The sequence below is a fragment of the Microbacterium sp. GQ128 genome, assembly GCF_059758615.1.
Genome location: NZ_JCAXDY010000006.1, coordinates 1 through 56943, shown reverse-complemented (window position 1 = coordinate 56943; position 56943 = coordinate 1). Strand labels below are relative to the sequence as shown.

The following is a 56943-nucleotide window of genomic DNA, read 5'->3' as shown; positions in this document are numbered from 1 at the left end:
CCGCATCAACTACGGCCCGTATACGGGCGAGGGCAAGGGCATCATGCGCGGCGTGATGATCGGCCGTCGCCTGGTGAACGGATGGACGCATCGCCTCGTCCCGCAGGACGCCCCGGACCCCGCCGCGTGGACGGATGACGGTGCGTCCGAGGGTGTGGCCATCGCCTCCTTCGACATCGCCGAGCCCCTCGACGCGTGGCTGGCCTTCCCTGGCGGATCGAAGGGGATGGTCTGGTTGAACGGATTCCTCCTCGGCCGGTACTGGAAGGTGGGTCCGCAGGAGACGCTCTATGCGCCTGCGCCCCTGTGGCGCGTCGGACGCAACGAGATCGTGGTGCTCGACACCGACGGCCTCGGTGCGACGATCGAGATCCGCGAGCAGCCGTCCTTCGGTGAGACCGAGGAGTTCATCGGCTCCTGAGCCTCGCGCTCGTACTGGGGTGAGCGGGTGCGGGGCGACGGGTGTGCGTGAGTGACTTTCGGCTAATGTTTGCGCTTGCTACTACCGGATGCTTGATTCGACGGGATCTGCGCCCGTAGAGTGATAGCGCAAACATCGATGCGAATCGATGGCATCCATCCGCGACGCATCGGGGCGTCTGTTCTCCCGAGTGTCGCTCCGCTCGAGAGGCAAGACGTGTCGAAACCTTCCCGACCGCCACGCACCGCCGTCGCCGTCAGCTCGCTGCTGGCGACCGCGCTCGCGTTCGGCGGTGTGTTCGCCCAGGCGCCCTCCGCGCAGGCCGCCGACCTCATCCCCGTGCCCAAGTCCGACTATCGCCTGCATGCGGTGTCGAGCGAATCCGATCCGTATCCGGCACCGCCGTCGCTCGACGGCACGGCGCTCGGGGCGTTCGACGGTGACTTCGGCACGCAGTGGACCTCGCGGTACTCCGTGAACGCGCCGTTCCCGCACTGGATCTCCGTCGACCTGCAGCGGTCGCTCTCGGTGAAGGCGCTCGACTACTCGGTGAAGCGCGGGCAGAGCGTCGCGGCGAAGACGGTCGAGGTCTACGTGACCGACGACGCCGCCGTCGCGCTCACCTCCCCGGCGGACGGCGGCTGGGGATCGGCCTCCGCCACGGCGACCCTGCACGCCCCGACCGCGAACGACGAGAAGCAGCGCATCGCGCTCGACGCCGCGAAGGACGGCCGCTACGTGGCCCTGCTCGTGATCCACGCACAGGGAACGACCGGTGGGGGTGCGGGCGAGATCGAGATCCTCTCGGACGAGGAGCTTCCGCCGATCGTCACCGAACCCGAGAACCCCTCGGCGGGCGAGACGATCGAGATCACCCGGGGCGGGACGACCGCGACCGTGGCGAAGGCCTTCCCGCAGATCACCGGCTACCGCGTCGGCAGCGCGACGTTCGGCGGACAGCGCACGTCATCCGAGAAGTGGGCGGTGAACGGCACCGCCTATGCCGCCGGGACCACGGCGACCGCGACGGCCGACGGCGTCGACTACGTCTCGGTGCTCGACGGGATCGACGTCACGATCAGCAGCACGATCCGCGTCACCGACGAGGGGACGGTCGAGTTCGAGGTCACCGGCGTCGAGGGATCGGCCGCCGTGAACACCCTTGGTCTGCCCGACAACGCGTTCCTCTCTGCGAGCGCGGCGGATGCCGGATCGGTCCTCGACCGCACCGTGATCAGTCCCGACAGCACGAAGAACGCCGACGAGCACATCGCCGTGAACGGGTCGACGACCATCGGCCAGAAGGGCGCGGCCTTCGCGTTCCTCGGAAACGGCGCGCTCGTCGGCAGCGTCATCACCAATGCGACCACGCAGGCATCCGGGGGAACCGCCTCCTGGAACACCCGCCTCACCACCCGCGTGACCGAGGCGGCAGGGCGCACGGCCGAGATCGGCTCCAACGCCTGGCTGATCCATCCGACCACCGCGGTCGACGATCGTGTGAAGACGTTCGCGCTGCCGCGGGTGACGGTGCTCTTCACCGCTGACCGCAACGACGACTCCGCCGTGGACTGGCAGGACGCCGCGATCCGCTACCGCGAGGTCGACACCCCGCGGCTCGGAGCCGATCGCGTCGCCGAGCGCGTCGTCAGCCGTATCCCGTTCAACTTCGCCTCCAGCGCGACCAACTACTTCGACCTGGTGCTCGACAACACGAAGCGCATCGCGAACCAGACCGACGGCCTCGGCCAGTGGGTGCTCAACAAGGGCTACGGCAGCGAGGGCCACGACTCGGCCAACACCGACTACGGCGGGAACTACAACGAGCGCGCCGGTGGGCTCGCCGACCTGAACACCCTCGTCGACGAGGGCGCGAAGCTCAACGCCGACATGAGCGTGCACGTGAACGCCACCGAGATCTATCCGCAGGCGAACGCCTTCGACTCGGCGATCCTCGACGGCACGGCCCCCTACAAGCCGGGCTGGAACTGGCTCGACCAGTCGTACTACATCAACCAGCAGACCGACCTGGGCACCGGGCGCGTGCTCGACCGCTTCCAGCAGCTGCGGGACGAGGTGCCCGGCCTCAGCGGCGTCTACATCGACGTGTACTACTCCAACGGCTGGGTCGCCGAAGAGCTCGCGGACGAGCTGAACGGCATGGACCTCGAGGTCGCGACCGAGTGGGGCGACAAGTTCGTCGACAGCACGGTCTGGTCGCACTGGCCGAACGACCTCGCCTACGGCGGCAAGGACAACAAGGGCATCAACTCCACCATGGTGCGCTTCATCCAGAACGGACAGGCCGACGTCTGGAACGACGACGCCCTGCTCGGCCAGCAGCGGCTGATCGACGCCGAGGGCTGGGTCGGCAACCGCAACTGGGACGGCTTCGTCGACAACATCTGGAAGCAGAGCCTGCCGACCAAGTTCCTGCAGCACTTCGACCTGCTCACCTACGAGGCGGGAGCCGAGGCGACGCTGACCGACGACGTGGCCGTGCGCATGGACGGAAGCACCAGGGTCGTCACGATGGAGGGGGCGACGGTGCTGCGCGGCGACTCGTACCTGCTGCCGTGGCAGTCGCTGGAGTCGAACGAGGATGCCGGCTCGCCGGTCGACGCCGACAAGATGTACTTCTACTCCGCATCGGGCGGCGAGAAGACGTTCGGTCTCACCGAGGCCTTCCGCGGGAACACCGCCTTCGACGTCTTCGAGCTCGGTGACCAGGGGCGTGTCAAGGTCGGCACCGTCGACGCGACGGGTGGCGAGCTCACTCTCAGCGGCGACAAGGGCACGGCCTACGTCGTGGTGCCGCAGGGAGGCGCGCAGCGCGCTGCCGTCGAGTATCACGATGCCGGCCTCGACGACCCGGGGTTCAACTCCGGTTCGCTCGATGTCTGGCACCCGAAGGGCGATGTGACGATCGAGCGCACCGACCTCGGCAGCGCGAAGAACGAGTCCCGCGGCGACAACATCGCCGTGCTCGGAGCATCCGCATCGTCGATCTCGCAGACCGTGACCGGGCTCACCCCCGGCCAGCGGTACGCGTTCTCGGCGCAGGTGCAGATCGACCCGACCGAGACCCGCGACGTGAGCGTCTCGGTCGACACGGGTTCCGGTGCGGTGACCCGCACGTGGAACCTCTCGCCGACCTACAACTACATGCGCGCGGATTCCAAGGCAGGTCAGTACTACCAGCGCGGTTCGACGTCGTTCCTGGCTCCGGCATCCGGTGAGGTCACGGTCTCGGTCGGTGCTGTCGCGGGTGACGCGAAGGTCCGCATCGACAACGCCCGCGTCTCGGCCGACACCACGTCGCCGTTCGCGGCCGGCACGGTGTACTCGAACGACTTCGAAGGCAACGAGGCGGGCTGGGGCCCGTTCGTGAAGGGTGACGCCAACGGCATCGACGATCCGCGCACCAGCATCTCGCGCCGTCACGACCCGTACGCGAGCAGCGACTGGCGCAACACCGCCAAGCCCTTCGATGCGGGTCCCCTCGCCGGGCTGGCGGTGGACTCCACGCTCAACGGCGACCACTCGCTCATGTCGCACTCCGAGAACAACGGCGTCGTCTACCGCACCGACCCGACCCTCGTGCCGCTGCAGGCGGGGCACTCCTACCGCATCGGCTTCGACTACCAGGTCGGCGCGAGCGGGGCGTACCGCTGGCTCACCGGGACGGATGCCGTGGCCGGTGGCAAGGTCACCTCGACCACGCTCAGCCGCACCGGGATCACGCAGGCGCTGGAGACGGCGAAGTTCTCGCAGGACGTGATCGTCGGATGCGGCGACTACACCTGGGTGGGTCTCGAGCGCGTCGGCGGGCCGGATGTGGACTTCGTGCTCGACGACTTCACGGTCACCGATCTCGGCCCCACGACCGGCGGCACTCCCTGTGCCACTGTGTCCGGCGAAGCGGGCGTCCTGAGCCCAGGTGCCCAGACCGCGTTCACCACGACCTTCACCAACAGTGAGCCCATCGCGGTCGAGAACATCGGCGTGCAGCTCGAGGTGCCGGAGGGCTACGTGGTCGAGGTCGCCGACGACTCCTCGAACCTGTTCGACGAGGTCGCGGCCGGCGACAGTGTGAAGACCACCTGGCTGGTCACCGCGCCGGCGGAGGCTGCCGGTACGACGGTCGGCATCGGGATCGCGGCGACGTACCTCGCGGACTGCGATGTGCGCACGGTCAGCACGACCCAGGAGGTGTCGGTGCCCTCGCGGGCCCGCATCCCCAACGCGCAGATCACCGCGTCGGCGAACTCCGAGGAGACCTCGGGTGAAGACGGTGCGGCCGCGAACATGCTCGACGGCGACGCCGGGTCGTTCTGGCACAGCCGGTGGAGTTCGGCCGCGACGTCCTACCCGCACGTGCTGACGTTCGATCTCGGTGACGCGGAGCAGGTCGACGGAATCTCGTACCTGCGCCGTGGGGCCAACCAGAACGGTCCGATCAAGGGCTACGAGGTCGCGGTGTCGACCGACGGTCAGGCGTACACCCCCGTCGCGACGGGCGAGTGGAAGAACGTCGCCGAGTGGCAGGACGTGGACTTCGCGGAGACCACGGCCCGCTACATCCGGGTGACAGCCACCTCGTCGATCTCGGGCACGCAGTTCGCTGCAGTCGCCGAGATGGCCGTGTACGGCTCTTCTGCTCCGCAGGAAGGTCACGCCCCCGAGGCGCGTCCGACGGACGACCTGAGCGAGTGCAACCCGGTGACGGATCCGAAGCTCGGACTCGACGCCGACTCGGTGCGGGCCGGCGAGACGGTCGGCATGGAGCTCACGGGCTTCGCGCCGCGGTCGACGGTCTCGGTCTGGCTCGACGACGAGAAGCTGACGGATGCCGCGGTCGATGCGAAGGGCGCCTTGACGACGCGACTGCTGATCCCGGCCGATGCCTCCGTCGGGAAGCACCGGGTGATCGTGCAGGACTCGGCGGGCGTCGAGCTCGCGAGTGCGGCGCTGAAGGTCAAGAAGGCCAAGCCCGGGAAGGATGCGCGCATCACGGCATCCATCAGCTCGGTCGCGGCCGGAGCGAGCGTGGCCGTGCAGCTGAGCGGCTTCGACCCCGACGCGCTGATACAGCTCTGGCTGCACTCCGAGCCGGTGCGCATCGGCGAGGTGACCGTGTCGGTCCAGGGGGATGCCGTGGCGACCGTCACGATCCCGGCGGCGACCCCCGCGGGGGCGCACGCTCTCGTCGCGACGGATGCGCAGGGTGCGGAACTGGCGCGAGCGGACCTCGCGGTCACAGCCGGCGCGGAAGGCGGCGGCGACCTCGCCACGACCGGTGCCGACGGAGCCCTCTGGGCCGGGGCAGCTGCGGTCGGTCTGGCCGCGGTCGCCCTCGGCCTGGTCCTCTGGCTGCGGAGACGCCGCCTGAGCTGATCCCGCTGACGCACGACGGCCCGGAGGAGTCTCCTCCGGGCCGTCGTGCTGTCCGCCCTCTCCCGCCTCTCGCCCCTCGTGCCCGCCCTAACCCCGCTCGTTTCTCCCCGGGTGCACGGCTTGCTGCCGAATGCGCGGCGTAGCGACGTGAGCAACCCGTGCACTCGCGACCAACCCGTGCACTCGCGACCAACCCGTGCACTCGCGAACCATGCCACTCGCGAAACATGCCGCTCACGAACCATGCGCGCACGCTCACGCAGAAGTCCGCCCTCAGCAGGGTGCTGAGGGCGGACGGGATGGGGCGACGGCGGGGGAGGATCAGCCCTTCACGGCACCCGCGGCGAGGCCGGAGCGCCAGTACTTCTGCAGGGAGAAGAACAGCAGGATGAGGGGGATCACGCCGAGCAGGGCGCCGAGCATGACGGCTCCCTTGTCGGGCGCGAAGTAGCTGACCATGCCGTAGAGGCCGAGAGTCACCGGCTTCAGATCCTGGCTCGAGATCATCATGAGCGGCAGCAGGAAGTTGTTCCAGGTGGCGACGAAGATGAACAGGAAGATGGTCACCATCGCGGGTCCCAGCAGCCGCAGCACGATCGTGAAGAAGATGCGACCCTCGCCGGCGCCGTCGATGCGGGCGGCCTCGAGCAGCTCGGTCGGAACGGATGACTGCGCGTAGACCATGCCGAGGAACACCCCGAACGGCGACACCGCCGAGGGGATGATGATCGCCCAGATCGTGTTGGTCAGCCCGAGCGCGTGGAACTCGATGTACAGCGGGACGGTCAGCAGCGCCACGGGGAGCAGGAGCCCCGCCATGATCACGCCCACGGCGATGCGCTTGCCGGGGAATGCGAACTTCGCGATCGCGTAGCCGGCCATCACCGCGAACAGAGTGCCGATGACCCCCGCGCTCACGGAGTACAGCAGGGAGTTGCCGACCCAGCGCCAGAACAGCCCCTGGGTCCAGCCCATCAGACTGTCGTAGTTGGTGTCGAGGTTCCACTCGGCGAACCAGAAGCCGAACGTCGACGTGAGGTCGGCGTTGTTCTTGGTCGACGCGACGATGAGCCAGTAGACCGGCACCAGGAAGTACAGCGTCGCGATGACCAGCGCGATGATGCCGAACGCCCGGGCGACCGGGGTGGGTGCGATCGAGGGCGGCGGAGCATCCACATCGGGCGCGCGACGGGGGCGTCGGCGCGGGGATGCCTCGGTGGTGATGAGGCGTGTGGTGGTCATGCGTCGCCCTTCCGGCGCTGCAGCAGCGCGTACACGATCGCGAGCACGCCCGCGATCAGAGCCATGAGCAGGGAGTAGGCGGATGCCGGGCCGCTGCCCGACGGCGAGATCTCGCCCATCATCGTGTTGTAGGTGAGCATCATCGGGGTGAAGTCCTTGCCCATCCACGAGTTCGCGGCCTGCAGCACCACCGGCTCGTTGAACAGCTGGATCGTGCCGATGATCGACAACAGCACCGCGAGGAGTGCTGCTCCCCGCACCAGGGGCACCTTGATGCGCATCGAGATCTGGAATCCGGACGCTCCGTCGAGGCGGGCCGCCTCGTACAGGTCGCGCGGCACCGCCTGCAGGGCCGACAGGAAGATGAGCATGTTGTAGCCGGTGTACGTCCACGTGGTCATGTTGGCCATCGAGAACAGGATCGTGCCCGGCGCCATGAGGTCGGTGCCCTCCGGGAGATAGGGGAGGAAGGGCGAGACCGCCGGTGTGTAGAGGTACAGCCACATCATCGCCGCGATGATGCCGGGCACTGCGAACGGCAGGAAGAAGGAGAGCCGGAAGGCCGCGGGCCGGCGCACGATGAAGGAGTCCAGCAGGAGTGCCAGGCCGAGCGCGACGAGGATCATCACCGGGATCTGCAGCGCGGCGTAGAGGACGACTCGCCCCATCCCGGTCCAGAACGCACCGTTGGTCGCCGCAGTGACGAAGTTCTCGATGCCGACGAACGTGTCTACGAGCTCGCCGCCGCCGTAGAGTCCGTCACCCGCCGGCACCTGCGCGAAGAACGACGAGCGGATCGACACGATGATCGGCACCAGGAAGACGACCACGAACAGCACTGCGAACGGCGTCATGAACAGCCATCCCGTGAGGCCTTCGCGTCGGGTCCCGAACCGGCGTCGGCGGACGGGGTCCGCGGGAGTTCGCGGTGCCTGCGCCGGTGCCGCACCTCGCGTTTCGGTCACTGTGACCATGGTGTCGCCTCTCGATCTCAAGACGACGGCGGAGTGCACGATTGCACGTGCACTCCGCCGTCGATCATCCGATGATGCCTTCTCGTGCGCTCACTTCGCGACCGGGAGGCCGAGGTCATCCAGCGAGGCGACTGCCGTCTCCTGGGCCGTGGTGAAGATGTCGGCGACCGATGCGGTGCCGGCGACGGCGGCCGCGGCGGTCTCGTTCATCTTCGACAGCGTCGAGAAGCCCGGTGCGTACGGGAAGTCCGGGTTCAGGTTCTCGGTGGCCGTGCCGAGCTCGGCGAGCACATCCTGACCCCCGAACTGGCGCAGCATCTTCTCGGGGGTCTCGACATCGCCCTTGGCGGCGACGACGAGGCCCTGCGACGCGAGGTCGTCGACCTGCGTGTTGAGCCAGTCGTTGAACTCCATGGCCTCGGCGGGGTGCTCGCAGCCCTTCAAGACCGAGACGCCGGAGCCGCCGTCGGGGCCGCTCATGGCGCCCGCACCGAAGTCGGGGAGCTGGGCGACGCGCCACTGCCCCTCGGCCGGCGTGCCGTCGAGGGAGTCGAGGAGGAACCCAGCTTCCCACGCGGCCCCGACGTGACCGATGAGGCTGCCGTCGTTGAGCGCTGCGGTGAAGCCTTCGCCCCAGCGCTCGGTCGCGAGAGTCTGCTTGCCGTCGAGGAGGCCCTGCCAGAACGCGGCCACGCGCTCGGACCCTGCGCCCTCGGTGTCGACCTTCCACTCGTCGCCGGCGGTGCCGAACCAGGTGTCGCCGGCGGCTGCCGACTGGGCGGAGAGCCAGTTCTGCGCTTCATCGGGCGTGAAGGCGGTGACGTACTTGCCGGCAGCGGCCGCCGCGGCGGAGTCGGCCGTGAGATCGTCGAGCGTCTCGGGGGCGTCGAGGCCCAGTGCCGTGAACTCGGCCTCGTTGTAGAAGTAGACGAGGGGGCCGGTGTCCTGCGGGAGGCCGACGATGGCGTCGCCGACCTTCATGCCGCTGAACGCGCCGGCGGAGAAGTCGTCTTCGTACTTCTTGGCCTCGTCCGCGACATCCTGCAGCAGTCCCTTGACGAACAGCTGCGGCACCTCCGAGTAGCCGGTCTGCGCGAGGCAGGGGCCGTTGCCGGCCTTCACGTCGGTCTCGAGCTTGAGGATCATGTCGCTCGACTTGCCGTCGAACTTGGTGGCCTTCACCTGGATGTCGGGGTGATCGGCGTTCCAGCGGTCGACGATCTCGGCGATGGGGGTCATGCCCTCGCCGTCGGGCAGACGGTGCAGGTAGTCGATCGTGACGGGTTCGCTGCCGGCGCCGGAATCGCCGGAATCGCCGGTCGAGCAGGCTGCGAGGCCGAAGGCCGACACCGCGCCGACCGCGACGATCGCGGCGGTACGGGTGAAGCGAGGGGTGATTGCCATGCTGTTCTCCTCTTTGAGGTCATGTTCTGCGGATCGCCCTGGGCGGGGGCCTGACGCCGAAGCATCATCGATCACATGCACATCAAATCAGAAAATGTTTGCGCTCACAAGCCTGGAAACATCATAAATACAGGCGCATCGGCGTCGGCCGGGAGAGCGCTGACATCACGCGAGCAGTGCGAGAGCAGAGGTGTTCCGAGGCCGACGCGCGTCCGACAGGCGTCCGACAGGCGTGCGGCGCCCGGACACGACGAAACACCCGCACGTGGTGTGCGGGTGTCACGAAGCAGAGCGGGCGGTCAGGCCTTCTCTAGCTCGTCCTCGTCTTCGTCTTCATACTCATCGGCCCACTTGTCGACGTAGGCGTCTTCGTCGGTCGGGTGAGCCAGCTCGCGCTCGAGCGCGGAGTAGTTCACCGACGGACTGTACGCCTTGAGTTCGCGGGCGATCTTGGTGTGTTTCGCCTTCTGACGGCCACGGCCCATGCGCGAGACCCCCTCACGAGTTAAGCCGCGGGTGTTTGAGGCCCGGGGCATTTCACGACACCGGCGCGAAGCCGGTAAGAGTAGCATTCAGAATAGCACGCGGGGAAGATGCACTGGCCGAGGCCAGTCTGGTGAAGGGAAACGATCTCATGACCGACAACACTCCCACTCCATCCGACGAGGCCGCACAGAACGCGGCGTTGCAGAAAGCCGTCATCGTCGGCATGCAGTTGGACCAGGACCCCCACGTGATCCACGAGGCCGTGCGCTACGCGCGACTCCTCGGTGTCCCCCTGGTGGTGGCGCACGTGGACGTCACGAGATTCGTCACGTATGAGGATCCGGATGGCTACGTGCATTCGGCTCCGATCGACATCAATTTCGATGCAGGCGCCGCCGAGTTCGAGGCGGTCGAGGCTTCTGCCGCGAAGATCCTGGCGGGGGTGGATGTCACCTGGACGGCGCGTCAGCTCGTCGGCGACCCGGCGCTCGCGATCAAGCAGCTCGCCAACAAGCTGGATTCATCGCTCATCGTCGTCGGCACCCGCAAGCGCGGCATCGGAGAGTCGATCCGCGAGTTCTTCACGGGCTCGGTCGCGGCGCGGCTCGCGCACCGGCAGCACCGCTCGATCCTGGTCGTGCCGCTCGGCGAGTCGGTGCCCGATGAGCAGAAGGAGATCTGGCCGGAGTCCTAGAGGGCGTTCACGCTCAACAGCAGAGGGCCCCGTCGGCTGTTCGCCGACGGGGCCCTCTGCGTGTTCAGGATCCGGAGCTGCTCAGGGAGACCGTGACTCCACGGGCCGCGTTGTCGAGCGCATCCTCCAGCTCGGTCACGACCGACGGAGACAGCGTGCCACCCTTCGCGAGGTGCGTGCGCAGGTCGGTGCGCACCCGGGCGCGGAACGCGTTGATGACGGCATCCGCACGATGCATCTCCTCGCGACTGAGAAGCCGGGAGTCGTCTCCCGCCGTGCGCGGGCGGTTCTTGGCCGCGGTGCGCTCGCCCTTCTCGGCGGCGGCGAGGTCGGCGCGGAGGCTCTTCATCGCATCTTGGACGCTCTGTCGGACCTCGCTCGCGATCAGTCGCACCGAATCGGTGAGTCCCGCCTCGATGCCGGCGAGGTCGCCCTCACGCGATGCGAGTTCGGCCCGACCGGCCTCGGTGATCGCGTAGATGGTGGTGCGGCCGTTGACGGTCTTGGTGACCAGGCCCTCCTCCTCGAGCTTCGCGAGGCGGGGATAGATGGTGCCGGCGCTCGGCGTGTAGGTGCCGCCGGTGCGATCGGTCAGCGACTGGATGATGCCGTAGCCGTGCTGCGGCGCCTCGGCGAGGAGCGACAGCAGATACAGGCGCAGGTCGCCGTGGGAGAAGACGGCGGGGCTCATGCTTCCCACTCCTCGTCTTCCGTGATCGAGGCCGGCGTGCGGCGGAGGACGGTGACGCCACCGGAGACGGAGTTCGCGCGCAGGTCGACGAATCGTCCCGAGAGCTCGCCCTTCGTGCCGGTGTAGTTGCTGGGGCCGGAGGTGCTGCGCTCGACGCCGTCGATCAGCAGCCGACCGCTCAGCGAGCGGACGACGTAGTTCGCGGCCAGGGACTCGTCGAGGCGCACCGTGGTGCCGCCCGAGACGGAGTTGATGTTGATGGTGTTCACGTCTCCCGCAGCATCCACGAGGGTGGAGCCCGAGACGATGTCGACGGTTGCCTTGCGCACGGCACCCGTGACGGCTACGTCGCCCGAGACGCTGTTCGCGTTGATCGAGCCGGTGAGGCCGCGCACCTGCACGTCGCCCGAGACCGAGTTGACCGTGAGGTCGCCGATCAGGGTGTCGACGATGATGTCGCCGGAGACGGTGTTGAGGCGGGCGTCGTTGCGGAGGCCCGAGACGAGGGCGCCGGCGCTGACGACGCCGAGGTTCAGGGCGATCGAGCGGGGGACCGCGACGCTCACCTCGGCGCGGGGGCCGCCGGAGCCGAAGTTGCGGAACACCTCGAGGAAGTTGTCCCAGCCCAGCTGCGGGTGGTCGATCTCGACCTCGCCGTCGTGGGACTCGATGCGGAGGTCTTTGGTGGTGACGCCGTGCACCTCGATGCGGATGCCCGGTTCGTCGTGGGCGATGATGTCGACCTGTCCTCCGACGAGGCCCACCTTGAGGCGGGTGACGGACTCGATGTCGATGACGCGTTCCTCGCCGGGGGCGATGAGCCACTTCTCGGTCATGTGTGCTTCTCCTGTGTGTAGGGTCACGATATATCGTGTCTGGCCAGAGTAACACGATATATCTCGATCTTGTCAACCCTCCGCGTGAAGTTCGGGCGAAACCCTCATCGGAGAGGGGGTGGTCGCTGTGGCGGCCGCGCGTCCGTCCGGGGCCTGCGGGGGCGACCGGTAGTCTTCGACGGAAGGACTTCGAGGGGAGAAGACGTGGCCGGGCGATCGACGAAGCAGCCCATCGCCGACCGAATGTACGAGGTGCTGCTGCATCAGTTCATGACGGGGGAGCGGGCGGCCGGGCATAGCTTGAACATCGGAGCCCTGTCTCGCTCTCGCCCGATCACATCCGCACCCTCTACGAGTCGCGCTCGCCGATGGGCGTGGTGCTCTGCGAGATGATCGGCTACCCCGACCGTCAGGACGACCGCGACGAGATGCCGGAGTGGAAGACCGAGGGCATGCACCTCAACGACGTGCCCTGTGTCGCCTACGCGCTCAACCCCGAGTGGTTCACGGTACGGCGGCTGCGCGTGGACGTGGAGCTGAGCGGCAAGCACACCCGCGGACAGACGGTCGTGCAGATGATCGACCGGTGGCAGGGAGAGCCCAACGTCGACGTGCTCTTCGACATCGACGCCCAGGCCGTGGCCGACGCTCTGACGGCCTCCGTGACCTCGTTCGGAACCGCCGTCGACTGACCGCGTCTCCCGTCGTGACCAGCGGCCCCACCCTCCCGACCCGGGGGTGGGGCCGTTTTCGCGTGTGGGGGCGATGCTGACGGTGACGCACCGTGAGCTCTAGAGTCGAGTGATTGCCACCCCCGCCACCCGAATTCGAGGACAATCGACGATGACCACGATCTCAGGTGCGCATTACCGCGTGCGATGGGTGCGTTGCCTCGTGGCTCTCGGGGTTTCGAATGCGACCATCGGCGCTCTGCTGGGATTGATGTACTGGCTGTATTCGTTCGGATTCGGCTGGGGAAGTATCGCGGACTCCGGCAACGGCGGGGCTGTGTGGAGTGCCGTGCTGGCGAGCGCCCTCTTCGGTCTCATCATGCCCACGGGATTGAGTCTGTTGTCGCTGGTTCCGCAGCTGAGATCGCCTCGTTCGTGGCCGATGCGAGTAGCCGTGGGACCTGTGGCCTGTTCCCTTCTCAGTTTTATCTTCGTCTGGTACTTTCCCGCTGTGCTCGCATTCGTCGCGCTGGCAGCGGTCGGTGGCGGTGCGCTCAGCATCCTGGCTGGTCGGCTGGTCAACGGCGTGCGCACCGAAGTCGATTGTGAACCTTACTGATGAGGGGCGTGCGTTGATGAACCCGCTTATGCCCGCGGTCGGAACACTCGTCGTCTGCTTCGGCATCGCCATGATCGTGTTCCGTAAGCGTGTGGTGAAGGGTATCGAGCGCAAGGCGAAGAAGATCGGCAGTCCGATGATCTCGAAGTCGGCGAAGTCGGACGGACCTGGGCGCGTCATCGAAGTCGGCGTCGTCTTCATCGCCATCGGCGTCGTCGTGATTCTGAACGGGGTGGGCGTTCTTTAGCTCGCGGCGACGCACCCGCAGGCGCAGACGCAGAAGACCTGCTATTCCTACGATGGGCTGCGTCAGCTGACTCGGGCGTGGACGCCGAACGCCGCGACGGCATGTACGGCTGCTCCATCCGCGGCGGCTATGGGGGGCCCGGCTCCGATGTGGCTGGACTACGCCTACGACACGTTGACAGGCAATCGCACGAGTGTGACGTCTCGTTCATCGATGGGCACCGTATCGACTCGGGCGTACGAGTATCCGGCGGCCGGATCCGAGCGTCCGCATGCGGTGCAGGAGGTCACGGGTGCGGCGGGGCAGGGCACCGGGGCCTACGGGTATGACGAGTCCGGCAATCAGGTGTCTCGTCCGGGCCAGGAGCTGACGTTCAATACCGTGGGCAAGGTGTCGAAGGTGGTCGCCGGGTCGGAGGTGCAGTCGAACGTGTTCGATGCGGACGGGAACCTGTTGTTGCAGGTCTCTTCGACGGATGGCGCGTCGTTGTTCCTCGGGGACACGACTCTGACGCAGGCTGCGGGGAGCAGTGTGGTGGCAGGGTTCCGCACGTACTCTGGTGCGGAGGGCAAGCCGGTGGCTCAGCGGTCGGCGAAGACCGGCACGACCGGGAGCGTGTTGACCTGGTTGTTCACGAACCTGGAAGGGACGGTGGATGTGCAGACGACGGCGAATGGGTCATCGACCGTGCAGTCGTATCGTGACCCGTTCGGTGCGCCCATTGCGGACAGTGCGCAGGGATGGGCTGATGGTGCCGGGTATATGAACAAGCAGGTCGCCAAGGCCACGGCGCTGACCAATGTGGGGGCGCGGACGTATGACCCGGCGTTGGGGAAGTTCGTCTCTGTGGACCCGGTGATCGACACCAACCTGCCGCAGCAGAACACGGGCTACGCGTACTCGGGGAACAACCCGACGACGTACAAGGACCCGAGTGGGCTCGCATTCAACTTCATGATGCGTGGCGATGGTGGAAGCCGCAAACCCAAGGCCTGGAACATGACGACGCAAGGCCTCCCACCGGGCCAAGCGGCGGTCCAGAAGGAAAGCGATAGGCTCTTCAAGAAGGTGCGAGACGAGGACAGCAACCCTTTCATCGCCCCGTTCCGCGATCGTGCTTCGGATCTTCGGATGGCGCGTTTCTACGGGTCCGAACAGGGGCAGCTGCTCGAAAGCTGGCTCAGTGGAAACAGTCCTTCCCACCTCGCATACGGCCCTGGGTCTCAAATGACGCAGGACATTCGCGGGTCGCTCACAGCAGACGAGTATCGCTCGCTGCTTCAGTCGGCCTTTCGAAATGGGCGCAAGTTGCCCGTTTGGGGGTTCACGGCCGGGACGCCTGAACTGAGGAACCACAACACTCTGCGAGATGCCCTTACGGGGCTAAACTGGGAAAGCGCTCCAAGCGAATATCAGACGTTTCTGACACTTGGCACTTTCGATTTGGAAGCTGAGCTCGTGGAGCGGCCTCGGGGGAGCTCGGCCGTCGTTGCGATAACGGCCACGAATACTACGTCTTTAGGATCCATGTTGCGGATTAACGATGACGTCTACACCTATCTGAACCGCATCGCGCCGGGAGCAGGAATAAATCACGTGTCTGAAACTTTCACCTGGACCGAAACGATTAGCTGGTGATGATCTCCGTACTTCGACGTATCGCTCGACTAGCCACCGTTGGCAGCCTAAGCCTAGGTGCGGCTCTAGCCTTGGGCGGATGTTCAGGGGAACCCGTGCCCGCCAATGGACTCGAGATCGAAGACGTCAGCGGGACATGGATTCTTGAAGGCGAATATGGTCCTGCCGTGATGGAGCTGAACGACGATCGAAGCGTCCGCGCCCATGACTGGCCATCAGCAGTTTTCTGCGGCGGGATCCGGGCCCCTGGACAGGTGGACGTTACAGGGACGTGGTCAGGTGCCGACGGTGGAACCAACGGGATCTTTCTCGGGCTGGAGGGCCCGTGCGATATTCAAACCGGTTTTCTCTTCAGATCGAGTGATGATGTTCTCGAGATGCAGTTCTTTCCACCTGGCGAACTGGACACGTCTCTCGAACCTCTCTGGGTGCTTCGACGGGAGTGACCGAGTGCGCATTCGCAGAGATTGGGGATGATCAGATGCACGTCCATGGAACGCTGGCCTCGGTCCCTCGATTGCCAGCCGAATTCGAGGTACAGAATGTTCGTCACTGGAATACTGATCGTCGGGTTTGGCGTCGTCGTAATCGTTTGGCGAAAAAGTGTGCGAAAGGCCATACTCCGCAAGGCGGAGAAGATTGGCAGCCCGATGATCTCGAAATCAGCAAACTCGGACGGGACCAGGCGTATTGTAGAAGTCGGCGTTGTCTTTGTAGCTATCGGTGTGTGGGTGATTCTGGAGGCAGCCGGTGTTCTCTAGTTGACTGAGCCGCGATTGCTTTCGTGACTACAAGAAAGGTGACCGAGAGGTGCGGGTGAATGTTCTGGAAACAATCGTCGCTTCGAATATGGGTATTCCATTCCTGGGATTTCTGATCCTGAGGATGCCAGGGCTGTCTCTCTCGGGTATCAATTGGCAGCAAAGTTCCCGAACGGGATTCCTCTCGCGGCATACCAGCAAATGATCTTGGATTGGCTTTCGATGGACGTCTCTCCGTGATTCGCGTGAGGTCGGGTCTTGTCTGGGCGGCAGTGGCGATTCTGATAGCCATAGCCATCGGGCTGGTTGCGCTTGCGGCATCGACGATGATGTCGGCGCAGTCACGAATGGGTCGCGCGGTTGATCTACCGCTTTCATTACAGGCGGAGACCAAGGGACGTGCGGGTTCCGTCGGCCAAGCAATATTGGAATCCGAAGGTGCTGTGCGCCTAGACGGGTTCCCGATCGGGGTTGTCCTCCAGGCAGAGGGCAAATGCACGGATTGGGACGGCAAAACCACATTCAGTGGAGCCGGCACGTGGACGATCGATAATGATTTAATCATTACAATCACAACGAGTAGAGGGGACGTCGCGATCGGCCCGTATCACCCGGCGCGCGGCGACGTCGTATGGTACAGATTCGGACTTCCCCTATGTGGTTCGAAAAACCCCTTGTGGTATTGGGTGAGTTAAGGTGAGTAAGCGCGAAGGCAGAACTGCGATCATCCAATTCTCCGCTTCGAACCCCATGACGCTGGGATCCTTGATCAGCCCTGTGCGCGAATATGCAGATTCTCTGCCCGGCGCCACGGGCCCACTGTCGGCCGTTACCGTCAATTACACCTGGACTTCGACGGTGAGTTGGGAATAATGCGCGGATGAAAAACTGGGTGTCAGTTGCAGCAGCAACTGCAGTACTCGTGATGGTGCTGACAGGATGCGGTCCGCAATCTGAAGCTGACGATCTGACGAGGGAAGACATCGTCGGAGTGTGGAGTCTCCAGGTAGATCGCAGCGACGCGACGATCTCGATGAACGGGGACGGCACGTTCGTGGCTCGTTCGTGGCCAGAAAACCTGCTCTGCCGAGAGGCGGGAGCCCTCAAACTCGATGATCTGGAGTGGGAAAATCCGAGCACGATCCATGGCACGTGGCAGTCCGGGAGAGACTTCCCCTATCTGCTCTTTCTGACGTCGGACGAAGAATCGTGTGGGAACGCGAGCTGGATATTCAAGGTGTGGGAGTTTGGGGAAAAAGACTACCGATTCCAGGTGTTTCTCGACGGCGTGAGGGATCCTGAATCCGCAAGTGAAGACCAGAGCGTCTGGATATCGAAGATCCCCACCGACTGACGACAGCAGCGTGAGTAGACGATGATGACGGCATCACTACCTCCGGGCGTGACTAGAGGTGCTCGGCGCGGAGTCTTTGGCGTCTTCGTGCTGCGGGACGTGTTCGCCAACGGGGTGCACATGAACTGAGGCTGACTTCAGCCGCAGCGACCAGCTTGAGTAGACGATGATGACTGCATGACTACCTCTGGCCAGACGCGGCGTGATGCGGCGAAGTGACATGACGATGCGGGGGTCATCGGCCACTCCGGGCGGCACTCCTCATGCGAGAGTGACATCTACATGGACAGAAACGATCGCAGGGCGATGACCCGCCTCGTGCAACGCGTCATCCGAGTTGCCTGCGTGGGCGTTGTCGTGTTGGGCGTAGCGGCTTGTTCTGGGAGCCCCACGCCAGCTCGTGGACTCGGAATCGAGGACGTCAGCGGCACGTGGATCCTTGAAGGGGAGTCGGATCCGGCTGCGATGGAGTTGCATTCCGATCGAACCGTTGAAGCTCACGACTGGCCGTCGGACATCGTGTGTAACGAAGACGCGGGAGTTGAACGGCTGGACGTCACCGGTACATGGATCGGCGCCTATGGGGGCCGTGACAACGCGATCTACCTCATGCTGGATGGACCGTGCGGCACGCATACGGGTTTCCTCTTCCAATCGAATGATGATGTTCTCGAGATGCAGTTCTTTCCACCCGGTGAACTGGACACGTCTTTCGAACCTCTCTGGGTGCTTCGACGGGAGTAACCGAGTGAGCATTCGCAGAGATGGGTGATGATCAGATGCACGTCCATGGAACGCTGGCCTCGGTCCCTCGAGCTTTAGGCCTTGACTGGTCGGCGGAATCCCTCGATCAGGGGTCTCGTGTTTCGTGCCAGAAGGTCGCGTGAGTCTTGAGGCTTCCCCCTTTTCGCAGTCTGCGCGGCTTGGCGACGCCGATAGCGTGCTCCGCCGGATCTTCCGGGGATTACCCGCGGTCTCGGACGGAATTCTCATTGTTGATGACGACTTATCGCGTCGTGGCGACCCAGGACTCGATGGTGTCTCCTTCGTCGACGACAGGGTTATCCGTTGGGAAGGCCTGCAATCACCTCCCGAAGATCTGACGCGTCTGGTTCGGAGAGGAGCCTCGGGGTACCCGTTGAATGCGTTCATATCGGGCAACAGGCGAGGTCAGACTCTTCGTCCTTCCGTCGGTTCGCTCTCCGACTCGGATGTTCTGCTGCTCGCAAGCGAGGTGCAGGTCGTCATCCACTCCATCTACGATGCAGAGTCTTTCCTGCTCTTGGTTCTCGACGAAGAGGTTAACGCGTTCCTGGGTTCGCTCATATGACCTCGACCGCCGAGTGTCCGGCTGGAATCTGGTCGTACTCGTATCGTTTTGATCACCCCATCGGAACGACCGGGCATGACGCCGACTTCTTCACTTACGCGTCTCACAGCCGGTTCGAAGCGGCGAAGCCGACCTGGGAACAGCAGGCTTCTAACCTTTCGGCGCTTTTAGAGGAGTCGCGATGACGTCGAGACGGACGAGAGTGTTCCCCCTCATGGTCCTGCTGCTTGGTGCTGTGTTGATGACGGCGGCGTTCGTGGCGTTGTTCCGCTACGGATCGGTCGGCGGTTGGGAGGTATCCCCTGGAGGGCGAGACCATGTCACGCCCCTGCTCGGCACTTTCGCGATTTTCGCGGCCGGGGGAGTGCCGGTCGCGCTGATGTGCTGGTCTCTTGAGCGACCGGTGAGTGGCGGATCATCGCGAGTCAGCCGCAACCGGATCCGCCATGTCCTCATCCCCAACGCCTTGGCGGCTGTCGTGGGTATTTTCCCGATGTATCTGCTCGTGTGGGACTGGTATCAGGCCTTCGCGGTCGTCGGGGGACTCGCCGTTCTCGGAAGCGTCATGTGCTTCGTCGCCCTGTCGGTCGGAGACAAGGTGCGGCTGAGGACGGCCGCCCCCGACGATGCGATCGAGCACCGGTGACAGCCTCCCCGGGGGCGCACTCGACGATGACGTCGGCATGACTACCTCTGCTCGGGCAGCTCCTAGTTTCATGGTCATCCTCGGGATTGCCATGGTGACGGTAGGGATCGTCGGAATCGTTCAAAGGCTTAGTCCGTAGCCAAGGTACGTACTGCCGTCTTGTGACTTCAAACCTGTTCTGTGCCCTCGACAACTAGGACGATCGGTGATCACGAGACGGCAGCCTGAGTAGACGATGATGGCTCCATGACTACCGCTGTCCGGAGAGCTCGCGTGACGCGATGGCGTGACACGACGATGCAGTTGTCTTCGGCAGGAGGACTGCGTTGAAGAGCCTTGCCGGCTTCTCCGGAATGCTGCTGCTGATCGTCCGCGGATTCGTTCTCTGGTTCCTGATCCCGTTCTCGACCGTGGCGTGGCTGCTCATCCACTCGTGGGCTCAGAAAGCAACGCTGGGTCAGGCGATCTGCTGGTACGACTGGAACTTCATTGCGTTTCTGCTTCTGATGCCTTTTCGGCCCGCTCTCCGCTACAGCACGGGTGACGAGAGGATCCGGTTCTTGCGCATCTCAGAGATGCGAGTGATCCAGACCTACAAGATTGCGCTGACACAGCAGAACTAGGCCCTCGCGGAGAGCGTTGACCGTTGCACGCGTGCAGGGGATCGGATGGCGGGCTCAATGCTCATCTCCGCTGTGAACCCGCCGCTGTGAACCCGCCGATGAACGCAGCTACCTCCCCGATAGGCGCACCAGGTGGAGTGCGGCTATGAGACGAGGGGGTGGCAACAGGCGCGGCGGTGGCTCCGCTATCTTGAACGGGAGCTCCCAGGGAGGTGGCGCAGATGTCCGACCAGGCGATTGTCGGCATCGTCGTTGTCATCTTCGGGCTCGTTGCTATCGCGCTACATCGAGTGATTCCCACGATGATTCAGGGCGCACTGAAGTTTTTCTTTGGCGAGCCGGTCGCCGATGACGCCATAAGAGGACCGTCGGCGAAAGTCCATGTCGTCGTTGTCGGCGTGATCATCGTGATCTTCGGCGGATTCATGTTCGTGTCTGGCGTATCTCAGGGTTGAGCGCCATATGCAGTTTCGGCTTTGGTTGGGCGTGGTGAGGTGGATGTGATCGACGACGGGAACGGAGGGTTTTGAGGTGACGGCTGCACGGAGCCTGGGATGACCAGAACTTCAATCTCTCGCTGGTGCAAGGCCCGTTGCGGCCGCTCACCGGGCGAGAAGTCGATGCGAGATTCGTCGGAATATCCGCCATGAGGCCTCTGTCGACGTACAGGATCCGGTGGCTGATCGAGATGGTCTGATGGCCAGTGCTCCATGCTCCTCCGTGGCCGCTACCGAGTGCACGGGAAGCTGTCGAATGCACGGCTTGTCAACGTCGACAACCCGTGCATTCGACAGTAAGCCGTGCACTCGAGAAGGAGTGGCGAGGGGCGGGAGCACGAGGAGACCAACTCCCGCTTGACCTTGACGCGACGTCAACTTCTAGAGTCGAGATATCGAACGGGAAGGAGGCGACATGGAACGGGACGACTGGTCCATCCAGGAGATCGCGCGGCTGGCGGGCACCACGAGTCGCACGCTGCGGCACTACGACGACATCGGACTGCTGCCGCCGTCGCGCATCGCGCCCAACGGCTACCGCCACTACGACGGGCAGGCGCTCGTGCGGCTGCAGCGCATCCTCCTGCTGCGAGAGCTCGGACTCGGGCTGCCGCAGATCGCGGAGGTGCTCGAACGCGAGCGCGGCGAAGCATCCGCCCTCGAGACCCATCTCGCGCTGCTGCGCGAGGAACAGACCAGGCTGGCGCGGCAGATCGCGTCGGTCGAATCGACCATCACCGCATTGAGAGGAGGTGAGAACCTCATGGCAGAGAACATGTTCGACGGCTTCGACCACACCCAATACAAGGAGGAGGTCGAGGATCGTTGGGGCAAGAAGGCCTACGCCGACAGCGACCGCTGGTGGCGGGGGATGACGGATGCCGAGCGCGCCGACTGGCAACAGCGCGTGTCCGACCTCGGACGCGACTGGATCGCCGCGGCGGAGAGCGGCATCGACCCGGCATCCGCCGAGGCTCAGGATGTCGCGCGACGCCACGTCGAGTGGCTCACGGGCATCCCCGGCACTCCCGCAGCCGCCCCCGGCGGCGACGTCAAGGCGTATGTGATCGGGCTCGGCGAGATGTACGTCGCGGATCCGCGCTTCGGCGCGAACTACGCGACGTCGTCCGGCGGCACCCACGGCGCGGAGTTCGTCCGCGACGCACTCCGCATCTACGCGGAGGCGAATCTGTAGACGCATCCTTCCGGATGCCGAGCGGCCCCCTTGCGTGCGAACCACCCCGTTGTGGACGTACCTAAGGGGGCCGTTCGCACACAAAGGGGGTGGGTCGAGATGGGCGAGTGGGCGTGACTTGACTGTATTCCGAGATTCCGAGATGCATCTTCTTTCGACGACCTCATGCCTGCTTACGATGCTTGGGCCGTCGACAGTCTACATATTCATCGACGGACCCAATTGATAGTGATGAAAGAAGGTCAGATGATGCAAATAGCACTGCGAGGCGTCGCGGAAGCACTCCTCAACCGAGACTCGGTCGAGATTGATAGCAGCGCGCCATTGACGGTCGAGTCTCTGTTCCGCAGCCTCGGTGAGATGGACGTCGATGTCAAACATGCATTCATCGCGCCGGAGACGGGCGAAGTGCGACGCTACGCTCGAGTTCTCGTGAACGGAAAAGCCGCTCGACTCGACGACGAAATCGATCCGGATGCAGACGTCAAGGTATGTGCCGTACACGCTTGTGACGGCTGACGCGAACTCAGTTTTGTGGCGGCCGACTTCCAAGGTCGGTCGCCACGGACGCAAATCCCAGCCTGATCGGAGGAACAGATGCAATTCAAGGATGAGCGATACAACCGGCAAGAGATGATGCCCCAGGTCGGAGCAGAAGGGCAACGGCTCCTGCGTGAGGCCAGCGTCGTCTCCGTTGGGGCCGGAGGAGTGAAGTCTCCACTTCTCTACTATCTTGCCGCCGCCGGCGTTGGGCGGATACACATCATCGATTTCGATCGCATCGAGACCAGCAACCTCAATCGCCAGATCCTCTATCGCAGCCACGACGTGGGAAGGCTCAAGGCAGAAGCGGCCGCGGAGGAGCTTCTGGAACTCAACCCGGAGATCGACGTCACGTTCTCAACCGAAAGGGTCGACCACGAGAACGTCGAGAGATTGCTCGCCGGTTACTCGGTGATCCTTGAGGGCGGGGACGGCCCCGAGCAGAGACTGCTCTGCAACTCGTTCGCCATCCAGACGTCGACACCGATGGTTCACGTCAGCGCACAGTACGGCTACGGCTACGTCTTCACGATGGCATCGCCCGGGGACCCGTGCCTGCAGTGCGCCTTTCCGGACTTGCCCGAGAACCGGCGTGGTCCGGTACCTGTGTGGGGCGTCTCCACCGGATTGGCGGGAGTTCTTGGTGCGAATGAGGTGCTGAAGATCATCCTCGGCAAGGGCGACCTTGCGAGCGGCTATCTCTTTTCCTTCTCCTGCTTCAAGAATGACTTCATCAAGGTTCCAATCGACCGGATACGAGGGTGCCCCGCATGCGGGAGCCGGTGAGCCCGGAAGCGAACTCCATCGAGCGTGCAGCCCTCTTCGGCACCGCCGTTGACGCGGTGGGTACCGGAGCCTTCGTAAGTGCCGCCGCTCTCTTCTTCACACTCCAGAATGGGGTGAGTCCGATTGCTGTGGGCGTTGGGCTCACGGCCTCAGCGGTCGCCGGCGCGCTGGCGTCCGTTCCTGTTGCGCATTTTGCCGATCGTTTCGGTCCGTTCCGAGTCTTTGCGATCTCTTACTCGCTGCGGGCAGCAGGCATGATCGGTTGGCTCGCGGTCAGCGGAGATCTTGCCTTCTTGATCTACTCAGTGGTATTCGGTCTTGTCGACCGCTCCGCGGCTTCGTTGACACGGAGCATAGTAGCCGCGCCCTTGTCCAAAGATGATGCCGTGCGCGTCTTCGGTCGGATGGCGCTCCCGGGCAACATCGGGTACGGCGTGGGGGCTGGCTTCAGCGCGTTAGTTCTTTTCCTCGAACTGCCGCTCTCCCTCGTCGTGGGTGCAAACTCGTTGTCGTTTATTTTGGTCGTTCTTGTCTATCGAGCTGCATTCCAAGGCAAGAACTTGGTGGGTGCGCGCGTTCGTCCATCTTTGCTCGCCTCGCGATCGTCGATGATCTCAGCCTTTGCTTCACGGCGCAGGCTAAGGGTTACGTGGGAGAATTTTGTTTTCTCCTTCCATCGGACGCTCCTCAACGTGTACCTCCCGCTTTTAGTGGTGTCGCGCTGGCCGACGCTGTCGTGGATTGTTCCCGTTGCGTTCATCGCGAACGCAACGTGCGTCGCGCTCGTTCAGGCACGAACCAACGCCTGGGTGGTTCGCGGGTACAATCACGCCATCGCTTGGGCCACGTCTGGGATCATCCTCGGCCTATCCATCTTGGTACTGGCGACGGCCGCGCCGCGCTCCAATGGTGGAATCGGCATTGTGCTTTTGTCCGCCTTGATCCTGCTCCAGATTGTCGCGGAAATTCTGCATTCTGCAGCGCTCGCCGTCTATATGGTGAAGCTGAGTCGCGGGAGTGCGCTGACAACGGACATGAGCGCGATGAATGTGGGAGGACAACTGCAGAACATCGTAGGTCCGGTGATCTTCGGAGCACTCGTAGGTCCAACGACCTGGATGCTCGGGGTCGTTGTCGGCGCGGGGGTGCTCGTGACGGGCCTTCGAGCTTCGTCCTCGTCTAGGCGGCGATGGTTCGAAAGTGAGGAGGATGCAGTTGAGCAATGATGCCGGCGAACTGGCGGACTACTGGGACTGGGCGCATGTGATTCGTGACTGGCCCCGAGGGGCGGAACTGCCGATCGTTCAGCATGTTCTTGAGGAGGTTTCCGATCGCGACCAGATCCTGTACATCGGCGTGGGTGACGGGCGCAATTTCTTGAGGCTTGCCGATAGTGGTCTTGATATCTATGGTTGCGACGCGTCTCGCGTAGCTGTCGATCGGCTTCTTTCTGCTCATCCCTCGCTTCACGATCGACTGCTCCACGGAACGTTCCCGGAGATTGTGGAGGATCGGGCGGGATTTGATGTCGTCATCGCGTCGCGTGTGCTCATACGCCCGGACTTGGACGGATCCCGCGCAGACCTCTCTGCAATTCGTAGCGTGCTTCGTCCCGAGGGCCGGTTGTTCGCAGAGTGGACGGCGGCTGGTACCGATCCGTGGCCGGGATGGGGGTCGGCGGCATTGGATGCTCGTGGAAACCTCAGGCTCTACTACCCCTCGGAACGCGTCCGGAAGATCTATCTCTCGTTTCTGGGCTGTGTGGAGCTCGTGGAGACTGCGGGGTTCACCGTTGACCGCGGCCCGGTCCCTATCGATCTCCCGCGACACCGCTACCCGGGCGGGATCGTTCGGGATTGGGTTCTCTCTGCGCGCGCAAATCCTCCCTGAGTCGCACTATGCCGAGCGGCCCCCTTACGTGCGAACCACCCCGTTGTGGACGTACGCAAGGGGGCCGTTCGCACACAAAAGGGCCGCTCGGCGGGAAGGGAGAGGGGGAAGGACGCGGGCGCGGGCGCGTAGCGAACGGCGGACCCGCGTGCAAGGGGGAGCCCCCGGCATGGCCGCGGGCGTAGGGTCGTGCCATGAGTCGGCGGCACAGGGACAGAGACGCATCGCCGCTGTTCCTCGTCGCGACCGCCGCCTACACCGCGAACTGTGCGCTCGGAGCCTCGGTCGCTGCGCGGCTCATCGACACCAGCCGGTTCCGCTGGCTGCATCACGCGCTTTACATCGTGACGTGCACCACCGTCGCCGCGGCCGTCGCGGTCGGCTTGTCCCGGGGCCCTCGCACCGCCGGTCGCCGAGCCGCCCTCGCACTGCTCCCCGCGGCCGGCCCCCTCGCCGCGATCCCGTACCTCGGCAGCCACGGCCGCCGGCATCCGCTGGTCGCGCTCGCTGCCGCCCCCTTCATCGTCGCGGGACTCCTCGTCTCGCGCCGCCCCGCCGACCGGAAGTGACCGCATGGAACTGCTCGATGCCATCCGCCGCCGCAAGACCACGAACGGGCCCTTCCTGCCCGACCCGGTGTCGGAGGAGCACCAGCGCATCCTCCTCGAAGCCGCGGGCCGCGCCCCCTCGCAGCTGAACAGCCAGCCGTGGCGGTTCGTCGTGATCGAGAGCCGCGACACGATCGAGCAGATCGCCCGCATCTCGGGCGAGAGCATGACCGAGGCGATGTCGAACGGCACGTTCTTCGAGCGCTACAAGCCGTACTTCCGCTTCAGCCAGGCCGAGATGGAGGAGAAGCGCAGCGGGATGCTGTTCGACAAGCTGCCCGCCGCGCTCCGCCCGTTCACGAGCCAGGTGTTCACCAAGCGCGGGCAGACGCTCATGAACACCTTCGGCGTGCCCAAGACCCTCGGCTCCGAGAACCGCAAGCTCGTCGCGGGGTCGCCGCTGCTGCTCGGCGTCATGCTCGACCGCAGCGAGTACCGGCCGGGGCAGCTGTCGTCGTTCTACTCCGTGTTCAGCATGGGCGCGGCGATGGAGAACATCTGGCTCACGACGGTCGAGCTCGGCATGGGCATCCAGTTCATCTCCTTCCCGATGGAGGTGCCGGGGCGCTGGGACGAGATCGTCGAACTGCTGCGCGTGCCCGACGACCTCGAGCTCATGGCCGTCTACCGGCTGGGCTACCTGCCGCCCGAGCAGCGGCGCCCCGCGATCGACTGGTCGAGCAGCCAGCGCAAGCTCGTGTCGCAGTACGTGTTCCGCGAGAACGGAGACACGCCTCAGCAGGGATGGGACGACGGCCCGACGCCCGGCCCGGTCACTCCCGGCCCGAGCGCGGCAGGCGACTGAGGTCCTTCACCGCTGGACCCTCGATCCGGGTGCCGTCGGCGGCGAACCGCGAGGCGTGCAGCGGGCAGTCCCACGTGCACTCTGCATCGTTCCACTCGAGCACGCCGCCCATGTGCGTGCACACCGCGCCGACGGCGCGCGTCACGCCGTGGACCGTCGAGACGCCGACCGGACGACCGCCGCGGTTCGCCACCACACCCTCGCCCTCGGCGGGCTTCGCGACGGGAACCGAGCGGCTCTCGGCATCTGCCCATCCACCGGCGAGTGCGGCCGCGACCTTTCCACCCTCGACGGCGCCGCGCCCGAGGTCGGCGGGCATGGTCATGCGCGTGCCGATGGTCGTCATCCAATCCGCACGCTCGCGCCAGGGCACCCCGAGGATCTCGGCGGTGAGACGCTGTGCGGCAGCCGGTGCGTTCGACAGCCCCCACTTGGAGTAGCCCGTTGCGAAGCGGATGCGGCCGAGACCGCGGGGCATCGCGCCGACGAACGGGATCAGGTTGTGCGACTCGTAGTCCTGCGCCGACCACCGATGCGTCTCCTCGGCGCCGGGGAAGTGCAGCTGCGTCCACGCGACGAGGTCTTCGACCGCGGCCTTCTCGCTGTCGGACCTGCCGACCGGGTGGCCGTTGCCCCCGACGACGAGCTGAGCTTCGCCCCCGGGGCCGTCGGCCGCGCTGACCGGACGCACCGAGCGGGTCGGACCGTCGACCGAGAGGAACATCCCCGTTGGCACGTCGCCCGGCACCCGGAACGACACGCAGTACGACCGCAGCCCGTGCGTCTTGGCGAAGTACAGGCCTCGATCTGTGATCGGGGTTCCGGTCGCGAGCACGATGTGGTCGGCGAAGATCGGCCCCGCCGTGGTGTCCACGCGACCGGGCAGCGCGCGGGTGCCGGTGGCGCGGACGCCGATGTGCAGCGTGCCGCCAGCGCTCAGCAGCTCGTGGGCGAGCGCGGCGGTCACCGCGACCGGATCGATCGCGACCTGGTCGTCGAGGGCCACGGCGGCGGCCACCGGGAACGGCGTCGACGGCACGGTGGTGGCGGCCAGCATCCGCGTCGGCAGGCCGGCCTCGCGGGCGGCGTCGTGCTGATCGCGCACATCCGACGCGCCGTCGGGCCCTTGCGCATAGGAGTGGTCGGTGTGGCGGGTGAAGGGCACGTCGGCACTCTCGGCGAAGGCGGTCAGCCAGTCCATGCCGGCACGGTTGGCGTCGACGTATGCGCGCACGAGCGACGCGGGGTGATGGCGGCGGATCGTCGCGAGCCGCATGCCCTGCAGGAGCGAGAGCTTGCCGGTGTTCGCACCGGTCGCGAGCTCGGCGATCCCACCGGCGTCGATCACGGCGACGTCGAGACCGGCCCTGGTGAGCATGACGGCGGTCGTGAGGCCGGTGAGACCGGCGCCGACGATGACGACGTCGTGGCGCGCACCCGCCTCGAAGGGCGATCCGGTCGGCAGTGACTTCTCGAGCTTCCACAGAGGGGTCATGGCCACAGTCAACGGCGTGCGGTGCGCGGCATCCACGCCCTTGACATCGCCTCGGCGCACTGTCACGCGCGACTACAGTGGCGACGTGACCCTCCGCCGCATCCTCCTCGTCGCCCTCGGCGGCACGGTGGGCACGGCGGCACGGCTCGGCCTGGGGCTCGCGCTTCCCGACGTCGGGGGCATCCCCGTCGCGGTGCTCGTCGCGAACGTGGTGGGCGCCCTGCTGATCGGCGTGCTGGCCGCGCGGATCCCCGCATCCACGGATCTGCGGCTGCTGCTCGGCACCGGTGTGCTCGGCGGCTTCACGACGTACAGCGCCTTCATGACGGGGAGCGTGGAGCTGTGGGCGGATGCCCCCGTGCTCGCGTTCGCCTACGCCGCGGGGAGTCTCGTGCTCGGCCTCGGCGCGGCAGCTCTCGGGCTGCGTATCGCCCGCCCGCGCTCCGGAGCGGCCTCGTGAACCCGGTGCTGTTCCTCGCCGCCGCGCTCGCCGGGGGAGTCGGCGCGGTGCTGCGGTACCTGGTCGACCTCGGCGTCGCGCGGCTGGCCGGTCGCCGGTTCCCGTGGGGCATCCTGCTGGTGAACCTGTCCGGATCCTTCGCGCTCGGCGTCGTCACGACCGCGCTGCCGGATGCCGCATTCCTCCTCGGTGCCGGACTCCTCGGCGGCTACACGACCTTCAGCACGGCGATGCTCGACGCGGTCGCCCTGTGGCGTGACGGCGAGCGCCCGGCATCCGTCTTCAACGCCGTCGGGATGCTCCTGCTGGGCCTCTTCGCCGCGGGTCTCGGGCTCGCCGTCGGCGCGCTGCTCTGACCGCTCCCAGCGTCCTCACAATCCGAAAATGTACAAACGTACATGTACGGGATGTCCAGGGGGTTCGGATGGGTGATGGGTTGCGTCGTCGACGCGACCCTGAAGCGCGCCGTCGCGAGATCGTGACCGCTGCCGCCGAACTCATCGTCGAGGTGGGGGCCGAGGCCGTCACGCACCGCAAGGTCGCCGCCCGCGCCGGCGTTCCCCTCGGCGCGACCACCCAGTACTTCGACACCCTCGACGACCTGCGCGCCGCCGCCTTCCGGGCGCTCGCCGAAGAGGTCGACGCGCGCCTCGACGGGGTGCGTCAGACCATCGCCGAGCGCGGGGACAGCCCCGCCGTGATCGCGGCCCTCGTGTTCGAGAGCATGGACGACGCACATGCCGTGCAGGCCGACCGCGCCGTGGTGACCGCCGCCGTGCACGACCCCCGTCTGCGCGAACTCGCACGCCACCTCTCCGACCGGCTCGTGGAACTTCTCGAGCCGACCTATGGCGAAGACCGCGCCCGAGCGGCGATGATCTTCATCGACGGCGTCATGTGGAGCATGCAGGTCCGCGACGCCCGCCTCGAACAGTCCTTCATCGAGACCGCACTGGCGCGGATCCTCGGAGATTCCGTCTCCACTCCCTCCGCAGCGACAGCCACACCCTGACACCGAGGAAACCGCCTTGTCGAAACTCGCCATCCTGAGCCTCAAGAACCGCGCGCTCATCGCCCTGATCACCATCGTCGCGGCGGTGTTCGGCGGGCTCGCGCTCACCAACCTCAAGCAGGAGCTGATCCCCTCGCTCGAGCTGCCGGCGCTCGTCGTCATGACGACGTACCCCGGCGCGTCGCCCGAGGTGGTCGAGAACGACGTGTCCACGCCGATCGAGTCGGCGATCCAGGGCGTGCCGGGCCTGGAATCGACCACGGCCACCAGCACCACGAACGCCTCGATCGTGCAGGCGATGTTCGCCTACGGCACGAACCTCGCCACCGCCGAGCAGAAGATCCAGCAGGCGATCAACCGCGTCTCCTCGCAGCTGCCCGAAGACGTGAGCCCGCAGGTGCTGTCGGTCTCCATCGACGACTTCCCGGTGATCCAGGTGGCCGTCACCGGATTCGAGGATGCCGACAACGCGCAGGCCGAACTCGAATCCGTCGCGATCCCCGAGCTCGAAGACGTCGACGGCGTCAACGCGGCCGAGATCGTCGGCGGTGTCGGGCAGCGCATCAGCATCACGCCGGACCCCGCGAAGCTCGCGGCCGAAGGCCAGACCACGCAGGCGATCAGCAATGCGCTGCAGCAGAACGGCACCCTCTTCCCCGGCGGCGACATCACGGAGGACGGGCAGACGCTCACGGTGCAGACCGGCGCGAAGATCACCACGGTCGACGAGATCGCGGCGCTTCCGCTCGTCGGCACCACCTCGACCATCGGCGATGTGGCCACGGTCGTGCAGGAGTCCGACCCGGTGACCTCGATCTCGCGGGTCGACGGCGAGGACGCGCTCTCGATCTCGATCACCAAGCTCCCCGCCGCGAACACGGTGGAGGTGTCGAACGGCGTGATCGCCGCGCTCGACACGATCAGCGAAGCCTTCCCCGACGCCGAGTTCACGATCATCTTCGACCAGGCGCCGTTCATCGTGCAGTCGATCGAGACGCTCGCGACCGAGGGCCTGCTCGGCCTGGTGTTCGCGGTGATCGTGATCCTCGTCTTCCTCCTGTCGATCCGCTCGACGCTCGTCACTGCGATCTCGATCCCGACCAGCGTGCTCATCACCTTCATCGGACTGCAGGCGTTCGGCTATTCGCTGAACGTGCTCACGCTCGGTGCCCTCACGATCGCGATCGGGCGAGTGGTGGACGACTCCATCGTGGTGATCGAGAACATCAAACGCCACTACGTCGGCGATGCCGACAAGGGTGATGCGATCCGCCTCGCCGTGCGCGAGGTCGCGATGGCGATCACGGCATCCACCATCACCACCGTGGCGGTGTTCCTGCCGATCGTCTTCGTCGGCGACATGGTCGGTGAGCTGTTCCGGCCGTTCGCCATGACCGTGACCATCGCGATGGTCGCCTCGCTCCTCGTCGCCCTCACCATCGTCCCGGTGCTCGCGTACTGGTTCCTGAAGCCGGGCAAGGAGCTGCTCGACGAGCACGGCAACGCGATCGACCCCGAGCACCCGGATGCTCCGCCGACGCAGCTGCAGCGCGTCTACCGGCCGATCCTCGGCTGGACGCTCAAGCACTCCGGCCTCACGGTGATCCTCGCGGTCGTGGTGCTCGGCGCCACGCTCGCCGCCGCGCCGCTCATGAAGATCAACTTCCTCAGCGACTCCGGCCAGAACACCATGACCGTCACGCAGGACCTCGGCCCGACCGCGAGCCTGCAGGCGAAGTCGGATGCCGCGGTCGAGGTCGAGGACGCACTCCTCGGCATCGACGGCATCGAGCACGTGCAGGCCTCGATCGGCACCAGCGGCTCGGCGCTCAGCGACGCGTTCTCGGGTGGAGCGGGTGTCACGTACTCCGTGCTCACCGACGGCGACGCCGACCAGGAGAAGCTGCGCGCCGACGTGCAGGACGCCATCGACGGGCTCGGCGACGACGTGGGCGAGGTGTCGGTCGCGGCATCCGCCGGCTTCGGCTCGAGCGACATCGAGATCACGGTCACGGCATCCAACGCCGATGACCTGCAGACCGCGACGACCTCGGTCGTCGACGAGCTCGACGGACGCGACGGCGTCGGCCAGGTGACCGACAACCTCGCCGCGTCGCTGCCCTACATCGCGGTCGTGGTCGACCGTGGGGCGGCCGCGCAGCGCGGTCTCTCCGAGGTCGCGGTCGGCTCGATCGTCTCGAACACCATGCGTCCGCAGCAGGCCGGATCGGTCGAGATCGACGACACCGCGCTGACGGTCTACATCGTCACGCCCGAGCCGCCCACCACGGTCCAGGCGCTCAAGGAGCTCGCGATCCCGACCCCGCTCGGCGTCGTGCAGCTGCAGGACATCGCGACCGTCGAGGAGCGCAACGGCCCCACGTCGATCACCACCGAGCAGGGGCGCCGCACGTCGACGGTCACTGTGCCGCCGGCATCCGACAACCTCGCCACGGCCACGCAGTCGGTGACCGAGGCGCTCGCCGCGGCCGACCTGCCCGACGGTGCCTCCGCCGAGGTCGGCGGTGTCGCCTCGCAGCAGGCCGACTCGTTCTCGCAGCTGGGACTCGCGATGCTCGCGGCGATCCTGATCGTCTACGTGGTCATGGTCGCGGTGTTCAAGTCGCTGCGCCAGCCGCTGCTGCTGCTCGTGTCGGTGCCGTTCGCGGCGACCGGTGCGATCCTGCTGCAGATCGTCACGGGAGTGCCGCTCGGCGTCGCCTCGCTGATCGGTGTGCTGATGCTCATCGGCATCGTGGTCACGAACGCGATCGTGCTCGTCGACCTCGTCAACCAGTATCGGGAGAAGGGTCTGTCGACCATCGAGGCGGTGAAGGCCGGCGGTGAGAAGCGTCTGCGGCCGATCCTCATGACCGCGCTCGCGACCATCCTCGCGCTGACTCCGATGGCGCTCGGCATCACCGGTCACGGCGGGTTCATCTCGCAGCCGTTGGCGATCGTGGTGATCGGCGGTCTGCTCTCATCGACCGTGCTGACGCTGATCGTGCTGCCCACGCTCTACAACCTCGTCGAGGGTGCCAAGGAGCGGCGGGCCGCGCGCAAGGCCGGCGGCTCGGATGCCGGTGGGGCACCGAAGCCGGATGCTCCGGTCGATCCGGATGCGTCGGGAGCTGCTGAAGTTCCGGCCGGCTCGGTGCTGATCGATGCGTCCGGTCTGCCGCACGCGCCGCAGCTCACCCGGCGCGAGTTGCGCGACCGCGAGTAGTCCCGCTCGGCGTTCACAACTCCGCAGAAAGGCCCCGGATCCGCAGTCAGATGCGTGATCCGGGGCCTTTCGGCTCAAATCTTGAGGAGTTGTGAACAGCCCGACTCGAAGACGGTCGGAACCGGTCAGCTGAGGGCGATGCCCCAGTGCAGGGTCCAGGTCTCGTCAGGGGCGAGACGACGGATGCCGAGGCCGCTGTTGAGCGCGTCGGCGGGCGCGGTCATCGGCTCGATCGCGACCGCGAGGCTCTGCCCGGGATAGGCGGGCGTCGTGTACACCTGCACATAGTCGAAGCCCTCGCCCTGCCACAGGGTGACGCGGCGACCGTCGGGTGCCGTGAGCGAGTGCCGCACGCGACCGTCGGCGTCGCGGGCGAGGTCGGTGAACCCGGTGTCGAGCGTGACATCGCCCAGCCGGACACCGTCGCGCAGGGCGGCCTCGGCGGGACGTGTGCCGGTGGGGAGCATCCGCTCGTCGGTCGTGAAGGCGGTCGCAGCGGGAACCCGCAGCACCAGGTCGCGCGGGTCGACCTCGCCGATCGTCACGAAGGGGTGGGTGCCGAGGGCGACCGGCGCGGGCGTCGCCGAGCGGTTGGTGAGAGTGTGCGCGACCTCGATGCCGTCGGCGGTGAGCGTGTAGGTCACGGCCGTCTCGATCAGGTACGGGTAGCCGGTCTGGGGGACGATCGTCGCCCGCAGCACTGCTTCGGCGTCGGTGTGCGACACCTCGTACGCCGTGAAGCGCAACAGGCCGTGGCTCGCGTTGTTCAGCTTCGGCTCGGTGATCGCGAGCAGCCGTGACGTGCCGTCGTCATCCCAGCGACCGTCGCGCACGCGGTTCGGCCACGGGGCGAGGACCACGCCGGAACAGGCGGGGGTGGGTTGATCGAGCGGGTACGGAGGGACGAGGTCGACGCCGCCGACACGCAGGGATCGGAGGGAAGCGCCGACCTGCGCGATCTGGGCGGTCGCATCGCCGAGTCGGAGGGAGATCTGGGCGCCGGTGGGGGATGCGGTGGTCACTTCGACATCGTACGGCCACCCCCGCGTCGGGAGTCTCTCAGGCGCGTCGGCTACACTTGTGCGGTCGGCTTCGGACACCCGCGCGTTGGTGCGGACGTTTTATGTGTGTGAAGTGTGAGTCCAGGGGCCGATGGTGAGCGTCGCTCGACGCTAATCAACCATCACATGAATGGCCCCGGCCGCTGACAGTCCGGAACCCCGCTGGTCGCATCCGACCACGCGCTGGGTGCTCGCGCGTGTGCGCGGCGCTGTTCTCGTGCGAGAACACAGGAAGACAACGCAATGCCCAAGAACAAGAAGCCCCGCGGCGGACGTCCCGCCGCCAACTTCGAGCCGCGTTACGGCGCCAAGAAGACCTCCTTCCACGACCGCCACAACGGCGGCCCCGCCCGTGACGGTGCGCGCGACGAGCGCGGTGGACGCGCGGATGCCGGCGACCGCCGATCTGCCCCCGCCGCCGGCGGCTATGACCGTCGTCCCGGCAGCCGCAGCGCCGGTCACCGCGGTTACCGCCCGGCCGAGGCCGAGTCGGGTGCACCCAAGCAGCGCTGGAACGCGTCCGAGCGCGCCGGCCGCGACGAGGCCCGTGGCATCCGCAACCGCGCCGAGTCCGGCCGCCGCGAAGCGCCGCACCACCGCAACGACGAGCGCAACGAGCGTCCTCGCTACAACGACCGGCCCAGCACCGGCGGACGCTTCGACGACCGTCCGCGTCGGGACGACCGGGGCGGACAGCGTCCGACCGGACAGCGTCCGACCGGTCCGGGAACCTACCGCGACGAGCGCGGCGGCGACCGCCCCCGCTACGACCGCGACGACCGCTCGCGTCGTGACGACCGCGGTACCGGCACTCAGCGCCAGGGCTTCCGCGACAACGACCACCGCGACGGCGGGCGTCCGGTTCGCGACGATCGCCGTGGTGGCGAGCGTCCCCGCTTCAACAGCGACCGTGGTGCAGAGCGTCCCCGCTTCAACAGCGACCGCGGCGCCGAGCGCCCCCGGTTCGACCGTGACGAGCGTCCGCGCCGTGACGACCGCGGCGGCGACCGTGCCCGGTCGAACGACCGTGGTGCCGACCGTGGCGGCGAGCGTTCGTACGACGCCGACCGCGCCCGTCGCGCCTTCGACCGCGACCGCACGCAGCGTTCGTACGAGGGTGGCCGTGACGAGCGTTCGCGTCCGTCGACCGGTGGCGCGTACCGCACCGAGCGTCCGCGCCCGCTGACCTCCGACACCCGCGGGCGTCCGGCGCGCAACGAGCGTCCGAGCCGCAACGACTGGAACGCCACCAGCCGCCCCGAGTCGACCGGTGCGAAGTTCACCCCGGGCGACGACGTGGTGCACGAGCGCCTCGAGGCGAAGTCCGTCGCGGCCGTCGAGGTCGACGGTGTGACCTTCGGCGACCTCGGTCTCGGCTCGAACATCGTCGACACCCTCGTCGGCATGGGCGCGGCGACGCCGTTCCCGATCCAGGCAGCCAGCATCCCGGCCGTCCTCGCCGGGCGCGACGTGCTCGCCCGCGGTCGCACCGGATCCGGCAAGACCATCGCGTTCGGTGCACCGCTCGTCGAGCGCGTGCTGCAGTCGCAGGCCGGCAAGCGCCGTGAGTTCGGACGGTCGCCGCGCGCGATCATCCTCGCTCCGACGCGCGAGCTCGCGCTGCAGATCGACCGCACGATCCAGCCGATCGCCCGCAGCGTCGGCCTCTTCACCACGCAGATCTACGGTGGTGTGCCGCAGGGCCGCCAGGTGGGTGCGCTGAAGAAGGGCGTCGACATCGTGATCGGCACGCCCGGTCGCATCGAGGACCTCATCAACCAGGGCAAGCTCGACCTGTCGGATTGCCGCATCGCGGTGCTCGACGAGGCCGACCACATGTGCGAGCTCGGATTCGTCGAGCCCGTGCAGCGCATCCTGCGTCACACCGCAGACGGCAGCCAGAAGCTGCTGTTCTCGGCCACGCTCGACCGTGAGGTCGCGGCGCTCGTCGACGAGTTCCTCGTCGACCCGGCCGTGTACGAGGTCGCCGGTGAGGACCAGGACTCCAGCACGATCGAGCACCGCGTGCTCGTGATCGAGCACCGCGACAAGGCCGACATCCTCACGTCGCTCGTCGACCGTGCCGGCAAGACGCTCGTGTTCGCCCGTACACGTGCCTACGCCGACATGCTCGCCGAGCAGTTCGACGATGCCGGCATCCCGGCCGTTTCGCTGCACGGCGACCTCAACCAGGCCAAGCGCACGCGCAACCTCGAGCGTCTGACCTCGGGTCGCGTGAACGTGCTCGTCGCCACGGATGTCGCCGCCCGCGGCATCCACGTCGACGACATCGACCTGGTCGTCCAGGCCGACGCGCCCGACGAGTACAAGACGTACCTGCACCGCTCGGGTCGTACCGGCCGCGCGGGTCGTTCGGGTCGCGTCGTCACGCTGATCACGCGTCAGCGTCAGCGTCGCATGACCGAGCTGCTCGACCGGGCCGAGATCGACGCGCCGTTCGAGAACGCGCGCCTCGACGACGACGTGATCGAGGAGATCGCCGGTCGCGTGCCGACCGCGGCCGACCTGACCGCCTGAGTCTCGCTCACCAGAGGCCCCGTCCCGCTTTCGCGATCCGGGGCCTCTGTCGTCCCCGCCCCCGCCCGTCCCCGCCCCGTCCCCGCACGATCCCGACCCCGCCCGCAGTGCTGCCGAGCGCACGGGATGCTGCCGAGTGCACGGCTTACCAGCGTGAGGAAGCCGTGCGTTCGACGCGGAGCCGTGCACTGGGCGTGGGTGAGTGTGGGCACCGGAGTGCCGGCCGCCTCGTGACGCGCGTCGCGTCGATCCCGAGTGCACGGGATGCTGCCGAGCGCACGGCTTGTCTCCGCGAACAATCCGTGCGGTCGGCACTAAACCGTGCACTCGGCGGAGGGCGGGGGGAGGGGAGGGGGGTCAGGCGTCGGAGAGGGTCAAGCGGGCGGCGCCGGCGATGCCGATCACCGCCGCCCAGGCGAGCAGGACCAGGGCTCCGGTGAGCGCCGTCAGCACGGTGTCGTCCGGCGCGAACAGCTGCGACCCGGCCCGGGTGGGCAGCCACCGGGCGTGCTCCCCGAGCGCGGTGAGGGCGAACGGCAGGATGTACGCGACGACGAGCATCGTCACCAGCGCCGGCACCAGATGCCGCAGGACAAGCGTCACCGCGTGGGCGAGCAACCCGATCAGCACCAGATACGCGACCGCACCGCCGAAGCGGCCGAGATCCTCCGTCGTCGCTGCGACAGCGTCGGCATCCGCGACGACGAGCGTCAGTCCTGCGGCCACCCACGCCACCGCGACGGTCAGCGTCCCGACGAGGAGGAGCACGATCACGGTGGCGGAGGTCTTCGCGACGATCACCCGCATTCGACGAGGAACCGTGATGAGTGTGGTGCCGAACTGTCGCCCGAGATACTCCTGTGACACGGGCACCACCCCGAGCAGGATCGCGCCCGCCTGCACATACGGCATGGCCTCGAGCACGGTGCCGACCGCCGACACGGCCCCTCCGCCCTCGGCATGCAGTCCGGCGAAAGCCGCCGCGACGAGTGCGCCGACGATGACCATGCCCGCGGCGGCATATGCCGTGAGGGGCAGCGTTTGCAGCTTCGAGAGCTCGGCCAGCAGGGCCCGCCGCATCAGGCGTCTCTCCGGGTGAAGACGAGCGCTCCTGCAACCACCGCTGCGACGGCCCAGGCGGCCATGACGAGCCCGCCCGGCACAGCGTCGAGCCCTCCGGGGAGGACGAGTTCCGCATCGAAGCCGAACAGATTGCGTCCCGCCATGTCGGGGAGCCAGTGGGCGAGCGGGGTCACCTTCGTGAGCAGCAGGGAGAACGAGACCACCGAGCTGTTCAGGATGAGGATGATCAGCGGGAGTGTGCCGCTGCGCGTGATCAGGGTGATGCCGAAGGCGAGGAGAGCGGTGAGGGTCCAGTAGACCGTCGTGCCCACCATGCGCCACATCGCCTGCTCGACGGGGACGGACTCGGGTGCGAGGTCGCCGAGGAGCAGTTGGGATACCCCGAGGCAGGACGAGAGGGCCACGGCCGCGGTCAGGAGAGTGATCGCCACGATGGCCGTGAGCTTGGCCAGCACGAGCCGCTCGCGACCGGGAACGGTGACGAGGGTGCTCGTGATCTGCCGGGACCCGCCGGCATCCGGGCTGTTCGGCGTGTATTCGCTGCTGACCGCCAGCACGCCGACGACGATCGCTCCGATCGTGCCGAGCGGCGCCGCGGCGAAGGCGGTCTCGAAGACCGAGATCGGTCCGAACAGGTCGGCTTCTCCCGCGTCGAGGGCGGCGACCGCCTGCGTGGCGTTCAGCGCCGTGATCGCGATGGTGCCGAGGACGCCGGCGAGCACGCCGGCCCATACTCCCGGGAGTGTGAGGGTCTTGCCCGTCTCGGCGGCGATGGTTCGGAGGAGTCTCATCGTGCGGTGCCGCCGTTCGACTCGGGCGACCCGCTCCCGCCGGTCAGGGCGAAGAAGGCTGCTTCGAGGTCGGCGTGCCCTCGGGTGATCTCGTCCACGGTGCCCGCGGCCACGATCCGGCCCTGGGCGATCACGACCAGGTCGTCCGCGACTCCGGCGACCTCGCCCATCAGGTGACTCGACAGGAGCACGGTTCCTCCGGCATCCGCCTGGCTGCGCAGCAGCTCGCGCATCCACCGGATGCCTTCGGGGTCGAGTCCGTTCACGGGCTCATCGAGGATGAGCATCGGCGGCTCTCCCAGCAGCGCCGCCCCGAGTCCGAGTCGCTGACCCATGCCGAGGGACAGCCGACCCACCTTGGTCCGCGCCGCGTGGGCGAGCCCGACCTGTTCGAGCACCTCGTCGACGCGGTGACGGCGGATGCCGCCCGCCCTGGCGATCCAGGCGAGGTGGCCCCCCGCCGTCCGTGAGCGGTGGGCGCCGGAACCGTCGAGCATCGCCCCCACCGCCCGCAGCGGATCGCGGAGGTCGCGGTAGGCGTGGCCATCGATGAGCGCGCGTCCCGCGGTCGGCCGGTCGAGCCCGAGGAGGATGCGCAGCGTCGAGGACTTCCCGGCTCCGTTCGCTCCGAGGAAGGCCGTCACGCGGCCCGGCCGTGCCTCGAAGGCGACATCGTGGAGCACCGTGCGGGAACCGTGCCGTTTCGTCAGTGATTCGATCGTCAGCATCCCTCGATCTCAGCGGTCCGCGCCCTCCGCGGCATCGCCCTGCAGGCGGGAAGCCCTCCGATCTCTCCGACCCGGGTTCCTCCACCCCTGGTCTGATGTGCGCGGCATCGAGGGTGCCTAGACTCGGGCGGATGGATGCTTCGCCCCGACCGACCTGGCGCTCGCGCACGTGGATCGCCGCCGGGGGCATGTTCGCGCTGCTGGTCGTCGTCCTGAGCGTTCTCGGTCTCGACGGTCCGCAGAGCCTGGCGGTCGTGTTGACGACGGCGGGGATCCTCGCCGTGGGTGTCCTCGTCTGGGCGACGGTCCGGTCGCAGCGGCAGCGGCGGGAGTACGAGCGCAGCCTCACGGAATGGGCGGCCGACCGGGCGGCGCAGCACGAACGGCTCCGTATCGCCCGCGAGCTGCACGACCTGGCGTCGCACGGACTCGGACTGATCACGATGCGTGCCGCCGCCGTCGCCCCACTCGACGGAGCCGACGGCGACGCGGAGCGGCGCAGAGCCCTCGTCGACATCGAGGAGGCGGGGCGCTCCGCGATGTCGGAGCTGCGGAGGATGCTCACCGTGCTGCGCGAACCGGGAGACGAGGTGCCGCTGCAGCCGCCCGCACGGCTGTCGGAGGTGCCGGGGATCGTCACCGCCGCGGAGGCGTTCGGCGTGCGCGCGAGCCTGCGCGCGGAGGACTTGGGCGAGGTGCCGCCCGCAGTCGAGGCCGCCGCGTGCGCGACGGTCCGGGAGGCGCTCGCGAACGTCGGACGCCATGCGGGGCCGGTGCCGGCGCGCGTGGCCGTCGAGCGGGACGGGAACGCTCTCCGCGTCGTCGTCGCCGACGACGGTCCTGCGCGCGGATGGCAGTCTCAGCCGGGAGCCGGCCACGGTCTGCGGGGCATGCGCGAACGGGTCGGCGCCCTCGGGGGAACGCTGATCGCTGAGCCCGTAGGGACGGGATTCCGCGTCGAGGCGCGCCTGCCGTTCGAGGCGGGGGCATGAGCGACGAAGGGATCCGCGTCCTGATCGCCGACGATCAGGCCCTGCTGCGACACAGCCTCGCCCTGATCATCGCCGGTGCCGAGGGGCTGACGGTGGTGGGCGAGGCCGAAGACGGCGCGGGCGCGATCGAGCTGGCGCGCGCCATCGCCCCGGATGTCGTGCTGATGGACATCCGGATGCCGGGGCTCGACGGCATCAGCGCGACGCGCGCCATCACGACGGCGCTGCCCGGCACCCGCGTGCTCGTGCTCAGCATGCTGGAACTCGACGAGTACGTCGACGGCGCCCTGCGCGCGGGTGCCAGCGGCTTCCTGCTCAAGGATGTGCGCCCCGAGCAGCTGATCGAGGCCATCCGCCGCACGCACGACGGGGAGTCACTGTTCGCGCCGAGCATCCTCATCCGCCTCGTCGAGCACTTCCTCGACGGCGCGAATCGGCCGGCCGGACGCCCGCTCGCCACCCTCACGGCACGGGAGACCGAGGTGCTCACGCTCGTCGGCAGAGGCCTCGCGAATGCCGAGATCGCCGCGGCGCTCACGATCTCGATGGCCACGGTGAAGACCCACATCGGCAGCCTGCTGTCGAAGCTCGCGGCACGGGACCGCGCGCAGCTCGTGATCGCGGCGTACGAGCAGGGGCTCGTGGGCGCCTGAGACTTGCGCGGTGTCAGGCCGGCTCGTGCACGTGCACGGTCGAGGTCAGGCTCGTGCCGTTGAGGTCGAGGTAGATGACGCTCTCGGCCCGCGTGAGAGTCATGGTGTTACGGCGCTCGATCAGGGCGGCCGCCGTGTCGATGAACCCCGGGTCGAAGCTGTACACACGGATGTCCTCGCGGCGGTGGATGCGCTTGTCGGTCCACGGCGCCATCACCTTGGCCGGGTCGCGATGCGTGTAGACAACCGTGCGCTCGGCGAGGCGGCTGCCGTGATGCAGTCGCTCGGCATCGGGAGCCCCGATCTCGACCCACGCCGTGATCAGCCCGGTCATGTCGCGCACGAGCACCGCCGGCACCTCGGTCGAGGAGATGCTGCCGCCGAATGTGATGCCCTCGGCGAACTCGAGCCCGTAGGCGAGCACCCGCGTGAGCATGTACGCATCGGTCTCGGACGGATGCCGGGCCACTCGCAGCGAGTAGTCCTCGTAGATTCCGCGGTCGGTGTCAGCGAGCTGCACCTCGAACGTGTGGACTGTCGAACCGATCGCCATGATCCCCGAGCCTACGCGGATGCGGGAGCGGAGGCCGACCGGGGGCCGGCGCCGCTCAGCACGATGCGTATCGCGCCGGCATCCGCGGGAACGGTCGGGTCGAGGCCGGTGGCGAGGGCGAAGCGGGTCAGCCGGTTCAGCACGGTGTTGCGGTGACAGTAGAGGGCGGCGGCCGTGCGGGTGACCGAACCGTTGGCGAGGTACTCCCGCACCGCTTCGATCAGGAGGCTCTGTTCGCGCTCCGGCAGCGCGTGGAGCGCCTCGAGCGTCTGACGCGAATACGCTCCGGCGACGGCCCCCAACCGATCGGTGAAGAGCCGGTCCCAGTGACGGTCGAGCGTCGCCGCTCGGTCTGCGGCATCCACGAGAGCGGCCAAGTCGCGCGCGACCCGCCACAGGTCACCGATCTCTTCGGCTCCCTGAGCGATCGGAGGGAGGCCGACGGGCAGGGCGTGGAGCGCCTCGAGTTCGCGCGCCGACAGCGAGCCCACGTCGAGGATGGCGAACTCGGAACCGTCCAGGCGGTCGACGGGCACGGCGGGGAGGAGGGTGCGCATGCCGGCGCGGAACTCTGCGGCGAACGGCAGACTCCCCACCACGACCAGGAATGAGCCGACCGGGTCGAGACCGAGCGATTCGGCCGCCTGACGGGAGAGGCGGATGTCGCGGCTACCGTCCTCCAGCAGCCGGCGGAGCAGAAACGCCCGAGCGAGTTCCAGCTCTCGATCCATGTCGGCGAGTTCGGCCATGTAACCGGCGTGGACATTCATGGTGTGGACCTCGACGGCGTCCCAGATCTTCACGACCTCTTCGGCGAACGCCGGGAGATCCTCCTCCGCCACGTAGCCGCGCATCGCATTCCAGAGGAAGCGGAAGTCCATGCGCACCGCCCTCAGCAGCGAGTCCAGCGGGATCCCCTGCCGTGCGCGCCGTCGACCGAGCCGGTCGGAGTGCGCCATCAGCTGGGCGTCGAGGTCGTCGCCGATGATCAGCCCGAAGAGCATCTCCAACGAGCCGCGCGCCGCGCGGAACAGCTCGGCGTCGTCGATCACCGAGTCGAGATACCCGGAGATCTCGCGGACGTCGTGGACGTAGCGCCACGCCACCTCATCGAGATCGGCCAGGCAGGACTCGGCGATCTGCGCCGCGAAGGATCGTCGCTGATTAGGCATGTGCACAGTGTAGGGCTCAATCTGGGGGCGATCATCGGTTGTGAGTGCAGCATTTCGCTACGACGATGGAGGTGTCCATCGAGGATGTCTGCCTTTCAACGGAGAACTCATGACGAACCCGACCCCGGAAGTCCCGCCCGGCACGACCCCGCCGATCAGCGGCGGAGACGCGGCCCGCGTCGCGTGGGCAGCTTTCGTCGGAACCGCGCTGGAATGGTACGACTACTTCCTCTTCGGCACCGCTGCCGCCCTGGTCTTCAACCGGCTGTTCTTCACCGACCTCGACGCCACGGCCGCCACGCTCGCCGCCTTCGCGACCTTCGGCGTCGGCTTCGCGGCCCGCCCTCTCGGCGCTCTCGCCTTCGGCTACATCGGCGACCGGTACGGGCGGCGCCCTGCACTCCTCATCACCATCGTCATGATCGGCTGCGCGACCGGGCTGATCGGTCTGCTCCCCGACTATCTGGCGATCGGCATCGCTGCGCCCATCATGCTCGCCGTGCTGAGGCTCCTCCAGGGTCTCGCGGTCGGCGGCGAATGGGGCGGCGCCATGACGCTCGCCATCGAACACGCGCCGATCGAGAAGCGCGGCCGCTTCGCCGCGCTCATCCAGATCGGCTCCCCGGTGGGCACGCTGATCTCCTCCGGCGCGTTCGCACTCGTGCTCCTGATGCCGCCCGCGGTGTTCGATGCCTGGGGCTGGCGGCTCCCGTTCCTGCTCGCGTTCCCGCTCCTGGGAATCGCGCTCTACATCCGCCTCAAGGTCGAGGAATCCCCGATCTTCAAGGAGCTCGTCGCTCTCGAAGCCCGAGCCAAGGTGCCCGCTCTCGATCTGTTCCGGCGGGCCGGTGGACGGCTCGCCGTCGCGGTCGCCGCGGCGATGCTCGGCGTCGGCGGGTTCTACCTGATGACGACCTTCGTGGTCAGCTACGGGGCGAACACCCTCGGCGTCGACCGTGGGCTCATGGTGAACGCGACACTCATCGCGGCCGTGGTCCAGATCGTCGTGACGGTCTTCGCCGGACGATTCGCCGAGCGCTTCGGCCCCGGGCGGATGACAGTGGTGGGTGCGCTCGCCACCGCCGTGGCGGCCTTCCCGCTCTTCTGGCTCATCGACACCCGGAACCCCTTGGCGATCATCTTCGCGGTCACGCTCGGCATCGCCCTCCTCACGATCGCCTACGCCGTCACGGGCGCCCTGCTCACCGAACTCTTCCCGCCCGAGCTGCGGTACAGCGGCGTGGCGCTCGGATACAACATCGCCGGCGCGATCACGGGGTTCCTGCCCCTCATCGCCACCGCGCTGCTGGCCTCGACGGGCGGGGCCTCCTGGACGGCGGCGCTCCTCCTCATCTTCATCTCACTCATCACCGCGCTCGGCGGCCTGCTCGGGGAGCGCCTGCGCGTCCACGACAAGCCGGTCGTGCACTGACCTAAGGAACGACGAACCATGAAGCTGACCAGCGAAGTCGCCGACAAGATCTGTGCGGCCGTCGATGCCGCCTTCGACCAGCAGATCGCCTTCACCCAGGAGCTGGTGCGCCATCCGTCCCTCCGCACACGGGAGGCATCCGCCCAGGACCTCCTGTTCGACGCGATGCGCGAACGCGGGCTGGAGATGGATCGGTGGGACCTCGATCCGGCCGAGCTGGCGCAGCACCCCGGCGCCGGACCCGTGGCTGTCTCCTATGAGAACGTCGGCAACGTGGTCGGCACCTTTACCCCGGCATCCGAAGAGGGGCGCTCGCTGATCCTGAACGGGCACGTCGACGTCGTGCCGGAAGGTCCGCACGAGGCATGGGCCCGGTCGCCGTGGGACGCCCCGGTGATCGACGGCTGGCTCTACGGGCGCGGCAGCGGCGACATGAAGGCCGGCCTCGCCGCGAACCTCTTCGCCTTCGACGCCGTGCAGGCGGCGGGCTTCACCCCCACCGGGCGCATCCACTTCCAGTCGGTGGTGGAGGAGGAGTGCACCGGCAACGGCTCGCTGTCCGCTCTGCAGCGCGGCTACGTCGCCGACGCCGTGATCATCCCCGAGCCCGAGGAGGACATGCTAGTCCGGGCGAACGTGGGTGTGATCTGGTTCACCGTGCGCGTCGCGGGTCGCCCGACCCATCCGCGGGAGATGAGCTCCGGCTTCAACGCGATCGATGCCGCGCACCATGTGATGGAGCGACTGCGAGAGGTCGAGGCACGGTGGAACGCCGAGAAGGACGAGCACCGGTACTTCGAGGACCTCGACCACCCCATCAACTTCAACCTCGGCGGCATCCGCGGCGGCGACTGGCCGTCGAGCGTCCCGGCCTGGTGCGAGCTCGATGTGCGCATCGCGCTGTACCCCGGTGTCACGGCGGACGCGGCCTGGGCCGAGATCGAGGAGTGCCTGGCCTCGATCGACGTCGACGGATCCGGGAACCCCGTCGAGGCGGTGGCCACCCGCAACGGCTTCTACTCGGAGGGCTACGTGCTCGACGAGGGCACGGATGCCGAGGCGGCGCTGCGCGGCGTGCACCGCGAGGTCTTCGGTGACGAGCTGCGCACGTTCACCACGCCCGGCTACCTCGACGGACGTGTGTTCGCCCTCTATGCGGACACCCCGGCCCTCGTGTACGGGCCCATCTCCGAGGCGATCCACGGATACGACGAGCGCGTCGACGTGGAGTCGGTGCGGCGCATCACGAAGTCGATCGCGCTGTTCATCGCAGAATGGTGCGGCGTGAGTGTGCAGATGCACACCGCGTAGCGAAAACTGAGGGAGGATCTCCCTTGTCGCTCGGGCATTCGCCCCCACAGAGTTGTCTCACCCGCTGTACCCGACCCTCACCCCCTCCTGGAGGATCTATGTCCGCCACACCCTCGTCGGCACCGTCGCCGGCCGAATCAGGTCGTCTCGACCGAGCCAAGATGCGCAAGATCTCGACCGCGAGTGTCATCGGCACCACGGTCGAGTGGTACGACCTGTTCCTGTTCGGAACCGCATCGGCGCTCGTCTTCAATCAGGTGTTCTTCCCCGACCTCGACCCCGCCGTCGGCACCATCCTGTCGTTCCTCACCTTCGCCTCCGCCTACCTCGCGCGGATCGTGGGTGCCATCCTCTTCGGTCACTTCGGGGACCGACTGGGCCGCAAGTCCATGCTGCTCATCTCGCTCATCACGATGGGCGCGGCCACGCTCTCCATCGGACTCATCCCGGACTTCGCCACGATCGGCATCGCCGCGCCGTTCATCCTCCTCACCCTGCGCGTGATCCAGGGCCTCGCCCTCGGCGGCGAATGGGGCGGCGCGGTTCTGATGACCGTCGAGCACGCTCCGCCCGCCAAGCGCGGCTGGTACGGATCGCTCGTGCAGGTGGGTGTTCCCGCGGGAACCCTGATCGCCAACATGGCGTTCCTCGTCGTCACCGCGATGATCGACGACGAAGCGCTCGTGGCGTGGGGATGGCGTGTGCCGTTCATCGGCTCGATCATCCTGGTCGCCGTCGGCATCTACATCCGTCTGAACATCGAGGAGACCCCCAGCTTCCGCAAGGTGCGCGAGCGCGGGGCGAAGGCGAAGCTCCCCTTCGCCCACCTCATCCGCCACTACTGGAAGCAGGTGCTGCTCGGCGGGATCGCGACGCTCTCGACGGGCTCGACCTTCACGCTGCTCGTGGCCTCCGGCGTCAACTACGGCACCTCCGAGCTCGGCCACTCCAGCGACCTGATGCTCTGGGCCGTACTGGTCGCCTGCATCGTCGCGCTCTTCGCGATCCCCGCCTTCGGACGCCTGTCCGACCGCGTCGGCCGCAAGCCCGTGATCGCCGGTGGCATCATCGCCGAGATCGTGCTCGCCTTCCCGTTCTTCTGGCTGCTCGACACCGGCAGCGATGCGATGGTGTTCGTCGCCTACGCGCTCATGATGCTGGCGTTCTCGGCGAACTACGGCCCGATCGCCACGTTCCTCGCCGAGCTCTTCGGCTCCAAGATCCGGTACTCGGGGCTCTCGGTCGCGTACATGCTCTCGGGGCTGCTCGGATCGGCCATCACGCCCGCGATCACCGTCGCGCTGCTGTCGATCACCGGACAGAGCTCGTCGATCGCGTGGTACGTGGGCGGTGCGGCCGTGCTGTCGCTCATCGCGCTGCTGCTCCTCGCAGAGGGTCTGCACAAGAACATCGACGTCGTGGATACCGAGGATTCGTCCGCGGGCGATGCGCCGGTGCGCGACGACCTCCCGGAGACGGTGGGACGATGACGATCAGAAGGGTGCGGACGGTCGACGGCCTCGCGGGACCGGTGGGCCCGTTCTCGCAGGCGGTGGTCGCGAACGGCTTCGTGTACACCTCGGGGCAGATCCCCGCGGGCGCGGACGGCAGCATCCCCTCGGACTTCGAGGAGCAGCTCGAGGCCACTCTGCACAATCTCCGCACCCTTCTGGACGGCGTCGGAAGCAGTCTCGAACACGTCGTCAAGGTGAACGGCTACCTCACGGATGCTGCCGACCTCGAGGCGTACAACCGAATCTACGTGCGGTGGTTCGGCGAGCATCTGCCGGCCAGGACGACCGTGGGCGTGAGCCTGTGGGGCGTCGCACTGGAACTCGAGTGCGTCGCCGTGCTGAAGGAGGAGACGGATGACTGACGTCGCGTCTGCCGCTGCCGACTCTCTCGTCGATCCTCTCGTCGAAGCGCTCCTGCAGGTGGAGCTCCCCACCCTCGGCCACTTCCTCGAAGAGGGGTTCTGCGATCCCCGTATCCGTCCGATCGGCGAGGTCGGGCGGATGGCGGGGCGGGCGGTGACCGTCGATCTCACCGAGCCCGATGCGATCGCGGTGAACCGTGCGCTGGTGCGACTGCGGCCGGGAGCGGTGCTCGTGATCCGCGTGCAGAGCGAGCGTCATGCTCCGGTCGGCGCGGTGACCACGGCGGCTGCGCTCGCCCGGGGAGCCGCGGGCATCGTCGTCGACGGTCCGGTGACGGACCTCTCCGCGCTGACCACCACCGCAGCGGTGCTGCCGGTGTTCGCGACGGGCACCACGGCGCTCACCACCAAGCGCCTGGGCACAGCCATCACGGGCGTCGGTCGGTCGGTGAGCATCGGGGGCGTGTCCATCGCCGACGGCGACCTGGTCGCCGGTGATGAGAACGGTGTGGTCGCGTTCCGCTCCGACGCGCTCACCCCAGAAATCCTGGATGCCGCACGACGCTCCGATCAGGCAGAACCCGAACTGCTGGCGCGCATCCGCCGGGGCGATCCTCTCGAGGATCTGCTCGCCCTGGACACCGAAACACTCTGAAAGGCCCCGAATGACCATCGAGATCACCACCGACTCGCGCGCGACCGACGAGCAGGACCTCGCGTCCGTGTCCGAGACGCGTTCCGCCGGGCACCTCATCGTCGCCCAGCTCGAACGCGAAGGCGTCCAGCGTGTGTACGGCGTTCCGGGCGAGTCCTATCTCGACGTGCTCGATGGTCTGCACGACTCGTCGATCGAGACCGTCATCACGCGGCACGAGGGCGGGGCGGCGTTCATGGCGCTGGCCGAAGGCCGCCTGACCGGCCGCGCCGGCGTGGCGATGGTCACGCGCGGGCCCGGGGCGGCGAACGCCTTCATCGCCGTGCACACCGCGTGGCAGGACGCGACGCCGATGGTGCTGTTCGTCGGACTCATCCCCGTGTCTGATCGCGGGCGCGAGGCGTTCCAGGAGTTCGACCTCACCGGATGGTTCGGCTCGACGGCGAAGCACGTCACGACGCTCGACGATCCATCGTCCGCGGCCCGCGTGGTCACCGAGGCGATGCGCATCGCGCGCTCCGGGCGACCGGGCCCCGTGGTCATCGGCCTGCCGGAGGACGTCATCCGGCTTTCCGCTGAGGGCGCGACGACGCTGGAGCCCACGGTGGCCGCCGGGGCCGAGGCGGGAGCCACAGCCGTCGAGGAACTGGTCGCGCGTCTCGCGCGGTCCGAGCGTCCGGTCGTCGTGGTCGGCGGCGAAGGGTGGTCCGCCCAGACCGGGCGCACCCTGGTCGACTGGGCCGAGCGGCACAGCATCCCGGTCCTCGCGGACTTCCGCGCCTACGATGCCGTCCCGCACGACGGGGCCTACGTCGGCGCTCTCGGCTACGGTCGAGCCGACCACGCCGCCGACCTGTTCGACGACGCCGACCTGCTCGTGTTCATCGGAACCTCGCGCACGGATGTGCTGAGCGACGGCTACCGGCTCGGACACGACGCGGCGACGGTCGTCGTGCTGCCCGGGGAGCCGAGCGGGCACTCCGGGCGCCTGGATCAGCTGATCGCCTCCGACGCCGCGAACCTCGTCGCCCGTCTGCCGCAGTCGTTGGGCGTGACGTTCGACGAGTCGCGTCTTCAGCGGGCGCGCGATGCGCATCTCCGGTTCTCGACGCCGTCCCCCGCCAGGGACGTGGCGACCGCCGCAGAGGAGTACGTCGACCTCACGGAGGTGATGGCGGTGCTCCGCGAGGAGCTGACCTCGGACGCGGTGATCACGTTCGGCGCCGGCAACCACGCCATCTGGCCGGCGCGGTACCTGCCGCACCACGCACCGGCGACGCTCGTCGCCCCCCGCAACGGCGCCATGGGCATGGGCATCCCCGCCGCGGTCGCGGCCTCGCTGGCCTTGCCCGGACGCGAGGTCGTGTCGATCGCCGGTGACGGCTGCTTCATGATGAACGGGCAGGAGATCGCGACCGCTGTCGGCTACGACGCTCCCTTCATCGCGATCGTCGTGGACAACGGCGTCTTCGCGACCATCCGTGAGCACCAGGAGGCCCACTACCCGGGTCGTCCGTCGGGAACGCATCTGACCAACCCGGACTTCGCGGCTCTCGCACGCTCCTACGGGGCGTACGGCGAGACCGTCGCCCACTCCGCCGACTTCCGCGACGCCTACCGGCGGGCCCGCTCCAGCGGCCGCCCCGCCGTGCTCCACCTGCGTCAGGACCCGGCCGTGCGTGCGCCGTCGACCGCCGTCTGAACACCGTGACGATTCGAGGAGGATCCGCCATGACGATCCAACAGGGAGCGGTCGACCGGGCCGCCGCGTCCACCCACGCCGAGGGGTTCCTCGCGGACTTCGCTCGGCTGAGCGAGTTCGGAGCCACCCCGAACGGCGGGGTCGACCGGCAGGCGGGCAGTGACGCCGACGTCGCGCAGCGGCGCTGGTTCGCCGAGCTTCTCGAGTCGCACGGTCTGCGTGTGGAATACGACCGCATCGGCAACCAGTTCGGGTTGCTCGAGGTCGTCCCCGGGGCGCCGTTCGTCGTCGTCGGTTCGCACCTCGACTCGCAGCCGACGGCGGGACGCTACGACGGCGCCTACGGTGTGCTCGCAGCGGCTCATGCAGCATTCCGGCTCGCGGAGGAGTGGGCCGCCGACGGCGCCACCGGGCCGCGCTTCAACATCGCCGTGGTCAACTGGTTCAACGAGGAGGGCTCGCGGTTCACCCCGTCCATGATGGGGTCGAGCGTGTACACCGGCGTCCTCCCGCTGGAGCAGGCGCTGGGCACGACGGATCGCTCGGGCATCACGGTGGCCGAGGCTCTGGAGCCCGCGGGCTTCCTCGGTGCCGGTGACGGCCCGGAGGCGGCGTTCTGCGCCGAGATCCACATCGAGCAGGGGCGTGTGCTGGAGAACTCCGGCAGCACGATCGGACTCGTGACCGCCAGCTGGGCGGCCAGTAAGTACGTCGTCACCGTCGAGGGCGAGCAGGCGCACTCCGGGGCGACCGTGATGGTCGATCGACGTGATGCTCTGTACGGTGCCTCGCTGCTGGTGGTCTTCGCCCGTGAGCTCGCCGACAGGTTCCCCGGGGTGCTGCACACCGCGGTCGGGCAGCTCGACGTGTATCCGAATTCGCCGGTCGTCGTCGCCTCGGAGGTTCGGCTGCTGCTCGACCTGCGCTGCGCCGACGAAGCCGTGCTCGCGGAGGCGAACGCCTTGCTCCAGGAGCGGTTCGCCGAGATCGAGGAGACCGCGAAGGTCGGCATCCGCCGGTCGCTCTCGCACGAATGGGGGATCGACCCGTATCAGCCGGAGGGTGTCGAGCTGGCACGGGGATCTGCCGAGCGGCTCGGGTACTCCCGCGAGGAGATCCTCACGGTCGCCGGGCATGATTCGATAAACATGAAGAGGCGAGTGCCCACCGTGATGCTGTTCGTGCCATCGGTGGACGGGATCTCACACAACGAGGGCGAGTACACCCGCGACGAGGACCTCGTGGCCGGCCTCGACGTCCTGACGGATGTCGTCAGGCGACTCGCACAGGGAGAACTGGCGCCGGCTCCCGGTGCCGTGGAGGAGCGAACCAGATGACCGATTACGCCGTCACCGACCCCACGACGAACGAGATCGTGCGCCGGTACGAGTCCGCGACCGACGCCGAGGTGGATGCCGCCGTCGAGCGGGCGGCTGCGGCGTACCCCTCGTGGCGGGCGCTCACGGTCGAGGAACGGTGCGGATATCTCGCCGCCGTCGCTGCGGAGTACCGCGCGGACAGCCATCGCCTCGCGCGCATCATCACGAGGGAGATGGGCAAGACCACGGCGGAGGCGCTCGGCGAGATCGGGATCGTCACCGACATCTACGACTACTACGCGACCAACGGTCCGGCGTTCGCGGGCGACCGGCCGCTCCCCGTCGCGACGGGCGAGGCTGTCGTCCGCACCGCTCCGGTCGGTGTGCTCCTGGGCATCATGCCCTGGAACTACCCCTACTACCAGGTGGCCAGGTTCGCGGCACCCAACCTCGCGCTGGGGAACACGATCGTTCTCAAGCACGCGCCGAGCTGTCCGGAATCGGCCGCGGCGATCGCCGAGTTGTTCGAGCGGGTCGGTCTTCCCGAGGGCGCGTACGAGAACGTCTACGCCTCAGAGGACCAGGTCGCGCGCATCATCGCGCATCCCGCCGTGCAGGGCGTCTCGCTCACCGGTTCGGAGCGTGCCGGTCGGGCCGTCGGCGAGCTGGCCGGACGAGCCATGAAGAAGGTGGTGCTGGAGCTCGGCGGGTCCGATCCGTTCATCGTGCTGCCGGATGCCGACGTCGACGCCGCTGCGCGTGCCGCGGTGGTCGGACGGATGGGCAACGCGGGACAGGCGTGCACCGCTTCGAAGAGGTTCATCGTCGCGGATGAGGTGTACGACGACTTCGTCGAGCGGTTCACCGATCTGGTCGGCGAACTGCGCGTCGGCGATCCGTCCGAAGAAGGCATCTCCTTCGGGCCACTTTCGTCCGAGGCCGCCGCGCGGGCCGTCATCGACCAGGTGGACGACGCGACCGCCAACGGGGCGACCGTGCTGACCGGTGGGCGTCGCCTGGATCGCCCCGGCGCCTTCGTGGAACCCACGATCCTCGCCGACGTCACCCCCGAGGCTCGCGCCTACCGCGAAGAGATCTTCGGGCCCGTCGCCGTGGTGCACCGGGTCGGCTCGATCGACGACGCCGTCGCGCTGGCGAACGACACGCCCTATGGCCTCGGCAGTGTGATCTTCGGTTCCGATCCTGCGCTCATCGCCGACGTCGCCGACCGACTCGACGTGGGCATGGTCTCGATCAACGGGCCGTCGCAGACGCAGGCCGACCTGCCGTTCGGCGGCGTCAAGGCCTCGGGCATCGGGCGCGAGCTGGGCGAGTACGGCATGGCGGAGTTCGTGAATCGCAAGCTCATCCGCACGCACGACCGCGGTTGAGCGGTAGTCGCAGTCGGGCGACGGTCGTCTTCGGGGCTCTCAGAACAGCATCGGCTGCGCAGCCGCGGCGGCGCTGGGTGTGAAGCGCACCGCTGCGGCGGCCGCAGCACCCGTCTGCACGTGGCCCTGCCCTGGTCGGACCCCGCGCCGCGGGTAGTCGTCTTCGTGGCGGCCGTCGAGTCCGTGCATCCGGATGAGCGGACGCGCACGTTTCGCGAGCCACTGCCGGTATCCCTTCGGGGCCTCTGCCGAGACGCCGGGGTAGAGCCCGCGGTACGACGACACGAGGTCGGGGCGATGCGTGCCGAGCCACTCGAAGAACCACGGCTTCACACCCGGTCGCAGGTGCAGCGCTCCGTAGATGACGGTGCGGGCGCCGGCCTCCTTGATGCGCACGAGGGCGCTGTCGATCGCCTCGAGCGAGTCGGTCATGTGCGGCATGATCGGCATCAGGAAGACCGTGACCGGGAACCCGGCGTCGGCCAGGGCCCGCACGGTGTCGAGACGGGCCTGGGTGGTCGGTGCTCCGGGTTCGATGGCCTTCTGCAGCTCGTCGTCGTACATCGCGATCGACATCTGCACGTCGACGGGCACTCGTTGCGCGGCCTTCACGAGCAGGGGGATGTCGCGGCGGATGAGCGTGCCCTTGGTGAGTATCGACATCGGGGTGCCGGACGCGGCGAGGGTCTCGATGATGCCGGGCATGAGCTTGTAGCGCCCCTCGGCCCGCTGGTACGGGTCGGTGTTGGTGCCGAGCGCCACCGTCTCGTGCTGCCAGCTGCCGCGCCGCAGCTCCCTCTCGAGCACCTCGACCACGTTCACCTTCACCACGATCTGCGAGTCGAAGTCCGATCCGCCGTCGAGGTCGAGGTACTCGTGCGTTCCGCGGGCGAAGCAGTAAACGCACGCATGACTGCATCCGCGGTACGGGTTGATGGTCCAGGCGAACGGCATGCGCGAAGCGCCTGGCACGTGGTTCAGGGCCGACTTCGACAGCACCTCGTGGAACGTCATCCCGGCGAACTCGGGGGTGGTCACCGACCGCAGCACGCTGGATCGGTCTTCGAGCCCGGGCAGCGCCGCCGCATCCGTCTCGCCGAGTTTCTGTCCCTGCCACCGCATCTCCACATTCGAACATAATGACGATAAGAACGCAAGTGTTTCTGCGACATAGCTTCGAGTGAAAGAATGGACCAATGCCCCTCTCGCCGCACGCTCAGCATGCGGCTCCGCGCTCCCCGATTCACGGCCCCGCGCTGCCGCTCGGCATCGTCGTGACCGCGATCGGCGTGCTGCTCTCGATCGCCTCCGCTCCCGTCGCGGCGGTGGAGGCCGCGCCGATGCCGGAGCCGGTCGCCGTGATGCAGGTGCCGACCGTGCAGGTCGAGGCGACGACGGCCGCCGACCCGTGTGCGGACCCGGTCGTGCAGCAGGCGGTGCAGGCCGGCGACGACGCGGCCGTGGTCGCGGGCTTCGGCGGGGGAGCGGCTTTCCGCGAGGCCGTGGTGGCGGGCAACGCGCCCTGCATCTCGCTCCGTGATCCGGCGCGGGTCTGGGTCGTCGTGAACAAGAGCCTCCCGTTGAAGCCCGCGGACTACGAGCCCGGGGCGCTCGACTCGGTGCCGCTGCAGATGACGACGCTGTCGGGCCGGGTGCGGACCGATGTCGCGGCCGCCATCGGGCAGATGGCCGACGCGGCGGAGGCCGCCGGCGTGGGGCGCATCGGCGCCAACAACGGCTACCGGTCTTACGGGCTGCAGGTCACGACCTACGACACCCACGTGCGCTCCCAGGGTCAGGGGCAGGCGGATGCCGGCTCCGCCCGGCCAGGCCACAGTGAGCACCAGACCGGGCTCGCCCTCGACGTCGTCGCGTGCGGCAGCGGCTGCGGTGGACTCGACGGCTTCGGCGGCACCGCGCAGAGCGACTGGGTCGCGGCCCACGCGTGGGAGTACGGGTTCATCGTGCGGTACGAGCAGGTGGGCACGCCGGTGACCGGCTACGCGCCCGAGCCGTGGCACCTCCGCTACGTCGGCGTCGACCTCGCCAGGGCCTACCACGATGGCGGATTCCACACGCTGGAGGAGTTCTTCGGACTCCCGGCGGCCCCCGACTACGCGCACTGAATCGGTCGGAACGGCCCGTTCTGCGGCATCCGACAACCGCGGTACCCAGTGTCACCTCTGATGGGATGCATTCTCACAACGTCCTGTCCGAGGTGGTGGCCGACACGTAGAATCGCCGGAGCAACGATGCACGACACGTTCGGGAGGACGCAATGGAACGCGACATCTACGAAGAGGATCACGAGGCATTCCGCGACCTCGTCAAGGACTTCGTCAAGCGCCACGTGAACAACGAGGCGATCGAGCGGTGGGATGCCGCGGGGGAGATCGACCGGGCGACCATGCTCGCTGCCGGCGAGGCCGGCCTGATCGGATTGTCCGTCCCCGAGGAGTTCGGCGGCGCCGGGATGCTGCAGGACTACCGCTTCCGCACGATCGTCATGGAAGAGGTCATCGCCGCAGGGGCGGGTTCGCTGGCCGGTGCGTTCGGCATCCAGGACGACCTGGCCGTGCCCTACCTCGTGCACATGGGAACGCAGGAGCAGAAGGAGAAGTGGCTGCCCCGCATGGCCACGGGCGAAGTGCTCGGCGCGCTCGCGATGACCGACCCTGGTGCGGGTTCTGACCTGCGCGGCATCAAGACCAACGCCAAGAAGGTCGACGGCGGCTACATCCTCAACGGCGCGAAGACGTTCATCTCCTCGGGCACGACGGCCGACGTCGTCGTGACCTTCGTCAAGACCGGCGAGGGCAACCGTCCCGACGCGTTCAGCCTGCTGCTCGTCGAGAAGGGAATGGAGGGCTTCGACCAGGGCAAGAAGCTCAGCAAGATGGGCTTCCACGGCTGGGACACGGCCGAGCTCAGCTTCACCGACGTGTTCGTCCCCGACGAGAACCTGATCAGCGGCAAGGAGGGTCAGGGCTTCATCCAGCTGATGCTCAACCTGCCGCTCGAACGTCTCTCGATCGGCGTCGCCGCAGCCGCGGCCGCGCAGGCCGCTCTCGACTGGACCGTCGCCTACACCAAGGACCGCGAGGCGTTCGGCGAGCGCATCGCCGACTTCCAGAACACCCGCTTCCGGCTCGCCGACATGGCGGCGACCACCGATGCGATGTGGGCGTACATCGACCGCGCGCTGCTCGCGTACAAGAACAGCACCCTCACCGCGGAGGACGCCGCGAAGGTCAAGTTCTGGGCGACCGAACGCGAGTGGGAGGTGCTCGACACCGGCGTACAGCTGCACGGGGGTTACGGCTACATCATGGAGTACCCGATCGCCCGCGCCTTCACCGATGCTCGGGTGCACCGCATCTACGGTGGCACGAACGAGATCATGCGCGATCTCGTCGGTCGTCAGATCGTCGGCAAGCGCTGACACACGGCTCTCGAGGCCCCCGGATGCTGCGGCATCCGGGGGCTTCGTCGTCTCCCGGCCTCTTCTTCGTCTCCCGGCCTCGTCTTCGTCTCCCGGCCTCTTCTTCTCTGCGGCATAACCCGTTCCCCGCGACACAACTTCGGAGATCGGGCGCGACTCGCCGTCGGAGGGGGCCGCGGGCCGGCGTGTCGCCCCGGAACTCCGAAGTTGTGTCGGGGGTGGGGGAGGGGAGACGGGGGGTGGGGGACGGGCAAGGGGAGGGGAGGGGGCCGTGGACACGGGTGTCCGGGCGGGGTTGAATCGAGGGCATGACGAGCTCGCTCCCGCAGATCCTCGCTGACCACGTCGTTCGGGGCATCGCGCCAGGAATCATCGGCGTCCTCGGCTCTCCGGGCGGGAAGGTCGAGATCTTCGCGACCGGGGACCTGCCGCCGGATGCGATCGTGCGCATCCAGTCGATGACGAAGCCGATCCTGGCGGTTGCCGCGCTGCGGCTCGTGCAGGATGGCCGCCTCGGTCTCGACGATCCGGTGGAGCGGTGGATGCCCGAGCTCGTCGACCGTCGGGTTCTGCGCGCGCCGGACGCCACGCTGGACGATGTCGAGCCGGCGGCGACGCCCATCACGGTGCGGCATCTGCTCACGAACACTTCGGGGTACGGAGTGCAGGTCGCACCGACTCCGTTGGCGGAGGCGATGATCGCCAACCGGACGGCAGCGGGCCAGGAGCCCGTGGCGCTCGGCGCGCAGGAGTGGTTGGACGCGCTCGCGGCGCTGCCGCTCACCTTCCAGCCCGGAACCGGATGGCGTTATCACCACTCGTTCGGCCTTCTCGGGATACTGCTCTCCCGCGTCGTCGGCGGCACGCTGGAGGAACATCTGCGGCGTGACCTGTTCGGCCCGCTCGGCATGGTCGACACCGGGTACACGGTTCCGCTCGACCAGGCGTACCGGCTGCCCGCCGCGTACCGGCACGAAGGCGGCCGGCTGGTCGAGATCGAGCCTGCAGCCGGAGGATTCTCGCTGGCGCCCGCACCGTTCGACCTCAGCCATTCCGAACTCGTGTCGACGGCGTCCGACTATGCGGCGTTCGCCGGGATGCTGGCGGCGGGCGGGCGCCACGACGGGAAGGTCATGCTCGACCCCGAACTGCTCGCGCTGATGCGCTCCGATCAGATCCCGTCGAGCGCGAAGACACCGGACAGCTTCTTCCCGGGATTCTGGGAGGGCACGGGCTGGGGTTTCGGTGTCGCGGTGCAGACCGGAGGGGACGCGGCCGGCCGATACGGGTGGTCCGGTGGGCAGGGAACCGACTTCTCCATCGACCCGGACGGCTCGTTCCGGATCGTGCTGACCCAGGTCGAGATGGGGCCCGAGGTCATGGGCCTATTCGCGGAAGTGCAGGAGAGCGGACTCGCGGACGCCGGTGCCGACACTTCTGCCGAGTGATGCGACGACGAGTGGGACACGGTTGCCGACGACGGCCTTGCAACGGCGTGAGCACTGCCGTGCGGCTGGCTGGGCAGGCGGTTGCGCTGACCGTCTCGGCCTACGGTGCCCGCCGCTGCCTGACTCTATTCGTGGATAAGTTCGAGGTTGGGTCGTTTGTGGAGGAGACGTCTCCGGGTGCCCTGTCGCGGTTTTCTGCGGAATTCTGGGATGCGATACGGAGAAGTCTTCGAATGTAGCGTGTC

The 56943-nt window shown here is 67.5% G+C and carries 53 protein-coding genes (1 of these 53 only partly in view); 39 read left to right on the top strand and 14 right to left on the bottom strand.

Annotated features, from left to right (window positions below):
* A protein-coding gene (locus tag AC6CHX_RS17820; protein WP_498273904.1) for a glycoside hydrolase family 35 protein crosses the window boundary here: on the top strand, positions 1-421 show its 3' end. Its footprint begins 1400 nt before the window's first position; 421 of the gene's 1821 nt are visible here — the last part of the coding sequence; the start codon falls outside the window, past its left edge; the stop codon is at positions 419-421.
* A 216-nt stretch (positions 422-637) separates the two neighbouring features.
* Positions 638-5818: an endo-alpha-N-acetylgalactosaminidase family protein gene (locus AC6CHX_RS17815; RefSeq protein ID WP_498273903.1), complete on the top strand. Its 5181-nt coding sequence runs from the start codon at positions 638-640 to the stop codon at positions 5816-5818.
* A gap of 321 nt (positions 5819-6139) precedes the next feature.
* Here AC6CHX_RS17815 and AC6CHX_RS17810 read toward each other — a convergent pair whose 3' ends face one another.
* The 4 genes from AC6CHX_RS17810 to AC6CHX_RS17795 form a co-directional block, all read right to left on the bottom strand.
* A complete protein-coding gene (locus tag AC6CHX_RS17810; protein WP_376102774.1) occupies positions 6140-7060 on the bottom strand; it encodes a carbohydrate ABC transporter permease in 921 nt (306 codons plus the stop codon).
* Positions 7057-8034, bottom strand: coding sequence for a carbohydrate ABC transporter permease (locus AC6CHX_RS17805; RefSeq protein WP_498273902.1), 978 nt, complete (start codon positions 8032-8034; stop codon positions 7057-7059). The genes AC6CHX_RS17810 and AC6CHX_RS17805 overlap by 4 nt, the downstream gene beginning before the upstream one ends.
* Before the next feature lie 90 nt (positions 8035-8124).
* Positions 8125-9438, bottom strand: coding sequence for an ABC transporter substrate-binding protein (locus AC6CHX_RS17800; protein ID WP_498273901.1), 1314 nt, complete (start codon positions 9436-9438; stop codon positions 8125-8127).
* 299 nt (positions 9439-9737) lie between these two features.
* Entirely contained in the window at positions 9738-9923 is a 186-nt protein-coding gene (locus AC6CHX_RS17795; protein ID WP_029263716.1) for a DUF3073 domain-containing protein, read from the bottom strand.
* 149 nt (positions 9924-10072) lie between these two features.
* Between AC6CHX_RS17795 and AC6CHX_RS17790 the strand changes: the two genes are divergently transcribed.
* Complete coding sequence (locus AC6CHX_RS17790) at positions 10073-10618, top strand: universal stress protein (protein WP_498273900.1); 546 nt, start codon at positions 10073-10075, stop codon at positions 10616-10618.
* 64 nt (positions 10619-10682) lie between these two features.
* Here the strand turns inward: AC6CHX_RS17790 and AC6CHX_RS17785 are convergent, their stop codons facing one another.
* On the bottom strand, positions 10683-11309 hold the full coding sequence (locus AC6CHX_RS17785; RefSeq protein WP_498273899.1) for a PadR family transcriptional regulator: 627 nt from the start codon (positions 11307-11309) through the stop codon (positions 10683-10685).
* Positions 11306-12145 (bottom strand): DUF4097 family beta strand repeat-containing protein, encoded by an 840-nt coding sequence (locus tag AC6CHX_RS17780; RefSeq protein ID WP_498273898.1) that lies wholly within the window; start codon positions 12143-12145, stop codon positions 11306-11308. The genes AC6CHX_RS17785 and AC6CHX_RS17780 overlap by 4 nt, the downstream gene beginning before the upstream one ends.
* A gap of 368 nt (positions 12146-12513) precedes the next feature.
* On the opposite strand from AC6CHX_RS17780, the gene AC6CHX_RS17775 reads away from it, so the two are divergent.
* The 18 genes from AC6CHX_RS17775 to AC6CHX_RS17690 all read left to right on the top strand — a co-directional run bounded on the left by AC6CHX_RS17775 (position 12514) and on the right by AC6CHX_RS17690 (position 26358).
* Positions 12514-12837, top strand: a complete 324-nt coding sequence (locus AC6CHX_RS17775) for a nucleoside hydrolase (protein WP_498273897.1) — start codon at positions 12514-12516, stop codon at positions 12835-12837.
* 151 nt (positions 12838-12988) lie between these two features.
* Positions 12989-13435: a hypothetical protein gene (locus AC6CHX_RS17770; protein ID WP_498273896.1), complete on the top strand. Its 447-nt coding sequence runs from the start codon at positions 12989-12991 to the stop codon at positions 13433-13435.
* 13 nt (positions 13436-13448) lie between these two features.
* A complete protein-coding gene (locus tag AC6CHX_RS17765; protein WP_498273895.1) occupies positions 13449-13682 on the top strand; it encodes a hypothetical protein in 234 nt (77 codons plus the stop codon).
* Positions 13683-13895: 213 nt separating this feature from the next.
* On the top strand, positions 13896-15320 hold the full coding sequence (locus AC6CHX_RS17760) for an RHS repeat protein (RefSeq protein WP_498273894.1): 1425 nt from the start codon (positions 13896-13898) through the stop codon (positions 15318-15320).
* A gap of 95 nt (positions 15321-15415) precedes the next feature.
* Positions 15416-15766 carry a hypothetical protein gene (locus tag AC6CHX_RS17755; RefSeq protein WP_498273893.1) on the top strand — a complete coding sequence of 117 codons (351 nt, stop codon included), beginning with the start codon at positions 15416-15418 and terminating at the stop codon, positions 15764-15766.
* A gap of 1195 nt (positions 15767-16961) precedes the next feature.
* On the top strand, positions 16962-17435 hold the full coding sequence (locus AC6CHX_RS17750) for a hypothetical protein (protein ID WP_498273892.1): 474 nt from the start codon (positions 16962-16964) through the stop codon (positions 17433-17435).
* Positions 17436-17741: 306 nt separating this feature from the next.
* Complete coding sequence (locus tag AC6CHX_RS17745) at positions 17742-18179, top strand: hypothetical protein (RefSeq protein ID WP_498273891.1); 438 nt, start codon at positions 17742-17744, stop codon at positions 18177-18179.
* Between the two features lie 139 nt (positions 18180-18318).
* Entirely contained in the window at positions 18319-18765 is a 447-nt protein-coding gene (locus AC6CHX_RS17740; protein ID WP_498273890.1) for a hypothetical protein, read from the top strand.
* A gap of 181 nt (positions 18766-18946) precedes the next feature.
* Positions 18947-19411 carry a hypothetical protein gene (locus tag AC6CHX_RS17735; RefSeq protein ID WP_498273889.1) on the top strand — a complete coding sequence of 155 codons (465 nt, stop codon included), beginning with the start codon at positions 18947-18949 and terminating at the stop codon, positions 19409-19411.
* Positions 19412-19737: 326 nt separating this feature from the next.
* Complete coding sequence (locus tag AC6CHX_RS17730; protein WP_498273888.1) at positions 19738-20034, top strand: hypothetical protein; 297 nt, start codon at positions 19738-19740, stop codon at positions 20032-20034.
* A 221-nt stretch (positions 20035-20255) separates the two neighbouring features.
* The gene (locus tag AC6CHX_RS17725) at positions 20256-20489 is read left to right on the top strand and encodes a hypothetical protein (protein ID WP_498273887.1); all 234 of its coding nucleotides are present in this window, start codon (positions 20256-20258) and stop codon (positions 20487-20489) included.
* Positions 20490-20946: 457 nt separating this feature from the next.
* Complete coding sequence (locus AC6CHX_RS17720) at positions 20947-21726, top strand: MerR family transcriptional regulator (protein ID WP_498273886.1); 780 nt, start codon at positions 20947-20949, stop codon at positions 21724-21726.
* A 165-nt stretch (positions 21727-21891) separates the two neighbouring features.
* The gene (locus AC6CHX_RS17715; protein WP_498273885.1) at positions 21892-22245 is read left to right on the top strand and encodes a hypothetical protein; all 354 of its coding nucleotides are present in this window, start codon (positions 21892-21894) and stop codon (positions 22243-22245) included.
* Positions 22246-22323: 78 nt separating this feature from the next.
* Positions 22324-23055 carry a HesA/MoeB/ThiF family protein gene (locus AC6CHX_RS17710; RefSeq protein WP_498273884.1) on the top strand — a complete coding sequence of 244 codons (732 nt, stop codon included), beginning with the start codon at positions 22324-22326 and terminating at the stop codon, positions 23053-23055.
* Entirely contained in the window at positions 23040-24281 is a 1242-nt protein-coding gene (locus AC6CHX_RS17705; protein WP_498273883.1) for an MFS transporter, read from the top strand. Before AC6CHX_RS17710 ends, AC6CHX_RS17705 begins: the two co-directional genes overlap by 16 nt.
* Positions 24271-24945 carry a class I SAM-dependent methyltransferase gene (locus tag AC6CHX_RS17700; protein WP_498273882.1) on the top strand — a complete coding sequence of 225 codons (675 nt, stop codon included), beginning with the start codon at positions 24271-24273 and terminating at the stop codon, positions 24943-24945. The genes AC6CHX_RS17705 and AC6CHX_RS17700 overlap by 11 nt, the downstream gene beginning before the upstream one ends.
* A 194-nt stretch (positions 24946-25139) precedes the next feature.
* Entirely contained in the window at positions 25140-25514 is a 375-nt protein-coding gene (locus tag AC6CHX_RS17695; protein ID WP_498273881.1) for a hypothetical protein, read from the top strand.
* 4 nt (positions 25515-25518) lie between these two features.
* A complete protein-coding gene (locus AC6CHX_RS17690; protein WP_498273880.1) occupies positions 25519-26358 on the top strand; it encodes a nitroreductase family protein in 840 nt (279 codons plus the stop codon).
* Here the strand turns inward: AC6CHX_RS17690 and AC6CHX_RS17685 are convergent.
* The gene (locus AC6CHX_RS17685) at positions 26327-27853 is read right to left on the bottom strand and encodes an FAD-dependent oxidoreductase (protein ID WP_498273879.1); all 1527 of its coding nucleotides are present in this window, start codon (positions 27851-27853) and stop codon (positions 26327-26329) included. The two genes, AC6CHX_RS17690 and AC6CHX_RS17685, sit on opposite strands and share 32 nt — an antisense overlap.
* An 85-nt stretch (positions 27854-27938) precedes the next feature.
* On the opposite strand from AC6CHX_RS17685, the gene AC6CHX_RS17680 reads away from it, so the two are divergent.
* From AC6CHX_RS17680 to AC6CHX_RS17665, 4 genes are all read left to right on the top strand, one after another.
* Positions 27939-28313: a fluoride efflux transporter FluC gene (locus AC6CHX_RS17680; RefSeq protein WP_498273878.1), complete on the top strand. Its 375-nt coding sequence runs from the start codon at positions 27939-27941 to the stop codon at positions 28311-28313.
* Positions 28310-28669, top strand: a complete 360-nt coding sequence (locus tag AC6CHX_RS17675) for a fluoride efflux transporter FluC (RefSeq protein ID WP_498273877.1) — start codon at positions 28310-28312, stop codon at positions 28667-28669. Before AC6CHX_RS17680 ends, AC6CHX_RS17675 begins: the two co-directional genes overlap by 4 nt.
* A gap of 68 nt (positions 28670-28737) precedes the next feature.
* The gene (locus tag AC6CHX_RS17670) at positions 28738-29325 is read left to right on the top strand and encodes a TetR/AcrR family transcriptional regulator (RefSeq protein WP_498273876.1); all 588 of its coding nucleotides are present in this window, start codon (positions 28738-28740) and stop codon (positions 29323-29325) included.
* 16 nt (positions 29326-29341) lie between these two features.
* On the top strand, positions 29342-32551 hold the full coding sequence (locus AC6CHX_RS17665; protein ID WP_498273875.1) for an efflux RND transporter permease subunit: 3210 nt from the start codon (positions 29342-29344) through the stop codon (positions 32549-32551).
* A 125-nt stretch (positions 32552-32676) separates the two neighbouring features.
* Here AC6CHX_RS17665 and AC6CHX_RS17660 read toward each other — a convergent pair whose 3' ends face one another.
* Positions 32677-33573, bottom strand: coding sequence for an aldose 1-epimerase family protein (locus AC6CHX_RS17660; protein WP_498273874.1), 897 nt, complete (start codon positions 33571-33573; stop codon positions 32677-32679).
* A gap of 282 nt (positions 33574-33855) precedes the next feature.
* Between AC6CHX_RS17660 and AC6CHX_RS17655 the strand changes: the two genes are divergently transcribed.
* Positions 33856-36150: a DEAD/DEAH box helicase gene (locus AC6CHX_RS17655; RefSeq protein ID WP_498273873.1), complete on the top strand. Its 2295-nt coding sequence runs from the start codon at positions 33856-33858 to the stop codon at positions 36148-36150.
* Positions 36151-36507: 357 nt separating this feature from the next.
* Here AC6CHX_RS17655 and AC6CHX_RS17650 read toward each other — a convergent pair whose 3' ends face one another.
* The 3 genes from AC6CHX_RS17650 to AC6CHX_RS17640 are packed head-to-tail and all read right to left on the bottom strand — an operon-like array spanning position 36508 to position 38752.
* A complete protein-coding gene (locus tag AC6CHX_RS17650; protein WP_498273872.1) occupies positions 36508-37230 on the bottom strand; it encodes a hypothetical protein in 723 nt (240 codons plus the stop codon).
* Complete coding sequence (locus AC6CHX_RS17645) at positions 37230-38024, bottom strand: ABC transporter permease (RefSeq protein WP_498273871.1); 795 nt, start codon at positions 38022-38024, stop codon at positions 37230-37232. The genes AC6CHX_RS17650 and AC6CHX_RS17645 overlap by 1 nt, the downstream gene beginning before the upstream one ends.
* Positions 38021-38752, bottom strand: a complete 732-nt coding sequence (locus tag AC6CHX_RS17640; RefSeq protein ID WP_498273870.1) for an ABC transporter ATP-binding protein — start codon at positions 38750-38752, stop codon at positions 38021-38023. Before AC6CHX_RS17640 ends, AC6CHX_RS17645 begins: the two co-directional genes overlap by 4 nt.
* Positions 38753-38883: 131 nt before the next feature.
* Between AC6CHX_RS17640 and AC6CHX_RS17635 the strand changes: the two genes are divergently transcribed.
* Complete coding sequence (locus AC6CHX_RS17635) at positions 38884-39744, top strand: sensor histidine kinase (protein WP_498273869.1); 861 nt, start codon at positions 38884-38886, stop codon at positions 39742-39744.
* Complete coding sequence (locus tag AC6CHX_RS17630; RefSeq protein ID WP_498273868.1) at positions 39741-40397, top strand: response regulator; 657 nt, start codon at positions 39741-39743, stop codon at positions 40395-40397. Before AC6CHX_RS17635 ends, AC6CHX_RS17630 begins: the two co-directional genes overlap by 4 nt.
* Before the next feature lie 13 nt (positions 40398-40410).
* On the opposite strand, the gene AC6CHX_RS17625 is transcribed toward AC6CHX_RS17630, so the two are convergent.
* Together AC6CHX_RS17625 and AC6CHX_RS17620 are read right to left on the bottom strand one after the other, a co-directional pair.
* The gene (locus AC6CHX_RS17625) at positions 40411-40950 is read right to left on the bottom strand and encodes a YaeQ family protein (protein ID WP_498273867.1); all 540 of its coding nucleotides are present in this window, start codon (positions 40948-40950) and stop codon (positions 40411-40413) included.
* Positions 40951-40961: 11 nt separating this feature from the next.
* Positions 40962-42122, bottom strand: a complete 1161-nt coding sequence (locus AC6CHX_RS17620) for an RsbRD N-terminal domain-containing protein (protein ID WP_498273866.1) — start codon at positions 42120-42122, stop codon at positions 40962-40964.
* 109 nt (positions 42123-42231) lie between these two features.
* On the opposite strand from AC6CHX_RS17620, the gene AC6CHX_RS17615 reads away from it, so the two are divergent.
* The 8 genes from AC6CHX_RS17615 to AC6CHX_RS17580 all read left to right on the top strand — a co-directional run bounded on the left by AC6CHX_RS17615 (position 42232) and on the right by AC6CHX_RS17580 (position 51808).
* Positions 42232-43554: an MFS transporter gene (locus AC6CHX_RS17615; protein ID WP_498273865.1), complete on the top strand. Its 1323-nt coding sequence runs from the start codon at positions 42232-42234 to the stop codon at positions 43552-43554.
* A gap of 18 nt (positions 43555-43572) precedes the next feature.
* Entirely contained in the window at positions 43573-44865 is a 1293-nt protein-coding gene (locus AC6CHX_RS17610; protein WP_498273864.1) for an ArgE/DapE family deacylase, read from the top strand.
* Between the two features lie 98 nt (positions 44866-44963).
* The gene (locus AC6CHX_RS17605) at positions 44964-46355 is read left to right on the top strand and encodes an MFS transporter (protein ID WP_498273863.1); all 1392 of its coding nucleotides are present in this window, start codon (positions 44964-44966) and stop codon (positions 46353-46355) included.
* Positions 46352-46741 (top strand): RidA family protein, encoded by a 390-nt coding sequence (locus AC6CHX_RS17600; protein ID WP_498273862.1) that lies wholly within the window; start codon positions 46352-46354, stop codon positions 46739-46741. The genes AC6CHX_RS17605 and AC6CHX_RS17600 overlap by 4 nt, the downstream gene beginning before the upstream one ends.
* Complete coding sequence (locus tag AC6CHX_RS17595) at positions 46734-47396, top strand: RraA family protein (protein WP_498273861.1); 663 nt, start codon at positions 46734-46736, stop codon at positions 47394-47396. Before AC6CHX_RS17600 ends, AC6CHX_RS17595 begins: the two co-directional genes overlap by 8 nt.
* A gap of 10 nt (positions 47397-47406) precedes the next feature.
* Entirely contained in the window at positions 47407-49098 is a 1692-nt protein-coding gene (locus AC6CHX_RS17590; RefSeq protein WP_498273860.1) for a thiamine pyrophosphate-dependent enzyme, read from the top strand.
* Positions 49099-49127: 29 nt separating this feature from the next.
* Positions 49128-50435, top strand: coding sequence for a M20 family metallo-hydrolase (locus AC6CHX_RS17585; protein WP_498273859.1), 1308 nt, complete (start codon positions 49128-49130; stop codon positions 50433-50435).
* Positions 50432-51808 (top strand): NAD-dependent succinate-semialdehyde dehydrogenase, encoded by a 1377-nt coding sequence (locus AC6CHX_RS17580; protein ID WP_498273858.1) that lies wholly within the window; start codon positions 50432-50434, stop codon positions 51806-51808. Before AC6CHX_RS17585 ends, AC6CHX_RS17580 begins: the two co-directional genes overlap by 4 nt.
* A 39-nt stretch (positions 51809-51847) precedes the next feature.
* Here the strand turns inward: AC6CHX_RS17580 and AC6CHX_RS17575 are convergent, their stop codons facing one another.
* On the bottom strand, positions 51848-52930 hold the full coding sequence (locus tag AC6CHX_RS17575) for an Rv2578c family radical SAM protein (protein ID WP_498273857.1): 1083 nt from the start codon (positions 52928-52930) through the stop codon (positions 51848-51850).
* A 74-nt stretch (positions 52931-53004) separates the two neighbouring features.
* Here AC6CHX_RS17575 and AC6CHX_RS17570 point away from each other — a divergent pair, with 74 nt between their 5' ends.
* The 3 genes from AC6CHX_RS17570 (at position 53005) to AC6CHX_RS17560 (ending at position 56698) form a co-directional block, all read left to right on the top strand.
* Positions 53005-53934 carry a M15 family metallopeptidase gene (locus tag AC6CHX_RS17570; RefSeq protein WP_498273856.1) on the top strand — a complete coding sequence of 310 codons (930 nt, stop codon included), beginning with the start codon at positions 53005-53007 and terminating at the stop codon, positions 53932-53934.
* A 152-nt stretch (positions 53935-54086) separates the two neighbouring features.
* A complete protein-coding gene (locus AC6CHX_RS17565; protein ID WP_498273855.1) occupies positions 54087-55250 on the top strand; it encodes an acyl-CoA dehydrogenase family protein in 1164 nt (387 codons plus the stop codon).
* 308 nt (positions 55251-55558) lie between these two features.
* Positions 55559-56698 (top strand): serine hydrolase domain-containing protein, encoded by a 1140-nt coding sequence (locus tag AC6CHX_RS17560; RefSeq protein ID WP_498273854.1) that lies wholly within the window; start codon positions 55559-55561, stop codon positions 56696-56698.
* Positions 56699-56943 lie beyond the last annotated feature (245 nt).

Bases quoted from the DNA above. Each gene is read 5' to 3' on its own strand.
- AC6CHX_RS17575 (WP_498273857.1), bottom strand. From the start codon at position 52,930: ATGCGGTGGCAGGGACAGAAACTCGGCGAGACGGATGCGGCGGCGCTG.
- AC6CHX_RS17775 (WP_498273897.1), top strand. From the start codon at position 12,514: ATGGGCGTGGTGCTCTGCGAGATGATCGGCTACCCCGACCGTCAGGAC.
- AC6CHX_RS17560 (WP_498273854.1), top strand. From the start codon at position 55,559: ATGACGAGCTCGCTCCCGCAGATCCTCGCTGACCACGTCGTTCGGGGC.
- AC6CHX_RS17625 (WP_498273867.1), bottom strand. From the start codon at position 40,950: ATGGCGATCGGTTCGACAGTCCACACGTTCGAGGTGCAGCTCGCTGAC.
- AC6CHX_RS17785 (WP_498273899.1), bottom strand. From the start codon at position 11,309: ATGAGCCCCGCCGTCTTCTCCCACGGCGACCTGCGCCTGTATCTGCTG.
- AC6CHX_RS17685 (WP_498273879.1), bottom strand. From the start codon at position 27,853: ATGACCCCTCTGTGGAAGCTCGAGAAGTCACTGCCGACCGGATCGCCC.
- AC6CHX_RS17615 (WP_498273865.1), top strand. From the start codon at position 42,232: ATGACGAACCCGACCCCGGAAGTCCCGCCCGGCACGACCCCGCCGATC.
- AC6CHX_RS17780 (WP_498273898.1), bottom strand. From the start codon at position 12,145: ATGACCGAGAAGTGGCTCATCGCCCCCGGCGAGGAACGCGTCATCGAC.
- AC6CHX_RS17745 (WP_498273891.1), top strand. From the start codon at position 17,742: ATGACCCGCCTCGTGCAACGCGTCATCCGAGTTGCCTGCGTGGGCGTT.
- AC6CHX_RS17750 (WP_498273892.1), top strand. From the start codon at position 16,962: ATGAAAAACTGGGTGTCAGTTGCAGCAGCAACTGCAGTACTCGTGATG.
- AC6CHX_RS17645 (WP_498273871.1), bottom strand. From the start codon at position 38,024: ATGAGACTCCTCCGAACCATCGCCGCCGAGACGGGCAAGACCCTCACA.
- AC6CHX_RS17705 (WP_498273883.1), top strand. From the start codon at position 23,040: ATGCGGGAGCCGGTGAGCCCGGAAGCGAACTCCATCGAGCGTGCAGCC.
- AC6CHX_RS17580 (WP_498273858.1), top strand. From the start codon at position 50,432: ATGACCGATTACGCCGTCACCGACCCCACGACGAACGAGATCGTGCGC.
- AC6CHX_RS17760 (WP_498273894.1), top strand. From the start codon at position 13,896: ATGGGCACCGTATCGACTCGGGCGTACGAGTATCCGGCGGCCGGATCC.
- AC6CHX_RS17595 (WP_498273861.1), top strand. From the start codon at position 46,734: ATGACTGACGTCGCGTCTGCCGCTGCCGACTCTCTCGTCGATCCTCTC.
- AC6CHX_RS17800 (WP_498273901.1), bottom strand. From the start codon at position 9,438: ATGGCAATCACCCCTCGCTTCACCCGTACCGCCGCGATCGTCGCGGTC.
- AC6CHX_RS17600 (WP_498273862.1), top strand. From the start codon at position 46,352: ATGACGATCAGAAGGGTGCGGACGGTCGACGGCCTCGCGGGACCGGTG.
- AC6CHX_RS17690 (WP_498273880.1), top strand. From the start codon at position 25,519: ATGGAACTGCTCGATGCCATCCGCCGCCGCAAGACCACGAACGGGCCC.
- AC6CHX_RS17805 (WP_498273902.1), bottom strand. From the start codon at position 8,034: ATGGTCACAGTGACCGAAACGCGAGGTGCGGCACCGGCGCAGGCACCG.
- AC6CHX_RS17605 (WP_498273863.1), top strand. From the start codon at position 44,964: ATGTCCGCCACACCCTCGTCGGCACCGTCGCCGGCCGAATCAGGTCGT.
- AC6CHX_RS17810 (WP_376102774.1), bottom strand. From the start codon at position 7,060: ATGACCACCACACGCCTCATCACCACCGAGGCATCCCCGCGCCGACGC.
- AC6CHX_RS17650 (WP_498273872.1), bottom strand. From the start codon at position 37,230: ATGCGGCGGGCCCTGCTGGCCGAGCTCTCGAAGCTGCAAACGCTGCCC.
- AC6CHX_RS17720 (WP_498273886.1), top strand. From the start codon at position 20,947: ATGGAACGGGACGACTGGTCCATCCAGGAGATCGCGCGGCTGGCGGGC.
- AC6CHX_RS17610 (WP_498273864.1), top strand. From the start codon at position 43,573: ATGAAGCTGACCAGCGAAGTCGCCGACAAGATCTGTGCGGCCGTCGAT.
- AC6CHX_RS17620 (WP_498273866.1), bottom strand. From the start codon at position 42,122: ATGCCTAATCAGCGACGATCCTTCGCGGCGCAGATCGCCGAGTCCTGC.
- AC6CHX_RS17770 (WP_498273896.1), top strand. From the start codon at position 12,989: ATGACCACGATCTCAGGTGCGCATTACCGCGTGCGATGGGTGCGTTGC.
- AC6CHX_RS17790 (WP_498273900.1), top strand. From the start codon at position 10,073: ATGACCGACAACACTCCCACTCCATCCGACGAGGCCGCACAGAACGCG.
- AC6CHX_RS17695 (WP_498273881.1), top strand. From the start codon at position 25,140: ATGAGTCGGCGGCACAGGGACAGAGACGCATCGCCGCTGTTCCTCGTC.
- AC6CHX_RS17590 (WP_498273860.1), top strand. From the start codon at position 47,407: ATGACCATCGAGATCACCACCGACTCGCGCGCGACCGACGAGCAGGAC.
- AC6CHX_RS17735 (WP_498273889.1), top strand. From the start codon at position 18,947: ATGACGTCGAGACGGACGAGAGTGTTCCCCCTCATGGTCCTGCTGCTT.
- AC6CHX_RS17795 (WP_029263716.1), bottom strand. From the start codon at position 9,923: ATGGGCCGTGGCCGTCAGAAGGCGAAACACACCAAGATCGCCCGCGAA.
- AC6CHX_RS17725 (WP_498273887.1), top strand. From the start codon at position 20,256: ATGTCCGACCAGGCGATTGTCGGCATCGTCGTTGTCATCTTCGGGCTC.
- AC6CHX_RS17715 (WP_498273885.1), top strand. From the start codon at position 21,892: ATGCCTGCTTACGATGCTTGGGCCGTCGACAGTCTACATATTCATCGA.
- AC6CHX_RS17635 (WP_498273869.1), top strand. From the start codon at position 38,884: ATGGATGCTTCGCCCCGACCGACCTGGCGCTCGCGCACGTGGATCGCC.
- AC6CHX_RS17630 (WP_498273868.1), top strand. From the start codon at position 39,741: ATGAGCGACGAAGGGATCCGCGTCCTGATCGCCGACGATCAGGCCCTG.
- AC6CHX_RS17655 (WP_498273873.1), top strand. From the start codon at position 33,856: ATGCCCAAGAACAAGAAGCCCCGCGGCGGACGTCCCGCCGCCAACTTC.
- AC6CHX_RS17710 (WP_498273884.1), top strand. From the start codon at position 22,324: ATGCAATTCAAGGATGAGCGATACAACCGGCAAGAGATGATGCCCCAG.
- AC6CHX_RS17565 (WP_498273855.1), top strand. From the start codon at position 54,087: ATGGAACGCGACATCTACGAAGAGGATCACGAGGCATTCCGCGACCTC.
- AC6CHX_RS17570 (WP_498273856.1), top strand. From the start codon at position 53,005: ATGCCCCTCTCGCCGCACGCTCAGCATGCGGCTCCGCGCTCCCCGATT.
- AC6CHX_RS17640 (WP_498273870.1), bottom strand. From the start codon at position 38,752: ATGCTGACGATCGAATCACTGACGAAACGGCACGGTTCCCGCACGGTG.
- AC6CHX_RS17670 (WP_498273876.1), top strand. From the start codon at position 28,738: ATGGGTGATGGGTTGCGTCGTCGACGCGACCCTGAAGCGCGCCGTCGC.
- AC6CHX_RS17585 (WP_498273859.1), top strand. From the start codon at position 49,128: ATGACGATCCAACAGGGAGCGGTCGACCGGGCCGCCGCGTCCACCCAC.